Annotated in this window: 31 protein-coding genes (1 of these 31 running past the window's edge); 15 read left to right on the forward strand and 16 right to left on the reverse strand. The window is 70.6% G+C overall.

Going from position 1 to position 57,671, the window contains the following annotated elements; genetic code table 11:
- From ACIRQ7_RS30690 to ACIRQ7_RS30715, 6 genes are all read right to left on the reverse strand, one after another.
- Positions 1-1,599: type I polyketide synthase (locus ACIRQ7_RS30690; RefSeq protein ID WP_404265877.1), on the reverse strand; the 1,599-nt coding region annotated here is incomplete at its 3' end.
- A 67-nt stretch (positions 1,600-1,666) separates the two neighbouring features.
- On the reverse strand, positions 1,667-6,697 hold the full coding sequence (locus ACIRQ7_RS30695) for a type I polyketide synthase (RefSeq protein ID WP_404266112.1): 5,031 nt from the start codon (positions 6,695-6,697) through the stop codon (positions 1,667-1,669).
- On the reverse strand, positions 6,694-19,779 hold the full coding sequence (locus tag ACIRQ7_RS30700; RefSeq protein ID WP_404265878.1) for a type I polyketide synthase: 13,086 nt from the start codon (positions 19,777-19,779) through the stop codon (positions 6,694-6,696). The genes ACIRQ7_RS30695 and ACIRQ7_RS30700 overlap by 4 nt, the downstream gene beginning before the upstream one ends.
- 146 nt (positions 19,780-19,925) lie before the next feature.
- Complete coding sequence (gene rfbB, locus ACIRQ7_RS30705) at positions 19,926-20,906, reverse strand: dTDP-glucose 4,6-dehydratase (RefSeq protein WP_404265879.1); 981 nt, start codon at positions 20,904-20,906, stop codon at positions 19,926-19,928.
- Between the two features lie 4 nt (positions 20,907-20,910).
- On the reverse strand, positions 20,911-21,786 hold the full coding sequence (gene rfbA / locus ACIRQ7_RS30710; protein ID WP_404265880.1) for a glucose-1-phosphate thymidylyltransferase RfbA: 876 nt from the start codon (positions 21,784-21,786) through the stop codon (positions 20,911-20,913).
- 234 nt (positions 21,787-22,020) lie between these two features.
- Positions 22,021-24,768 carry an AAA family ATPase gene (locus ACIRQ7_RS30715; RefSeq protein ID WP_404265881.1) on the reverse strand — a complete coding sequence of 916 codons (2,748 nt, stop codon included), beginning with the start codon at positions 24,766-24,768 and terminating at the stop codon, positions 22,021-22,023.
- Between the two features lie 447 nt (positions 24,769-25,215).
- Between ACIRQ7_RS30715 and ACIRQ7_RS30720 the strand changes: the two genes are divergently transcribed.
- The 5 genes from ACIRQ7_RS30720 to ACIRQ7_RS30740 all read left to right on the forward strand — a co-directional run bounded on the left by ACIRQ7_RS30720 (position 25,216) and on the right by ACIRQ7_RS30740 (position 31,343).
- Positions 25,216-26,052, forward strand: a complete 837-nt coding sequence (locus ACIRQ7_RS30720) for a metallophosphoesterase family protein (RefSeq protein ID WP_404265882.1) — start codon at positions 25,216-25,218, stop codon at positions 26,050-26,052.
- Positions 26,049-26,771 (forward strand): 4'-phosphopantetheinyl transferase, encoded by a 723-nt coding sequence (locus tag ACIRQ7_RS30725; protein WP_404265883.1) that lies wholly within the window; start codon positions 26,049-26,051, stop codon positions 26,769-26,771. The genes ACIRQ7_RS30720 and ACIRQ7_RS30725 overlap by 4 nt, the downstream gene beginning before the upstream one ends.
- Positions 26,772-26,850: 79 nt before the next feature.
- Complete coding sequence (locus tag ACIRQ7_RS30730; RefSeq protein ID WP_404265884.1) at positions 26,851-27,348, forward strand: hypothetical protein; 498 nt, start codon at positions 26,851-26,853, stop codon at positions 27,346-27,348.
- 358 nt (positions 27,349-27,706) lie between these two features.
- Positions 27,707-28,177 carry a DedA family protein gene (locus tag ACIRQ7_RS30735; RefSeq protein WP_404265885.1) on the forward strand — a complete coding sequence of 157 codons (471 nt, stop codon included), beginning with the start codon at positions 27,707-27,709 and terminating at the stop codon, positions 28,175-28,177.
- 445 nt (positions 28,178-28,622) lie between these two features.
- Complete coding sequence (locus tag ACIRQ7_RS30740; protein ID WP_404265886.1) at positions 28,623-31,343, forward strand: LuxR C-terminal-related transcriptional regulator; 2,721 nt, start codon at positions 28,623-28,625, stop codon at positions 31,341-31,343.
- Positions 31,344-31,380: 37 nt separating this feature from the next.
- Here ACIRQ7_RS30740 and ACIRQ7_RS30745 read toward each other — a convergent pair whose 3' ends face one another.
- Both ACIRQ7_RS30745 and ACIRQ7_RS30750 read right to left on the reverse strand, forming a co-directional pair.
- Positions 31,381-33,987, reverse strand: coding sequence for a LuxR C-terminal-related transcriptional regulator (locus ACIRQ7_RS30745; RefSeq protein WP_404265887.1), 2,607 nt, complete (start codon positions 33,985-33,987; stop codon positions 31,381-31,383).
- A 520-nt stretch (positions 33,988-34,507) separates the two neighbouring features.
- Positions 34,508-37,126, reverse strand: a complete 2,619-nt coding sequence (locus ACIRQ7_RS30750; protein WP_404265888.1) for a LuxR C-terminal-related transcriptional regulator — start codon at positions 37,124-37,126, stop codon at positions 34,508-34,510.
- 698 nt (positions 37,127-37,824) lie between these two features.
- On the opposite strand from ACIRQ7_RS30750, the gene ACIRQ7_RS30755 reads away from it, so the two are divergent.
- The 3 genes from ACIRQ7_RS30755 (at position 37,825) to lepB (ending at position 42,157) form a co-directional block, all read left to right on the forward strand.
- Positions 37,825-38,901 (forward strand): GDSL-type esterase/lipase family protein, encoded by a 1,077-nt coding sequence (locus ACIRQ7_RS30755; protein WP_404265889.1) that lies wholly within the window; start codon positions 37,825-37,827, stop codon positions 38,899-38,901.
- A gap of 68 nt (positions 38,902-38,969) precedes the next feature.
- Positions 38,970-41,039: a cellulase family glycosylhydrolase gene (locus ACIRQ7_RS30760; RefSeq protein WP_404265890.1), complete on the forward strand. Its 2,070-nt coding sequence runs from the start codon at positions 38,970-38,972 to the stop codon at positions 41,037-41,039.
- 194 nt (positions 41,040-41,233) lie between these two features.
- On the forward strand, positions 41,234-42,157 hold the full coding sequence (lepB, locus tag ACIRQ7_RS30765; protein WP_404266113.1) for a signal peptidase I: 924 nt from the start codon (positions 41,234-41,236) through the stop codon (positions 42,155-42,157).
- A 22-nt stretch (positions 42,158-42,179) separates the two neighbouring features.
- Here the strand turns inward: lepB and ACIRQ7_RS30770 are convergent, their stop codons facing one another.
- Positions 42,180-43,268 carry an alpha/beta fold hydrolase gene (locus ACIRQ7_RS30770; protein WP_404265891.1) on the reverse strand — a complete coding sequence of 363 codons (1,089 nt, stop codon included), beginning with the start codon at positions 43,266-43,268 and terminating at the stop codon, positions 42,180-42,182.
- Between the two features lie 310 nt (positions 43,269-43,578).
- On the opposite strand from ACIRQ7_RS30770, the gene ACIRQ7_RS30775 reads away from it, so the two are divergent.
- Positions 43,579-44,514: a DUF5996 family protein gene (locus ACIRQ7_RS30775; protein WP_404266114.1), complete on the forward strand. Its 936-nt coding sequence runs from the start codon at positions 43,579-43,581 to the stop codon at positions 44,512-44,514.
- A gap of 84 nt (positions 44,515-44,598) precedes the next feature.
- On the opposite strand, the gene ACIRQ7_RS30780 is transcribed toward ACIRQ7_RS30775, so the two are convergent.
- Both ACIRQ7_RS30780 and ACIRQ7_RS30785 read right to left on the reverse strand, forming a co-directional pair.
- Positions 44,599-44,958 carry a UBP-type zinc finger domain-containing protein gene (locus ACIRQ7_RS30780; RefSeq protein ID WP_404265892.1) on the reverse strand — a complete coding sequence of 120 codons (360 nt, stop codon included), beginning with the start codon at positions 44,956-44,958 and terminating at the stop codon, positions 44,599-44,601.
- A 34-nt stretch (positions 44,959-44,992) separates the two neighbouring features.
- Positions 44,993-45,496, reverse strand: a complete 504-nt coding sequence (locus ACIRQ7_RS30785; protein ID WP_404265893.1) for a VOC family protein — start codon at positions 45,494-45,496, stop codon at positions 44,993-44,995.
- A 411-nt stretch (positions 45,497-45,907) separates the two neighbouring features.
- On the opposite strand from ACIRQ7_RS30785, the gene ACIRQ7_RS30790 reads away from it, so the two are divergent.
- Complete coding sequence (locus ACIRQ7_RS30790; RefSeq protein ID WP_404265894.1) at positions 45,908-46,414, forward strand: DUF6624 domain-containing protein; 507 nt, start codon at positions 45,908-45,910, stop codon at positions 46,412-46,414.
- 109 nt (positions 46,415-46,523) lie between these two features.
- The gene (locus tag ACIRQ7_RS30795) at positions 46,524-47,156 is read left to right on the forward strand and encodes a TetR/AcrR family transcriptional regulator (protein WP_404265895.1); all 633 of its coding nucleotides are present in this window, start codon (positions 46,524-46,526) and stop codon (positions 47,154-47,156) included.
- Between the two features lie 279 nt (positions 47,157-47,435).
- On the opposite strand, the gene ACIRQ7_RS30800 is transcribed toward ACIRQ7_RS30795, so the two are convergent.
- Positions 47,436-48,113: a DUF5701 family protein gene (locus tag ACIRQ7_RS30800; RefSeq protein WP_404266115.1), complete on the reverse strand. Its 678-nt coding sequence runs from the start codon at positions 48,111-48,113 to the stop codon at positions 47,436-47,438.
- A gap of 657 nt (positions 48,114-48,770) precedes the next feature.
- Between ACIRQ7_RS30800 and ACIRQ7_RS30805 the strand changes: the two genes are divergently transcribed.
- The 3 genes from ACIRQ7_RS30805 to ACIRQ7_RS30815 all read left to right on the forward strand — a co-directional run bounded on the left by ACIRQ7_RS30805 (position 48,771) and on the right by ACIRQ7_RS30815 (position 52,413).
- The gene (locus ACIRQ7_RS30805; RefSeq protein WP_404265896.1) at positions 48,771-50,825 is read left to right on the forward strand and encodes an ATP-binding cassette domain-containing protein; all 2,055 of its coding nucleotides are present in this window, start codon (positions 48,771-48,773) and stop codon (positions 50,823-50,825) included.
- Between the two features lie 92 nt (positions 50,826-50,917).
- Positions 50,918-51,496, forward strand: a complete 579-nt coding sequence (locus ACIRQ7_RS30810; protein WP_404265897.1) for an NUDIX hydrolase — start codon at positions 50,918-50,920, stop codon at positions 51,494-51,496.
- Positions 51,493-52,413 carry an NUDIX domain-containing protein gene (locus ACIRQ7_RS30815; protein WP_404265898.1) on the forward strand — a complete coding sequence of 307 codons (921 nt, stop codon included), beginning with the start codon at positions 51,493-51,495 and terminating at the stop codon, positions 52,411-52,413. The genes ACIRQ7_RS30810 and ACIRQ7_RS30815 overlap by 4 nt, the downstream gene beginning before the upstream one ends.
- 74 nt (positions 52,414-52,487) lie before the next feature.
- Here the strand turns inward: ACIRQ7_RS30815 and ACIRQ7_RS30820 are convergent, their stop codons facing one another.
- The 4 genes from ACIRQ7_RS30820 to ACIRQ7_RS30835 form a co-directional block, all read right to left on the reverse strand.
- A complete protein-coding gene (locus ACIRQ7_RS30820) occupies positions 52,488-53,600 on the reverse strand; it encodes an alpha/beta fold hydrolase (RefSeq protein ID WP_404265899.1) in 1,113 nt (370 codons plus the stop codon).
- Between the two features lie 279 nt (positions 53,601-53,879).
- Positions 53,880-54,116 carry a hypothetical protein gene (locus ACIRQ7_RS30825; protein WP_404265900.1) on the reverse strand — a complete coding sequence of 79 codons (237 nt, stop codon included), beginning with the start codon at positions 54,114-54,116 and terminating at the stop codon, positions 53,880-53,882.
- 144 nt (positions 54,117-54,260) lie between these two features.
- On the reverse strand, positions 54,261-55,727 hold the full coding sequence (locus tag ACIRQ7_RS30830; RefSeq protein ID WP_404265901.1) for an NAD(P)/FAD-dependent oxidoreductase: 1,467 nt from the start codon (positions 55,725-55,727) through the stop codon (positions 54,261-54,263).
- A gap of 485 nt (positions 55,728-56,212) precedes the next feature.
- Positions 56,213-56,797: a helix-turn-helix domain-containing protein gene (locus ACIRQ7_RS30835; protein ID WP_404265902.1), complete on the reverse strand. Its 585-nt coding sequence runs from the start codon at positions 56,795-56,797 to the stop codon at positions 56,213-56,215.
- Between the two features lie 121 nt (positions 56,798-56,918).
- Here ACIRQ7_RS30835 and ACIRQ7_RS30840 point away from each other — a divergent pair, with 121 nt between their 5' ends.
- Positions 56,919-57,671 carry the 5' portion of an EamA family transporter gene (locus tag ACIRQ7_RS30840; RefSeq protein WP_404265903.1) on the forward strand. The gene runs 84 nt beyond the window's last position, so the window shows 753 of its 837 coding nt (coding positions 1-753); it begins with the start codon at positions 56,919-56,921; its stop codon lies off the right edge, out of view.

The raw sequence follows: 57,671 nt of genomic DNA on the forward strand, positions 1-57,671 counted from the left end.
ACCCTCAACGGCAGCAGCCACACACCCCGCCAACCGCTCAACCTGACCCCGCAACGCCCCCACACTCCGCGCCGACACCACCAACGGCACCACCCCCGAACCCACCACAGGAGCAGGGTCGGTGAGCCCGCTGAGGCCGTCAGCCGTCTCGCGGCCCTGGACGGGCTCGCCCGGTGCCTCGGCGTCGCGGGCCGTATCGGTGCGCGCGGCCGCCGGGGGCTCCTCGATGATCGTGTGGGCGTTGGTGCCGCTGGCGCCGAAGGAGGACACACCGGCCCGGCGAGGCTCCTCACCGGCCGGCCACTGCTGTGCCTCCGTCAGCAGCGACACCGCACCGGACTCCCAGTCGACCTTCTCCGACCGCTCCTCCGCATGCAGCGTCGCCGGCAGCACCCCGTGCCGCATGGCCATCACCATCTTCATGACGCCACCGACACCGGAGGCCGCCGCCGCGTGTCCGATGTTGGACTTCAACGACCCCAGCCACAGCGGCCGTTCGGCGGGGCGCCCCTGGCCGTAGGTCGCCAGCAGCGCACCCGCCTCGATCGGATCGCCCAGCGTCGTACCCGTACCGTGCGCCTCCACCACCGCCACCTGCTCCGGCTTCAGCCGCGCATCGGCCAACGCCGCCCGGATCACCCGCTGCTGCGCGCGACCGTTGGGCGCCGTGAGGCCGTTGCTCGCGCCGTCCTGATTGATCGCACTGCCCCGCACCACCGCCAGCACCGGATGCCCGTTGCGCCGCGCCTCCGACAGCCGCTCCAGCAACAGCACACCGACGCCCTCGGCCCAGACGGTGCCGTCCGCCGCCGCGGAGAAAGCCCGGCAGCGGGCGGTGGGGGACAGAGCCCGCTGCCTGCTGTACTCGACGAACCCGGTCGGGGTGGCCATGACCGTCGTCCCACCGGTCAGCGCCATCGACGACTCGCCCTTGCGCAACGACTGACAGGCCAGGTGCAGGGCCACGAGCGACGACGAACACGCCGTGTCGACCGTGAGGGCCGGCCCCTCGAACCCGAGGGTGTAGGAGACCCGACCGGAGAGAATGGCGCCCGAGGCGCCCAGTGACATCTGGCCTTCCAGCCCGTCCGGCAGGTCCGTCACATTGGTGCCGTAGTCGAAGTCCGTGGCCCCGATGAACATTCCCGTGCGGCTGCCGCGCAGCGAGGCGGGAGTGATGCCGGCGCGCTCCAGAGTCTCCCAGGAGACCTCCATCAGCAGGCGCTGCTGGGGGTTCATGGACAGCGCCTCGCGCGGGGAGATGCCGAAGAACGAAGCGTCGAACCGGTCGACGTCGTCCAGGAATCCGCCCTCACGGACGTACGTCTTGCCCTTGCGGTCGGGGTCCGGGTCGTAGAGGGCGTCCAGGTCCCAGCCCCGGTCGGCCGGGAACGGCCCGATGGCGTCCCGCCCTTGGGCGACGAGGTCCCACAGATCCTCGGGCGTGGACACGCCACCGGGGAACCGGCAGCCCATCGCCACGATGGCGATCGGCTCGTGCTCCTGCTCCTGGATGTCGTCCAGGCGCTGACGTGCCACGCGCAGATGTGCGGTGGTCCGCTTGAGGTAGTCGCGAAGCTTCGCTTCGTTCTCCATCACTCGTGAGCTCCTCGAAGACCGTGAAAGGGAAGGTGGTGACTGTGCCTGTGGGTCGGTGTGCGGTGGTTCATGAGATGTCGTCGAGTTCCTGGTCGAGCAGGTCGAACATCTCCTCGTCGGTGGCCACATCGAGGTCGTCGACGGTGTTCTGCCGATCCGCGTCGCCGGCCCAGGTGCGCCACAGCGACTGCAGCCGCTCGGAGACCGCGGCGCGGGCGTCCTCGTCGAGCTGCAACGCGACCAGGGACGCCTCGATCCGGTCCAGATCCGCGAGGACGGGCGTGGCGGGCGAGCCGCCGCCGGGAAGGAGTTCGGTGTCGAGATGGGCGGCGAGCGCGGCGGCAGTGGGATGGTCGAAGACCAGCGTGACCGGCAGCCTGAGTCCGGTGGCAGCGCCGAGGCGGTTGCGCAGCTCCACTGCGGTGAGCGAGTCGAAGCCCAGCTCCTTGAAGGCCCGGTCGGCGTCGACGGCCGTGGAGTGGGGGTGGCCCAGCACGACGGCGGCCAACGAGCGGACCAGGTCGAGCAGGACCCTCTCCCGGTCGGCGTCGCCCAGTGGGGCGAGGCGTCGCAACAGGGCCGCGGAGTCACCGGAGTCCTCACCCTCCGGCCCGCTCTCGGATTCGAGGGCCTCGCGGGCTTCCGGGAGGTCGCGCAGCAGAGGCAGCAGTCGTCCAGCGGCGAGCGCGGGGGCGAACCGGCCCCATTCGAGGTCGGCGACGACCTGGACCGGCTCTTCCCGGGAGACCGCCTGGAGCAGGGCGTCGCCGGCACGGTCGCCGGCCATCGGGGACGCGCCGCGGCGACGCAGCTGCTCCGCCATCGCCTCGTCGACCATGCCTCCCTCGGCGAGGGCGCTCCAGGCCACCGAAGTGGCGGCCAGGCCGTCCGCGTGACGCTGCTGGGCGAGCGCGTCCAGGACGGCGTTCGCGGCGGCGTAGCTCCCCTGACCGGCTGCGCCCACGGTGCCGGCCATGGAGGAGAAGAGCACGAAGGCGGACAGGTCGCGGTCCTTGGTGAGCTCGTGCAGGTGGTGCGCCCCGGTCACCTTGGGGCGCAGGGCCCGGCCGGCCTGTTCGGCCGTCACGGAGTCCAGGACACCGTCGTCGAGTACACCCGCGGCGTGCACCACGGCGGTCAACGGCAGGTCCTCGGGCAGGGAGTCCAGCAGCCGTGCGAGCGCGGCGCGGTCTGCGACATCGCAGGCCGCGACCGTGACCCGGGCGCCGGTCGCCGCGAGTTCCGCCTCCAGTTCGGTGGCGCCGGGTGCCGCGATGCCGCGGCGGCTGATCAGCAGCAGGTGCTGTGCGCCCTCCCGGGCCAGTCTGCGGGCGAGTTCGGAGCCTGCGCCGCCGGTTCCACCGGTGATCAATACGGTGCCGCTCGGCTTCCAGGCGTCTCCCGCCGGGCGGGCAGCGCTCCGCAACAGACGCCGGGCGAACACGCCGGCGTCGCGCACTGCCAGCTGGTTCTCGGGCTGCCGGTCGTCTCCGTCCGTCTGCCCGGCCAGCACACCCGTCAGCCGGGTCAGCGCCCGGTGGTCGAGGACCGCCGGCAGATCCACCAGACCGCCCCAGCGCTGCGGCGACTCCAGGCCGATCACCGCGCCCAGTCCCCAGAGGGCGGCCTGGGCGGGACTGTCGAGCCGGTCGGAGTCGGAGGTCGACACCGCTCCCCGGGTCGCGAGCCACAGCGGCGCCTCGATCCCGGCGTCACCCAGTGCCTGGGTCAGCGTCAGGGTGAGAGCGAGCCTCACAGGCATGGCCGGGGCCTCGGTCCGCGCATCTTCGGTTTGCGGGTCGTCGTCGAGGGCGAGCAGCGACAGCACACCGGCCGGTGGCGGTCCGGCGGGGTCCTTCAGCATCCCGCCGATCCGCTCGGCGAGGCCGGCTCGGTCCGTTCCGGCCGCGACCTCGACGGGGAGGATGTCGGCGCCGAGTGCGGTGAGGCCGGTGAGAACGGCTGCCGCCCGCTGGTCCGCGGCACCTGCTGCCGGTACGGCGACAAGCCAGGTGCCGCCGAGCGATACGACGGCGGACTCCGGGAGCGGCCGCCAGCCGATCCGGTAGCGCCAGGAGTCCAGCGCCGACCGGTCCGCCTGCCGCCGGCGCCACGCGGACAGCACGGGAAGCGCCCTCTCCAGGGCGGTTGCGGTGCCGGAGCCTGCGGTCTCCGGGACCGTGCTGGTGGTCCCGGTCCCGGTGCCCGTCTCCACCGTTGCCGCCAGTGCCGGAAGATCCTCGCTGTCCACCGCTGCCCAGAAGGCGGCTTCCGCGGGGTCGCCCGCGCCACCGGACTTCGGGGCCGGGGTCTCCAGCCAGTAGTGCCGGCGTTGGAAGGGGTAGGTGGGCAGGTCGACGGGACGGGCCCGGCGTCCGCCGAAGAGCGCTGCCCAGTCGACCGCGACACCGCGGACGTACGCCTGCGCCAGCGACAGCAGCAGCCGGTCGAGACCGCCCTCGTCACGGCGCAGCGAGCCGAAGACGACGGCGTCGGTGCCGGCGGCCTCGGCGGTCTCCTGCACCGCGAAGGTCAGTACGGGATGGGGGCTGACCTCGATGACCACCCGGTGGCCCGCGTCCAGCATCCGGCGGGTCGCCCGCTCCAGCTGGACGGTCTGCCGAAGGTTGCGGGCCCAGTACTCCGCGTCGAGGCCCGTGGTGTCGATCGGTTCGCCGGTGACCGTCGAGTAGAAGGCGGTGCCGGACGGACGGGGACTGATCGGCGCGAGGAGTTCCAGCAACTGTCCGTGGATGTGCTCCACCTGCCGCGAGTGTGAGGCGTAGTCGACGGGGATGGTTCTCGCCCGGACGCCGTCGGACTCGCACGACGCCAACAGCTCGCGCAGCGCCTCGGGTTCACCGGAGACCACCATGGAGCAGGGCCCGTTGACGGCGGCGAGCGACAGGCGCTCGCCCCATGGCGCCATGCGTCCGGTGAGTTCGTCCTGCGGCAGCGAGACCGACATCATTCCGCCGCGTCCCGACAGGGCCCGCAGCGCCTGGCTGCGCAGCGCCACCACCCGGGCCGCGTCCTCCAGGGTCAGGGCGCCCGCCACACACGCTGCCGCGATCTCGCCCTGGGAGTGGCCCGCCACTGCCGCGGGCTCCACACCGTACGAGCGCCACAGGGCCGCAAGCGACACCATCACCGCGAACAGCAGCGGCTGCACCACGTCCACCCGCTCCATCGAGGGCGCGCCGGGAGCGCCCCGTACCACGTCCGCCAGCGACCAGTCCGTGAACGGTGCCAGGGCCCGACCGCAGTCGGCCATCGACCGGGCGAACACGGGTGAGGTGGCGCTCAGTTCGCCTGCCATGCCGGCCCACTGTGATCCCTGGCCGGGGAAGAGGAAGACCGGCCTGGTGGTGTTGACCGTGACGCCCTCGGCCAGGCCGGCGGCCGAGCTTCCGGCGGCGAGCGCGTCGAGGCCCGTCAGGAAGTCCTCCCGGGTCCGGCCGACGACCACCGCACGGTGCTCGAACGCGGACCGCGTACGGGCCAGTGCCGGTCCGATGTCGGCCGGGTCGGCCTCGGGGTGCCGGTCCAGGTGTTGCCTCAGCTGTACGGCGCGGGCCCGCAGGGCGGCCTCGGTACGGCCGGCCAAGGGCCACGGCAGCGGCCCGGGAGGCATCGCGCCGGCGGCGCCGGAGAGCACCGACGTGGCCGGCTCCGCTCCCCCGGCTGGTGGCTCCGGTTCCCCGTCCGGCGCCTGTTCGAGGATCACATGGGCATTGGTGCCGCTCACCCCGAAGGCCGATACCGCGCCTCGGCGGGGCCGCGCCCGGTCCGGCCACGGCGTTGCTTCGCCGAGCAGCGACACCGATCCGGCGGACCAGTCCACATCGTGCGAGGGCTCGTCGACGTGGAGGGTCCGGGGCATGAGCCCCTGACGGATCGACAGGACGGTCTTGATGATTCCGCCGATGCCGGCGGCCGCCTGCGTGTGGCCGATGTTGGACTTCAGCGAACCGAGCCGCAGCGGCTGACCGGCTGGACGCCCCCGGCCGTAGGTGGCCAGCAATGCCTGGGCCTCGATGGGGTCGCCGAGCCGGGTGCCGGTGCCGTGCGCCTCCACCAGGTCGATGTCGGCGTGGGTCAGCCCGGCGGCGGCCAGTGCCTGCTCGATGACGCGCTGCTGGGCGGCACCGTTGGGTGCGCTGAGGCCGTTGCTCGCTCCGTCCTGGTTGATCGCACTGGCCCGCACGACGGCGAGCACCGGATGTCCGTTGCGGCGCGCGTCGGACAGTCGCTCCAGGAGCACCATGCCCGCGCCCTCGCCCCAGCCGGTGCCGTCGGCGGCAGCGGCGAAGGGCTTGCAGCGGCCGTCGGGAGCCAGGCCCCGCTGGCGGCTGAACTCGACGAAGACGCCCGGATTCGCCATGATCGCGGCTCCGCCGGCCAGCGCGAGCGAACTCTCTCCCCGCCGCAGCGACTCGGCCGCGAGGTGCAGGGTCACCAGCGACGACGAGCACGCGGTGTCGAGCGTGACGGCGGGGCCCTCCAGGCCGAGGGTGTACGCGATACGGCCGGAGGCCACGCTGGTGACATTGCCGATCAGGAGGTGGCCCTCGACGTTCCGGGCCGCCAGGGCCGGGTCCCCTCCGTACTGGAACGAGGTCGCGCCGACGAAGACGCCGGCCCGCTCCCCCTTCAGCGACAGCGGGTCGATCCCCGCACGTTCGACGGCCTCCCAGGACACCTCCAGCAGCAGCCGCTGCTGAGGGTCCATGGCCAGTGCCTCACGTGGCGAGATCCCGAAGAATGCCGGATCGAACTGCCCGGCCTCGTAGAGGAATCCGCCCTGCCGGGTGTAGCAGGTGCCGGATGTGCCCGCGTCCGGATCGTAGAGGGCTTCCAGGTCCCAGCCCCGGTCGGTGGGGAATGCGGAGACCGCGTCCCGGCCGTCGGCGACCAGTTCCCACAGGTCCTCGGGCGAGCGCACCCCGCCGGGGAAACGACAGCCCATGCCCACGATGGCGATCGGCTCCCGCTCTTTGTCCTCCACCTCCTGGAGGCGCTGCCGGGCGCGATGCAGATCAGCGGTGACCCGCTTGAGGTAGCCGAGAAGCTTGGCTTCTTGCTCGTTGGCCATCAGGACGCCCCGAACTCGTTGTCGATCAGGTGGAAGACTTCGTCGGCGGAGGCCGTCATCAACTGCTCCTCGACCGAGGCCCCGCCGCTCTGCGGCGTACTGCCCAGCAGACCCGCCAGGTCCTGCAGCCGGGTGGCGAGCCGCTCGCGTACGCCGGTGGCCGCCGTGATCTCCCCCAGGGCCTTCTCCCACCGGTCCAGTTCCTCGAAGACCGATGCGGCCGTCGCCGGCTGTTCCGGGAACAGCTCGGCCAGAAGGAACCGGGCGAGCGACGCCGGCGAGGGGCAGTCGAAGATCAGCGTGGCGGGCAGCGGCAGTCCGGTGGCGGCGTTCAGCCGGTTGCGCAGCTCCACCGCCGTGAGCGAGTCGAAGCCGAGCTCCTTGAAGGCCCGGTCGTCGGCTATCGCGGCCGGAGTGGAGTGGCCCAGGACGGCTGCGGTGTGCGTACGCACCAGATCCGTGAGCATCCGCTCCCGTTCGGCCTCCGGCAGTGCGGCAAGACCGTCCTTCGCGCTGCCGGTGCTCTGCTGTGCGGTGTCCTCGGGTTCGCGGGATCCCTCCCGTACCCGCTGTACCTCCGGCAGTTCGTCGATCAGGGGGCTACGGCGGGCAGCGGTGAATGCGGGATGGAACCGATCCCAGCGGACATCCGCGAGAATCAGCGTCGTCTCCTGGCGGGCCAGCGCGCCGTGCAGGGCCGCGACACTCAGGTCCGGTGCCATCGGAGGCAGTCCCCTGCGGCTCAGATGCTCCTCCACACCCTCGCCCTCGATCATGCCCTTGTCCGCCCAGGGTCCCCAGGCCACCGATGTGGCCGCCAGGCCGCGGGCCCGGCGCTTCTCGGCGAGCGCGTCCAGGAAGGAGTTGGCCGCCGCGTACGCACCCTGGCCGCCGCTCCCCCAGGCCGCCGCGACGGACGAGAAGAGCACGAAGGCGTCGACATGGGCTTGGTCGAGCAGCTGGTCGAGATGAACGGCGCCGGAGACCTTGCCCTCGGCCATGGCCGCGAAATCGGCCGGGCTGCTGTCGGCGACCTGCCGGAAATCGACCACCCCGGCGGCGTGGAACACCGCACGCACCGGTGAGCCGTCGGCCGCCAAGCCGTCCAGCAACCCCGCAAGCGCGTCACGGTCGCCGACATCGCACGCGGCGACCGTCACCCGGGCGCCCAGACACGTCAGCTCGGCCGCCAGGTCCGCGGCACCCGGCGCCGTGGCACCGCGCCGGCTGGTGAGGACCAGGTGTTCCGCCCCGGTGCGGGCCAGCCAGCGGGCCACCTGAGCTCCCAGGCCGCCGGTACCGCCGGTGATGAGAACGGTGCCGTTCGGCTGCCACTTCTCCTGATCGGGCAACGCCCCCAGCGGAGCGTGCACCAACCGCCGTACGAAGAGTCCCGCGGCACGCACCGCGAGTTGGTCCTCGTCGTCCGCGGCGGCGAGCACCCCGGCCAGCCGGGCGGCGGCGCGCTCGTCGACCACGCTCGGCAGATCGACCAGGCCGCCCCAGCGCTCGGGATGCTCCAGACCGACCACACGGCCCAGGCCCCAGACAGCTGCCTGCTCGGGGCGGTCCATGGGATCGGTCGGGCTCACCGAGACGCCACCTCGGGTCGCGAGCCACAGGGGGCAGTTGACCTCCATGTCCCCCAGCGCCTGCACCAGCGCGAGGTTCAGCGCCAGACCGTACGACAGCGCCGGATGGCGGGGGTGGGGATCATCGGCGAGGGCGAGCAGGGACAGCACGCCCTCCGGTATTTCCCCGGCAGTCGCCGACCGCAGTCGTGCGGCAATCGCATCGCGATCGTCCTCGGGCAGCTCGACGGCTCTCGCGCGCGCTCCGCGCTCCTGTAGCCCCCGCAGCACGGCGGCCTGCGCTTCGCTGCCGGATGCTGCGGCCGGAACCGCCACCAGCCAGGTGCCGGACAGCGAGCCGCGCGGCTCGCCGGCCACCGGATGCCAGGCGATCCGGTACCGCCAGGCTTCCGTGACGGCGTGGTCGTTCTGCTTGCGGTGCCATGAGGACAACAGGGGCACCATGCCGCTCAACGGCGTGGCGGGGTCGACTTCGAGCATCGAGGCCAGCGCCGCGAGGTCCTGGCGCTCCACCGCGTCCCAGAAGCCGGCATCGACGGACCTGTCGCGTGGTGCGATCACGGGCGCATCGGGGACGGACGGGGTCTCGAACCAGTAGCGGTCGCGCTGGAAGGCGTACGTCGGCAGGTCCACCTGACGGGCACCGCGTCCGTCGAAGAACGCCCGCCAATCCACCTCAATCCCTGCGGCGTGCATCCGGCCCAATGCCGCTACCGCCGACTCCTCCTCACCCCGGCCCTTACGTGAGAGCGCAATGAACTCGCCCTTTTCGACGCACGATTCACCCATCGCGGAGAGCACACCGGCGGGTCCCAGCTCGACAAACCGATTCACCCCGCGAGACGACAGTGCACGCATCCCGTCGTGAAAGCGCACCGCCTCCCGCACATGACGCACCCAGTACTCCGCCGAACACACCAACCCCGACGAAGCCACCTCGCCCGTCACATTCGACACCAACCCCAAACACGGCTCCCGAAACTCCACCCCCTCAACAATCCGCCGAAAGTCCTCCAGCATCGGCTCCACCAACGCCGAATGGAAAGCATGAGAAACCCGCAGACGCGACGACTTCCAACCGCCCGAAGCCACCACCTCACACACCGCATCCTCAACACCCGACAACACCACCGACCGCGGACCGTTCACCGCAGCCACCGACACACGATCCCCGCACCCCACCAGGAACGGCGCGACCTCCTCCTCCGAAGCCACCACCGACACCATCGCCCCACCCACCGGCAATGCCTGCATCAAACGACCACGCGCCACCACCAAAGCCACCGCATCCTCAAGCGACCACACCCCCGCAACAAACGCCGCAGCCAACTCCCCCACCGAATGCCCCATCACGAAGTCCGGCCGCACACCCCACGACTCCACCAACCGGAACAACGCCACCTCAAAAGCAAACAACCCCACCTGAGCAAAACCCGTACCCTCCAACAACGGAACCCCCTCAGGCCCCATCACACCGGAGAACACGACTTCACGCAGCGAACAGCCCAAGAGTTCATCCGCCGCCGCACACACCTCGTCAAACGCAGCAGCAAACACCGGGAACACGTCATACAACTCCCGGCCCATCCCCACACGCTGCGCACCCTGACCCGTGAACAAAAACGCCGTCAGGCCATTCAGCAATCCCGAGCCCATTCCCCGACCCGAGGCCAACTCACCCAAACCGGCGAGCAATTCTTCTTTCTCGCGGCCGACCACCACAGCACGGTGCTCGAACGCCGCGCGCCCCGTCGCCAACGAGAAACCCACATCAACCGGCGACACCCCCGGAGCCAAGGCCACATGCTCACGCAACCGCTCCGCCTGCGCCCGCAACGCACCCACCGACCGACCCGACACCACCCACGGCACCACCACACCAACACCGCCCGGCGCCATAACAGTTGACGTCTCCGCCGCCTCAGCGTCGACGGCCGGCGCCTGCTCCAAAATGGCGTGCGCATTCGTGCCACTGATCCCGAACGCCGACACACCGGCACGACGCGGCGCACCCGTCGACGGCCACTCCCGCGCCTCGGTCAACAACTCCACCGCACCCGCAGACCACTCCACGTGCGGCGTCGGCTCATCCACATGCAACGTCTGCGGCAACACACCGTGCCGCATCGCCATCACCATCTTGATCACACCAGCCACACCCGAAGCAGCCTGCGTATGACCGATGTTCGACTTCAACGCACCAAGCCACAGCGGCTGCTCCGCCGAACGTCCCTGCCCGTACGTTGCGAGCAAAGCGCCCGCCTCGATGGGATCACCCAGCGACGTCCCCGTCCCGTGCGCCTCCACCGCATCCACATCCGCCGGGGAGAGTCCGGCGGAGTCCAACGCCGCCCGGATCACCCGCTGTTGTGAAGGCCCGTTCGGCGCACTCAGACCGTTACTCGCACCGTCCTGATTGATCGCCGAACCCCGCACCACCGCCAGCACCTGATGGCCATTGCGCCGCGCGTCCGACAGCCGCTCCAACAGCAGCATGCCCGCGCCTTCGGCCCAGCTTGTCCCGTCGGCGGCTGCGGAGAACGCCTTGGAACGGCTGTCACGGGCCAGCCCCCGCTGCCGACTGAACTCGATGAAGAGGCTGGGGGTGGACATCACGGTCACGCCGCCGGCCAGCGCCATTGAGCACTCGCCACGGCGCAGCGACTCCGCGGCCAGGTGGAGGGCCACCAGCGACGACGAGCAGGCCGTGTCGACCGTGAGGGCCGGGCCCTCCAGGCCCATGGCGTAGGCGATGCGGCCGGACACCACGCTGGCCGCCTTGCCGGTCAGCAGGTAGCCCTCTAGGTCTTCGGGCAGTTGCCGCAGGTGTGCGGCGTAGTCCTGTCCGTTGGTGCCGATGAACACGCCCGTCGGCGTTCCGCGGCGCGTGGACGGGTCGATGCCCGCGCGCTCCACGACCTCCCAGGAGGTCTCCAGCAGCAGCCGCTGCTGGGGGTCCATGGCGAGTGCCTCACGCGGCGAGATGCCGAAGAACTCGGGGTCGAAGTCGTACGCGTCGTAGAGGAAGCCGCCTTCCTTGGCGTAGGTCTTGCCCCGCTGGTCGGGGTTCGGGTCGTAGAGGTCCTCGACACTCCAGTTCCGGTCGGCGGGGAAGGCGGAGATCACGTCGCTGCCGCCGGCGACCAGCGACCACAGGTCCTCCGGGCTGCGCACCCCGCCGGGGAGGCGGCAGCTCATTCCGACGATCACGATCGGGTCGTCGTCCGGCGCTGTCCGGGTCGTCGGGACGGGCGCCGCGGGGGCTTCCGGCTCCCCCAGCGCGGCGGTCTTGAGGTATCCGGCGAGCGCCGCGGGGGTCGGGTGGTCGAAGAGCAGACTGGTCGGCAATCGCAGACCGGTGGCGCCGTTCAGCCGGTTGCGGAGCTCCACCGCGGTCAGCGAGTCGAAGCCGACCTCACGGAACGCGCGGGTCGGAGGGATCGCTTCCGGGGACGCGTGCCCGAGTACGGCCGCGGCGTGCGAGCGCACCAGATCCAGCAGGAACGGGCCCCGCTCCTCGTCGCGCAGTCGTGCCAGTCGCTGCCCCAGCGAGGTCGCACCGGAGTCGGTGAGGGCCTGCGCCGCCCGCCGGTGCGTGGTGCGTATCAGGCCGCGGAACAGGTGCGGTACGGGCCGGGAGTCGGCCTGCGCGCGGACAGCCGCCAGGTCGAGGCGGGCCGGTACCAGCGCGGCATCGCCCACCGTGAGGGCGGTGTCGAAAAGGGCCATGCCCTCCGCGGAGGGCATGGCGGCGACGCCGGACCGCGCCATGCGTCGCACATCGGTGTCGTCCAGGTGGACGCTCATGGCGCTGCGCTGGTCCCACAGCCCCCAGGCCAGGGACTGGCCGGCCAGACCGCGCGAACGGCGGTGCTGGGCCAGCGCGTCCAGGAAGGCGTTCGCCGCGGCGTAGTTCGCCTGACCGGCGCCGCCGATGGTGGCGACGACGGAGGAGTACAGCACGAAGGCGGCGAGGTCCAGGTCCGCGGTCAGCTCGTGCAGGTTGACCGCCGCGTCCACCTTGGGCCGCAGCACCTCGTCGACCCGCTCCGGGGTCAGGGCGGCGAGGACGCCGTCATCGAGGACTCCGGCGGTGTGGATCACGGCGGACAGCGGGTGCTCGGCCGGTACCCGGGCCAGCAGCCCGGAGAGGGCCTCACGGTCCGCGACGTCGCACGCGGCGACCATGACGGTGGCGCCGGCCTCGGTCAGTTCGGACCGCAGCTCCTGTGCGCCCGCCGCGGCGAGCCCGCGGCGTCCGACCAGCAGCAGGTGCCGTACGCCGTACTCGGCCACGGCATGGCGAGCAGCCAGGGCGCCCAGCGTGCCGGTCCCGCCGGTGATCAGTACGGTGCCGTCCGGGTCGAAGGGCGGCGGGCCGGCAGGGGCGCCGTCCGGCACGCGGGCGAGCCGGGGCACGAGCACGCTACCGGCGCGTACGGCGGTCTGCGGCTCGCCGGAGTCCAGCGCGGCCGGGAGCGCACCCAGCGAGTGAGGATCCGTGTCGAGGTCCACCAGGACGAACCGGTCCGGCTCTTCCGTCTGCGCGGAGCGGATCAGGCCCCACAGGGCGGCGTGGGCCAGGTCGGGGACGTCCTCTTCGGGTCCGGTCGCGATCGCGCCCCGGGTGACGAACACCAGCTGGGTGGTGGCGAAGCGTTCCTCGGAGAGCCACCGTTGTACGAGGGACAGTGCCCCGTGCACGGCGTCCCGGACTCCGTCCGCCGTCTCCACGGCGGTGGCGTCGGGCGGCGTGCAGGACACCAGCACGGCATCCGGCGCGTCGACCGGGTCGGCTTCCATGGGGAAGGCCGGAAGGTGAAGTCCGGTACGGAGTCCGAGGGTGTCGTCGCCGAGCACGGCCCATCGGCGGCGCCGTGGCGCGGGTGCGGTCGGCGCGGGGGTCCATGTGACGCGCAGCAGTGACTCGTGGAACGCGACGCGACCGCCCTGGAGGTCCTCGGGGCGCGTCGGGCGCAGGGCCACCTCGTCAACGGTCGCCACGGGGTGGCCGCTCGGATCGGCGGCCTCGACGGACACCCCGTCGGGGCCGGTGGGCGTCAGCCGCACGCGCAGTCCGGACGCTCCGGTCGCGTGGAGCGCGACGCCCTTCCATGCGCACGCCAGCCGGGCGTCGGCGTCCGCGCCCTCCGCGGCGTTTCCGTGGCCGGCCGCATCCGTCCTGTGCAGAACGGCTTCCAGCAGCGCCGGGTGCAGGCCGAACAGTCCAGCCTCGCTCGTGGTGTCCTCGGTGAGGCGGACCTCGGCGAAGAGCTCTTCGCCGAGACGCCACAGGGCGACGACCCCGTCCGCGCCGGCACCTTCCACGGGAACCGCGCCGGCCGGGGGCCATGCCGCAAGGTCGAACGACGCTGCGGTGCCACCGGAGGTCAGGACAGCCCTGGCATGGCGCTGCCACGGCGCGTCCGGCCCGGCGTGCTCCGCCCGCGCGAACACCTCCAGCGTCCTGCGGTCGTCCTCGGCCGCGCCGAGCCGCACCTGGACGACCACCGCGCCCTGCGCGGGAAGGGGCAGCGGCGCTTCGACGATCAGCTCCTCGATCCGCTCGTACCCGACGTGGTCCCCGGCGCGGAAGGCGAGTTCGACGAAGGCACTGCCGGGCAGCACCGGTGTGCCCAGCACGGTGTGGTGGGCGAGCCAGGGGTGTGTCTGGAGGGCCAGGCGACCGGTGAACAGGTAGCTGTCCGAGCCGGCCAGGGCTGTCGAGGCGCCGAGGAGCGGGTGGCCGGCCGGGGCCAGACCGGCCGCCGTCACGTCAGCGGCCGGGGCGGAGCCGGACAGCCAGTACAGCTCACGCTGGAAGGCATAGGTCGGAAGTGCCACGCGCCGTGCGTCGTGCCCGGCGAACACTGCCTCCCAGTCCGGCTCGATCCCTCGGACCGCAGCTTCCGCGAGTGAGGTGAGGAGGCGCTGTGCCCCACCTTCCTGGCGGCGCAGCGATCCGACGACGGCGATATCGGCCCCTGCGTCCTCGGCCGTCTCCTGCAGCGCGGTCGACAGCACCGGATGAGGGCTGCACTCGATGAACCCGGTGCAGCCGGAAGCGAGCAAGGCCCTTCCGGCCGCTTCGAATCGGACCGTCTCGCGGATGTTCCGGTACCAGTACTCCGTGTCCAGCTGACGCGTGTCCAGCCGCCCGCCTGTCACCGTGGAGTAGAAGGGGATCCGGGACGCCAGCGGGGTCACCGTCCGCAGGCCCGACAGCATGCGCTCGCGGAGCGCCTCCACCTGGGCGGAATGGCCCGCCGTGTCGACGCCGCGGACCCGGCGGGCCCGGACGCCCTCGGCCTCCAGCTCGGCCAACAGCGCGTCGAGGGCCGCGGGTTCCCCGGAAACGGTCACCGTCCGCGGTCCGTTCACGGCGGCGATGGACAGCCGGTCGCCCCAGCGTTCAAGGCGCTCGCGAGCTTCGTCGGCGGGCAGCGAGACCGCCATCATGCCGCCCTTACCGTCGAGTTCCGCCCAGAGTCGGCTGCGCAGGGCCACGATGTGGGCCGCGTCCTCAAGCGTCAGGCCGCCGGCGACGTATGCTCCGGCGATCTCGCCCTGGGAGTGGCCGATCACCGCCGCGGGCTTGATCCCGTACGACTGCCACACGGCGGCGAGCGACACCATCACCGAGAACAGCGCGGGCTGGATCACGTCGATACGGTCCAGCGAGGGCGCGTCCGGTGCGCCGAGCAGCACATCCAACAACGACCAGTCGAGGAAAGGCCGCAGGGCATCGGCGCACGCCCGCAGCTGTGCCGCGAAGACCGGGGAGTCCTGCCACAGCTCCTGTGCCATGCCGAGCCATTGCGAGCCCTGCCCGGGGAAGACGAGAACGGCGTTGCGCGCGTCACCGCTCGTGGCATGCACCAGGTTGGGGGCGGTACTGCCGTTCGCGAGCGCGGTGATCCCTTGGAGGAACCCTTCACGATCATCCGCGACGACCGCCGCACGGTGGGCGAAGGCGGTACGCGTGGTGGCGAGGGAGTAACCGATGTCGGCGAGACCGGCATCGGGGTGGGCGGCCAGGTGTTCACCAAGCCGCTCGGCCTGCGCCTGCAGCGCCTCCTCCGTCCTGCCGGAGATCGTCCAGAGGAGGGGGGCGGGGAGAGCAGTGGAGGAGGAGTCCGGTCCCTCCGGCTCCGGGGCTGTGGCGTCGTCCACAGCGGAGTGCGCGCTCCCGCCCACCTCCGCCGGGGAAGCGGCAGGCTCCTCCGGGGCCTGCTCAAGGATGGCGTGGGCATTGGTGCCGCTGATGCCGAAGGAGGAGACGCCGGCGCGCCTCACCCGCCCGGTCGACGGCCACGGCATCGGGTCGGTCAGCAGCCGCACCGCGCCCGATTCCCAGTCGACATGCCCGGACGGCTCGTTGACGTGCAGGGTCTGCGGCAGCAGGCCATTTCGGATGGCCATCACCATTTTGATGACGCCGGCCACACCGGCTGCCGCCTGGGGGTGACCGAAGTTGGACTTCAGCGAACCGAGCCACAGCGGCTCGCTGTCGCCCCGGTCCTGCCCATAGGTCGCGAGCAGCGCTCCGGCCTCGATCGGATCGCCGAGTGCGGTGCCCGTTCCGTGCGCCTCGACCGCGTCCACGTCCCGTGAGGACAGCCCCGCGTCCGCGAGCGCCGCTTGGATCACCCGCTGCTGCGAGGGGCCGTGCGGGGCGGTCAGCCCATTGCTGGCGCCGTCCTGGTTGACGGCCGAGCCCCGGACCACCGCAAGCACCTGGTGGTCGTTGCGCCGGGCGTCCGACAGCCGCTCCAGGAGGATCATGCCGACGCCCTCGCCCCAGCCGGTGCCGTCCGCCCGGTCGGAGAACGCCTTGCACCGGCCGTCGGGGGACAGCGCCTTCTGCCGGCTCAGTTCGACGAAGATGCCGGGGCTGGACATCACCGTGACACCACCGGCCAGTGCCAGCGAGCACTCGCCGCGGCGCAGCGACTGGATCGCCAGGTGGATGGCTGTCAGCGAGGCGGAGCACGCGGTGTCCACCGAGACGGCGGGGCCTTCAAGGCCCAAGGTGTAGGAGATGCGTCCGGAGAGGACGCTGGTCGTGCTGCCGGTCAGCAGGTAGCCCTCGTGGCCCTCCGACGGCTCCTCCATACGGGGCCCGTAGTTCTGGGGCATGGCGCCGACGAACACGCCGGAACGGCTTCCCTTGAGCGCACCCGGCCGGATCCCGGCGCGTTCCAGAACCTCCCAGGACGTTTCGAGCAGCAGGCGCTGCTGGGGGTCCATGGCCTGTGCCTCGCGGGGGCTGATGCCGAAGAACGTGGGGTCGAAGCGGCCCGCGTCGTAGAGGAAGCCGCCCTCCCGCACGTAGCTCTTGCCCTGCTCGGCCGGGTCGGGGTCGTACAGGTCCTCCAGGTCCCAGCCGCGCTCGGTGGGGAATCCGGCAATGACGTCCCGACCGCCGGCGACCACCTCCCACAGGTCCTCCGGGGTCCGTACGCCCCCCGGAAGCCGGCAGCTCATCGCGACGATGGCGATCGGGTCGTCCTCGGCGGCGTGCCGCGGCGATGCCGGCAGGGGGGTGCGATCGGTTCCGAGGTCCAGGACGGACGACCGGATGTGGTCGGCGAGCGCAGCGGGCGTCGGGTGATCGAAGAGGACGGTGCCGGGCAGTCGCAGCCCGGCGGCGACATTCAGCTGATTGCGGAGTTCCACGGCGGTGAGCGAGTCGAAGCCCAGTTCCTTGAACGCCCGGTCCGTGCCGATCGCTGCGGGGCTGGTGTGGCCGAGGACGAGTGCGGTGTACCTGCGGACGAGTTCCCGTGCGGCATCGCGCTGCTCGGCCTCGTCGGAGAGGGCAAGCATGTGGTCCCGCCATGTGAACGATTCTTCGGTGACGGGGGCGTCGAGCTCGCCGAGCGGAGTGTCCAGCCAGTAGCGCTCACGCTGGAAGGCATACGTCGGCAGATCCACCCGACGGGCACCGCGTCCGTCGAAGAACGCCCGCCAATCCACCTCAATCCCCGCGGCATGCATCCGGCCCAATGCCGCTACCGCCGACTCCTCCTCACCCCGACCCTTACGCGAGAACGCAATGAACTCGCCCCCCTCGACACACGATTCACCCATCGCCGAAAGCACACCGGCCGGACCCAACTCCACAAACCGATTCACCCCGCGAGACGACAGTGCACGCATCCCGTCGTGAAACCGCACCGCCTCCCGCACATGACGCACCCAATACTCCGCCGAACACACCAACCCCGACGAAGCCACCTCGCCCGTCACATTCGACACCAACCCCAAACACGGCTCCCGAAACTCCACCCCCTCCACAACCCGCCGGAAGTCCTCCAGCATCGGCTCCACCAACGCCGAATGGAAAGCATGAGAAACCCGCAGACGCGACGACTTCCAACCGCCCGAAGCCACCACCTCACACACCGCATCCTCAACACCCGACAACACCACCGACCGCGGACCATTCACCGCAGCCACCGACACACGATCCCCGCACCCCACCAGGAACGGCGCGACCTCCTCCTCCGAAGCCACCACCGACACCATCGCCCCACCCACCGGCAACGCCTGCATCAGGCGACCACGCGCCACCACCAAAGCCACCGCATCCTCAAGCGACCACACCCCCGCAACAAACGCCGCAGCCAACTCCCCCACCGAATGCCCCATCACGAAATCCGGCCGCACACCCCACGACTCCACCAACCGGAACAACGCCACCTCAAAAGCAAACAACCCCACCTGAGCAAAACCCGTCCCCTCCAACAACGGAACCCCCTCAGGCCCCGCCACACCGGAGAACACCACCTCGCCCAGCGAACAGCCCAAGAGTTCATCCGCCGCCGCACACACCTCATCAAACGCAGCAGCAAAAACCGGGAACACCCCATACAACTCCCGGCCCATCCCCACACGCTGCGCACCCTGACCCGTGAACAAAAACGCCGTCAGAGCATCAGAGACCTGCGACCCCGGCGCCCGTCCGGACGCCAACTCGTGCAGTTCAGCGAGCAATTCTTCCTTCTCGCGGCCGACCACCACGGCACGGTGCTCGAAAGCCGCACGCCCCGTCGCCAACGAGAAACCCACATCAACCGGCGACACCCCCGGAGACAAGGCCACATGCTCACGCAACCGCTCCGCCTGCGCCCGCAACGCACCCACCGACCGACCCGACACCACCCACGGCACCACCACACCAACACCGCCCGGAACCGCGACATCCTTCGGCTCCGCGGACCGTGGCCGGCTCGACAGCACCATGTGGCAGTTGGTGCCGCCCATGCCGAATGAGCTGACGCCGGCGAGCAGCGGCCCGCCGTCGACGCGCGGCCACTCCTCACGTTCCGTCTGGACCCGGAGGTTCCATGTGTCCAGTGGAATGGCGGCGTTGGGCGTCTCGAAGTGGAGGCTCGGAGGGAGTTCCTGATTCCGGAGGGACAGGACGGCCTTGAGCAAGCCCGTGATCCCGGCCGCCCCCTCCAGGTGGCCGACGTTGGTCTTGGCGGAGCCGACCCGCAGCGGGGAGTCCGCCGTCCGGGCCCCGCCCAGAACGGTTCCGAGCGCTGCCGCCTCGACCGGGTCACCGACCTTGGTACCGGTGCCGTGCAGCTCCACGTACTGCACCTCGGCCGGGTCGACCCCGGCGAGCCGGTACGCCTCGTGCAGCACCTCTTCCTGACCCGCCTGGTCCGGCGTGGTGAGGCTGAGACCGCCGCCGTCGTTGTTGATGGCGGAGCCCTCGATCAGGCAGTGGATCCGGTCGCCGTCGGCCACCGCCCGCGACAGCGGCTTCAGGACGACGAGGGCACCGCCCTCACCGCGCACGTAACCATTGGCCCGGGAGTCAAAGGTGTAGCACCGGCCGTCGGGTGACAGGGCGCCGAATTTCGATGCGCCCGCAAAGCTCTCGGGGGCGATGTTGAGGTTGACGCCGCCGGCCAGTGCGCTGTGCGACTCTCCGCGCCGGAGGCTCTCGCATGCCATGTGCACGGCGACCAGCGACGACGACTGGCCGGTGTCCACGACCATGCTGGGGCCGCGCAGCCCGAGGATGTAGGAGATGCGGTTGGCGATGATGCTGCGCTGCAGTCCGGTCAGCGAGTGCTGGGTGACGGCCGGCAGACCCTGCTGGTGCTGCAGGGCCGCGTAGTCGTCCGCGATGGCACCGACGAACACACCGGTCCGGCTCCCTGTCAGTGAGGCCGGGACGGAGCCCGCGTCCTCCAGCGCCTCCCAGCTGAGTTCGAGCATGAGGCGCTGCTGCGGGTCCATGGCCGCGGCTTCCCTCGGTGAGATGCCGAAGAACTCCGGGTCGAATCGATCGACCTGGCTGAGGAATCCACCGCGGCCGGACTCCGGGGTGAGTCCGGTGGTCAGGCAGCGAGCCTCGGATATTTCGGTGATGGCGTCGACACCGTCACGGAGAAGTTTCCAGAATGCGTCCGGCGTGGACGCCTGCGGAAGACGGCAGGACAGCCCGACGACGGCGATCGGATCGTTTTGCATCTCGGGGTTCCCAGACATCACGATTCGGATCGCCTTTCCACAGAAAAATCAACGCCAAAGAATAAAGGGGTAACTCATGGGAGGTCATTCAGGCACCGTCGGGGGACCAACCCCTGATCAGCGAAATGACCCCTCCTGCGCGCATTTCAGCCCTGGGGGCGCCTCAGTGGTTCCCACCAGTCACGGTTCTCCGTGTACCAGCGGATGGTCTCCGCCAGTCCGGTCTCGAACAAGACCCGAGGGGCATATCCCAGTCGGCTGCGAATCTTGTCGATATTCACCGAATACCGGCGGTCGTGCGCCTTTCGGTCAGGCACCCGATGCACCATCGAATCATCCAATCCGAAAGCATCGAGCAGCCGGTCCACGAACGCACGGTTGGTCAATTCCGTGCCGCCGCCGATGTGGTAGATCTCGCCCGGTTCACCGCCCTCGGCGACCAAGGCGATCCCCCGGCAGTGGTCTTCGACATGGAGCCAGTCCCGGATGTTCCCGCCGTCCCCGTACAGCGGCACTGTGCGGCCGTCGAGCAGGTTGGTGATGAACAATGGGACGAACTTCTCCGGATGCTGATACGGGCCGTAGTTGTTCGAGCAACGGGTGACACAGACCGGCAGCCCGTGCGTTCGGTGGTACGCCCGTGCCAGCAGGTCCGAAGAGGCTTTGGACGCCGAATACGGGGAGTTGGGCTGGAGTGGCTCCTCCTCGCTCCAGGAACCCGCATCGATGGAGCCATAGACCTCGTCGGTCGAGACGTGGACGAACTTCTGCACCGCAGCATCGGTCGCGGCCTGCAAGAGCGTGTGGGTCCCCACCACATTGGTCATCACGAACTCGGCCGAGCCGGCGATCGACCGGTCGACGTGGGACTCGGCGGCGAAGTGGACGACGAGGTCCGTGCCGCGCATCAGTTCCTCGACCAGCGGTCCGTCGCAGATGTCGCCCCGGACGAAACGCAGCCGGGAGCTGTCGGCGACCGCGGCCAGATTCGCCTCGTTGCCGGCGTAGGTGAGCTTGTCCAGCACCACCACGTCGGCCTGCGCGAATGCCGGGTAACAGCCGGTCAGCGTCTGCCGTACGAAGTGCGAGCCGATGAAGCCCGCCCCTCCGGTCACCAAAATGCGCACGGGGCTATCTCACACCTTTCGACGCGACGTCCCTGAGGTACTCGCCGTAGCCGGACTTGTTCAGTTGCGCTCCCAGCGCGTAGCAGGCTTCCGCGTCGATGAAGCCCATGCGGAACGCGATCTCCTCCAGGCAGGCGATCCGCACCCCCTGTCGCTGCTCCAGGACCTGGACGTACTGACCGGCCTGGAGCAGCGAGTCGTGGGTACCGGTGTCGAGCCAGGCGAAGCCGCGGCCGAGGTTCACCAGCTGGGCCCTGCCCTGCTCCAGGTAGATGCGGTTCACGTCGGTGATCTCGAGTTCGCCCCGGGCGGAGGGCCGCAGGTTCTTCGCGATGTCGACCACGTCGCTGTCGTAGAGGTACAGCCCGGTGATGGCCAGATCGGATCGGGGGTCGGACGGCTTCTCCTCGATGGACAGCAATTTCCCACCCTTGTCCACCTCCCCGACGCCGTAGCGCTCGGGGTCACTCACCGGGTAGCCGAAGAGCACACAGCCGTCGACGTGCCGGGTGTGGCCGTGGAGCAGCTTCGAGAACCCCGGGCCGTGGAAGATGTTGTCCCCGAGGGCCAGCGCCACCGATTCACTGCCGATATGGTCGGCGCCGATGACCATGGCCTCGGCGATCCCATTGGCCTGCCGCTGCTCGGCGTATTCGATGGTGAGTCCCAGATTCGACCCATCGCCCAACAACACCTGGAAGAGCGGGAGGTGATCCGGCGTCGAGATGATGAGGATGTCACGTATGCCGCCCAGCATGAGCACCGACAGCGGATAGTAAATCATCGGCTTGTCGTAAACCGGAAGCAGTTGTTTTGACACCGCGCGCGTCAAAGGGTGCAGCCGGGTGCCGCTGCCACCGGCGAGCACAATTCCCTTCACCAGGTCTCCCGGTGATCACATACCTGCATTCTGACTTCTCCGATGGGGCGATTGAACCGGCTGGAAGTGAGGTCGGAGCAGCTGCGCCGGCACCACCGAAACTATCAACGCAGGCGAGACGAAACCGACTTCAGAGATTCTTTTAGGGGTTTCTCCGGGCAGGACAGGGGGGTGGGGTCGGCGGACACAGCCGCACCCGTCACCATCCGTACCCGGTTGATTCCGTTAAGCGATTCAGGAGGCCACGTTGATGTGCTCCGCGCCGAAAGCGAAGTTCATCGTGAGCTGTCGCCGCCCCCGGATATTGAGCTTTCGGTAGACCCGGGTGAGGTGCTGCTCGACGGTACTCACCGTGATGTACAGCTCGGCCGCGATCTCTCGATTCGTGGACCCCTGTGCCGCGAGGGCGGCCACTCGCATTTCCGAATCGCTGAGCTGGGAGATCGGGCTGGACCTGGCGTCGTCCGGCGGGGACTGCTCGTGCGCTTTGAGGCACCCCGGACGGATGGCTTCGCACAGGGCTTCGGCCCCGCATTCCTTGGCCATCTGCCACGCCCGGTCCGTGATCACGCCGGCTCTGCTGAACTCGCCCAGCGCGCGGTGCGCCCGTCCGAGGTCGGCCAGCGCACGGGCCAGTTCCAGCCGGTCGCCGGAGCTCTCCAGCTCCGCCACCGCCTGGGCCAGCGTTCGGGGCCGTAGCGCAGGCTCGCTGACGGCCGCGTGCATGCGCAGGGCGGCCCCCCGGACGCGGGAACCACCCGCCGGTGTCAGCTGACTCCTGATCAGGCGCTCGGCGGGCTCGCGCTCGCCGATCCGCAGCCATGCCTCCGCGGCGTCCAAGCTCCAGGGCAGGAGCACGGGCTGGTCGACCTTCCATTGCTGGGCGAGTCGTCCCGCCGTGAGGAATTCCCCCAGCGCGGCGTGCGCCCGGCCGGTCGCGAGGTAGTAATGCCCCCGCGCCCGCAAGTACTTCAGTCCGTAGACGCTCCGGAACACGCTGTCCTGCACGGGGCGACTGAGCTGGCGGGCCGCGGCGCTCAGCCGTCCCATCGCCGTGTAGGCGAGGATCTGGGTGGCCAGGGCTCCCGCAGCGAACACGCTCCCGACCTCCTCCGTTACGCCGTCCAGCGAAGCAGCCGCGCAGTCCACCGCCTCGTGCAGACTGCCCTGCCAAAGGAACATCTCGCCCCGGATCATGGAGAGGATGGTCCGCCACCCTGGCGTCTGCCACCCCCGGGCCTCCCCGGTCAGCGACCCCCACCATGCTTCGCACCCGGCCGACCGGTCACCCCGGACCAGCGCGGACAAGGCTGTCGCCGCCGGCTCGAACGTCGCCTCGGTGAGCGCCAGGAGCTGGAGCGACCCCTCGGCGACGAGCAGAGCCGGTTCATCGCGGATCCGGCGTACCGGGAGGGACACGGCAGGTGCCGCCGGAGGGGCAGCCACCGACGTCAACGATGCCGGGAAGAGCGAGGTGTTGAGAACCCTGTACACGTCGGATGTGTCGGGCGCGTTCTCCCCGGCCCCGTCGAACCGGTGCAGGGTCCCCCGCGCGTCGTCGAACCGCCCGAGTGCGAGAAGCAGACGAGCCAGCGGACCGGCACAGGATTCGGGCAGCGTCCCGGCGTGCAGCAGCGCCAAGGGCTCCACCAGGTGGCCTTCGACGGCGCACGGGTCCAGCCGCAGCAGCACGGCCGCGAGCCGGAGCCGGATCTCGACGCGATGCACCGGGTCGGTGCAGGCGGCACAGGCGAGGTGGAGGAAGCGCACCGCAAGCGGTGCGTCGCCCGCGAGGACCTGCTCGGCCGCGCACCGGAGGACGTCAACGGCCCACCGGCCGGACGGGACCGAGGGGCCGGCGGCCAGCAGGTGCCCGGCAACCTCCGGGCTGCTGCCGCCCGTGCGGTGCAGCAGCTCCGCCGCCCGGTGGTGCAGAGCGGCGCGTACCTGCGGCGCCCATTCGTCGAGCAGCGTCGACTGCACCAACGGATGGCGGACCCTGCAGCCGTCCACCAGGCCGATCGCGCCGAGTGCCTGCAGGCCCCCGTTCACCGCGCCGCGGCTGACGTCCAGCATGAGGCTCAGCAGTTCGGGCGACGCGGCCCGCCCCAGCACCGACAGGCAATTGAAGAGGTCCTCCGCGAGCGGCCCCGAACGCTTCAGAAGACTGCGCACCGCCGCGACGAATGCCTCGCCTGCCCGGGGCTCACAGGACGCCGGGGGCCGCGCGATCGCGGCGGCGCGGTGATCCTCCGTCAAAGCCCGGAGAAGAAGCGGGTTCCCACCGCTGACCGCCCACCAGGCGGAAGCGCACCGCTGCGACTCCGTCGGCCCGAGCGTCCCGTTGAGCAACTCGGCGACGTCCTGCGGGCGGAGCGGCGGCAGGTACATACGGACAAGGTTCGGCTGCTGCAGGAACAGCGTGCGCAGCGCCGGATCATCCCGGCGCGCCTGCTCGGACTCCGTCAGCACGAGCAACAGTGGCGATGCCCCTGCGAAGGACACGGCGGCCAGCAGGTGGCGCAGCGTCGCCCCGTCGACGTACTGCATGTCGTCCACCATGATCACCACGGGGGCGCGTCCGGCAAGGTCGTGCAGCGCGAGGCGGACTGCACGTGCGCCCGCCGGGCCGACGGGCGCATCGGTGGTCCCGGCGGCGTTCCGTCCGGCCAATACGGTGCGCAACGGCTCAGCCACACGGGCCGGCAGGGCCGGTTCGTCGAGCAACTGTCGCAGGCCCGCCAGCGATATTCCCTGCTCGTCCTTGGTTCCGGTGATGCGGAGAACGGTGGCGCGGCAGTGTTCCGCGTATCGCGCAAATTCCGAGAGAAGTGCCGTCCTGCCGAATCCGGCCGGGCTTTGGAGGATTACCGTACCTGCGGCGCCGGTGAGGCATCGAGAGAACGTGTCCTTGAGTTCCCTCAATTGTTGGCCTCTGCCGACCGACGCACCCGGCGCCCCGCCATCGTTCTTCTCTGCCATTTTCGGCAGTCACTCCTCCATGAAATCCGCCACACACCGTGGGGCGGGCAGGGCGTTGCTGATGCTGCTGAACTGGGTGCGGACAACCTTCCGAACCCGAAGGGGGGTTCACCTCGCGGCTGTCCGTGATCGGATTCCGCTCACATCCCCCCGCGCCCTGGGGTATGGGTCGAGATGGCGCCGCACCGTCCCGGGGGTCCGCGCTCGAGCGCCTCCCCTGTTCCACAGTCTCCCCACGCACAAGGGTGGGGACATGAGTATTGATCACTCATCTCGCACGCAGAGACGTCGAGACGTCCGGGCACCCCTACGAAGACGGCGGCACGGGAGGGGAGGAACATAGGGGTACGCGCAAGGAGACCGGTCGCCCTAGCCTGTTGCCGTGATACCTCTCCACACACTCAAGCGGGACCGTCTCCGCTCCCGCCTTCCTGGCCGCACCGGCTGATGTCCCACGGCCAACTGCTCGGCATCAGCGACCTGCACGTCGCCTTTCCCGAAAACCGAGCCAGACTTGAGAAAATCCGCCCGGAATCGGACCACGACTGGTTGCTGGTGGCCGGCGACGTGGGCGAGATGTTTGCCGACATCGAGTGGGCACTGGGAACTCTGCGCTCCCGCTTCCGCAAAGTGATCTGGTCGCCCGGCAACCACGACCTGTGGACCCCGAGGGAGGACCCGGTCCAGGACCGCGGCGTGCAGCGCTATCGCCGCATCGTCGACCTGTGCCGGCGCCTGGACGTCCTCACCCCCGAAGATCCCTATGCGCAGTGGCAGGGGCCCGACGGGCCGGTCACCGTGGCCCCCCTGTTCGTGCTGTACGACTACTCCTTCCGCACCTCCACCGCCGCCACCAAGGAACAGTCACTGGCCCAGGCGGAGGAGGCGGGGATCGTCTGCTCTGACGAGTTCCTGCTGCACCCGGACCCCTACCCGAGCCGTGAGGCCTGGTGCCGGGCCCGGCTCGCGGAGTCCGAGCGCCGGCTCTCGGCCTGCGACCCGGATGTCCCCACGGTGCTCATGAACCACTACCCACTGGTCCGTGAGCCCACCAGGGTCCTGACACACCAGGAGTTCGCCCAGTGGTGCGGCACCGAAGGTACGCGCGACTGGCATGTACGGTTCCGTGCCGCCGCAGTGGTCTACGGGCACTTGCACATCCCCCGCACGACCTGGCACGACGGTGTGCGGTTCGAGGAGGTCTCGGTCGGCTATCCACGTGAATGGCGGCGCCCCGGCCACCCGCGCACCGTTCCCCGCCGCATCCTTCCGGCGGCGTCATGAGCGGCATCGGAGGCCGCGGCCCGTCGGCCGGCACACCGGCCGACGGGCCGTCACTGATCCGCGCGATACTGCCGGACTCCGTCGCCTCCGCCGAGACCACAACGGACATCACGGACACCCCGCTCCCTCCTGAGGAGCAGGCGCTGATCCGTACGTCCGTCGCGGGCCGTCGTGCGGAGTTCACCACCGGGCGTACCTGCGCCCGCCGCGCGCTGGCCGAGCTCGGGATGCCGACGGACCCGATTCTCGCCGACCCGCGCGGCGCTCCACGGTGGCCGTCCGGAGCGATCGGCAGCATCACCCACTGCGCCGGATACCGTGCCGCCGTGGTTGCCCGCACCTGCGACATCGCGACTCTCGGTATCGATGCCGAGGTCAACCAGCCCCTGCCGGCCGGTGTCCTGGACGCGGTGTCTCTGCCGGCGGAGCGGATGTGGGTGCACACGCTGCGGCGCGTACGCCCGGAAGTGCACTGGGACCGCCTGCTCTTCAGCATGAAGGAGACCGTCTACAAGGCGTGGTACCCGTTGGCTCACTGCATGCTGGACTTCGATGAAGCGCACCTGACCGTCGATCCGTCGCGGCGTACGTTCACGGCCCGGCTCCTGCGTCCCGGACCGGAGCTCTTCGGTCGGCCGGTGACCGGGTTCTCCGGGCAGTGGCTGGCAACGGAGAGCCTGGTAGTGGCTGCTGTCACCGTGCCGGCGGCCGGCCGGTGAGCCGCAAGTTCCCCAAATGCGTGGACCACCACACAGCCAGAAGGCAAGGGATATCCCTTACGGCACTACAGGAGCGCATATGACGGATCGACCGAGTGCGGAGCGGGCTGCTCTGGCTCTGCGGGAAGCGCGGGAGTACCAGGGTGCGGCGTTGACGGCGCGTCAGGAGCCGCTGCGGGTGAAGGTCGCATTGGCTCTGGTGGGGCTGGCGTTCGGTGCGTCTTACGACGTGTTCGACGATCCGGGGTCGACCCCCGTCCTGATGGTGACCGCCGTCCTCTGGGCCCACGGAATCGCCTCCAGGACCCCGCGCGGAGCCGCTCTGCTCGGATACGGCACCACCGGGGCCCGCAACCGACCACCGGCCTACGTCCTGGCCGTGCTCACCGCCGTCGCTCTGCTGATGGCCATCGGCTACTTCACCATCACCCCCCACTCCGCCTACCTGAACGACCACGTGCCCTACTGGCACACGATGGGCATGCTCCTGCTGATCATGGTGACCACCGCCCTGACTCCGCTCGACACCCGCTTCCGGAAGTGGCTGTTCAAACTGATCTCGAAGCGAGCGGGGTAGTGATGGCGAACCCCATCGCCCCGATCCTGGAGGAGGGACCGTTCCCGGCACGCCCCGGAATGTCCGAGACAGCATGGAGGGCACACATGTTCGCTTAGCCTGGATGCGTCGGGCTCCTGGACAGGGGGGCCGTATCCGCACGGCTCTGGGTGCAGCAGTATTCTGCGCGCTGGGAAACCGGCGTCGCCTGGGCACGAATGCAGGGACCGACCAGCAGAAATGTGGATCAGGTGAGGTATGGAGACCAGCTTCCTGCCCGTTGCGAGCCCGCTACAGCAAGGACCGCGACGCCGGGTGCCGGGAGAAGTGCCTCGCGACGGAGGCCAGGGTTCGAGAGCGAGGCATCGTGGATAAGGTCATGCTCACGGCCGCCGGTCTCTACGCCATCGTCCTGCTACGAGCCGGAGGGACATTCGCCCTCGGCTGGCTCGCCGGGGCAGGCGCCAGACGCGGCAGGCTCGCGAAGCGGACCTCGTCCGCAAAGTTCCGGAACGCCGAACGGGCGATCCAGCGGTGGGGCGCACCGGTTGTGGCGGTCTCTTTCCTGACCGTCGGTTTCCAGACCGCTGCCAATTTCCTCGCGGGGAGTATGCGTATGCCGCTGCCCCGCTACCTCCCGGCGCTCTTCCTGGGGGGAGCGGCCTGGGCGCTGGCCTACGCGACGGTCGGGATCGGCGCACTGGAACTGCTGGCCAAGCTGTTCGCCGAGGAGACGGTGCTCGGTGTGTCCGCGGTCGCCGGTCTCCTCCTCGCTGTGTGCGGCGTGGTGGTGTACCGGCGCAGAAGTGCTCGCCCGGCCCACCGCGACACCGCGGCCGACGAATCCTGACGCGGACCCGGGTGGTCCGGGCCCCGGCGGCGAGCGGGCCCGTTCGTAGCGGGGCTTCGATCTTGTATCGGTCGGCGGGCACACCACGGCCTGGGTGAGCGGCGGGTGCCCTGAACCGGCGAGTGACGCGCGCGACCAACCCGCACCGCAGTACTCGGGCCCACCATGGCCCAGCCAGAGCGCCGGGTCATCACCACTAGCTCCCCCGAGCGTCGCGATCCTTGCGTGATCACACGCTTCGAGCCCGGCCGGCGCGGCGGCGCGCTCCCCCGTGGCCTGGCACTGCTCGACTCTGCCCGCACTGCTCGGCTCGGCTCGGTATGAGCATTGGCTACTCATTCGCCCGGCGACGGCAGACCGCATGATGGGACGAGACGGGCCGATCCCCCAGCCGGTCGGCACATCCGGGTGGCGGGTGCCACGGAACGAAGGCAAGGAGCAGCGCGTGACGTCCGGCCGGTCAACCTCGGGTCCGAACGGCGACACGGCCGACGACCACGACGGGGCTGCCGCGCCGGGCGCCGACCAGCGCTACCGGTGGCCCTTCGCGGCCCGGGACGACGAGCTGGCCGCGTTCGAGACGTATCTCGACAACGACGCGGTGACCGCCCTGCTCGTGCACGGCCCGGCCGGCGTCGGCAAGACCCGGCTCGCGGAGGAATGCCTGAGCCGGGCGGAACGGCGCGGGCACCGCACCGAACGCACGGCCGCCACCCCGACCGGCACCGCACTGCCACTCGGTGCCCTCGGGCACCTGCTGCCGCCGGACGCGCCGGTACACGACCCGGTGCTGACATTCCATGCCGCGGCGCAGGCCTTCACCCCGCGCCCTGCGGGCGGGCGGCCCCGGCGCACCGTGGTGCTGGTCGACGACCTCCAGCTGCTGGACAACGCCTCTGCCGTGCTGCTCGGCCACCTGGCCCGGACCGGCTCGGTCTTCGTGGTGGGCACCGTACGCACCCCGGGCCCGCCGTCGGACGTGGTGGAGTCCTTCGAGCACGAGGAGAGCACCCGGCGGATGGACGTGGCCGCCTTCGCCGAGACCGAGGTCGCCGATCTCGTCCGCGGCTTCCTCGGCGGTCCGGTGGAACATGTCTCGCTGAGCACGCTGGCGCAGGCTTCGCGGGGCAACGCACTGGTGCTGCGCGAGTTGGCCGTCGGCGCCTTCACGTCCGGCGTTCTGGTGCGGGAGGCAGGGCTGTGGCGCCTGACCGGCAGGCTTGCCGGGACCCGCCGGCTGACCTCGATCGTCCGCAACCGGCTCGAAAACCGCACCGGCAGCCAGCACCGGCTGCTCGAACTTCTCGCCCTGTGCGAACCGCTGCCCCTGGACGTCCTCCAGAGCTGCGGCCACACCGACGACACCGAAGCGCTGGAGGAGCAGGGGCTGGTGCGCGTCCACATCAACGGACAGCGCATCGTGTGCACGCTGGACCACCCCCTGTACAGCCAGGTGATACGCAGCGGCATTTCCCCCGGGCGGCGCCGCGAGATCTACCGCGAACAGGCCTCCCGCCTCGCCGCACTGGGCGCTCGCCGCCGGGAGGACGGGCTGCGCCTGGCCTCCTGGCGGCGAGCCGCCGGACTTCCCGTCGGCCTCGACACGCTGCTGCCGGCGGCCCGGATGGCACGGCACGTACGGGACTACCCGACGGTCGTCGACCTGCTCGCGGGCATCGCGGAAGTGGACGCCACCTTGGAGGTCTGGCTGCTGCGCGGCGAGGCCCACCATCACACCGGCCGCTGGGATGCGGCGGAGGAGTGCCTGAGCGCCGCGGAGCGTCTGGCCGAGGGGGACGAGAACGTCCTGACGGTCGCCATGGAGCGCACCCAGAACCTCTACTGGGGCCTGGGTGACACCGCGCGTGCCCTGGACGTCAACACCCGGGCCGCCGCCCGGCTGGAGGTGAGCGGCCGGCAGGTGCTGCGCGTCAACGAGGCCGCCTACCGGCTCTACAGCGGTCGGGTGCCCGACGCTCTGCGACTCCTGGACGAGGCCGATGCGATCCCCGTCCCGAGACTTCGGATGTGGGCGCAGTTGCAGCGCTCCCTCGCCCTGTCCTACGCCGACCGCGGCGGCGAGGCGGCGGAGCTGGCCCGGGGGGTGCACGAGGAGCTGACCGCCGCCGAGGGCGAGCAGCGGCCGGGCAGCCCCTCCTCCCACGCCAGCGGACCCGCCATCTACCGCATCGCCGCGCTTACGGATGCCGGGCGCGCCCAGGAGGCGCGCGACGTGGGCCGGGCCGCGTTCGCCCAGGCCGTGGGCGCAAGAGCACTGGCGCCACAGATCTGGCTCGCCGCGCACCTGGGCCGCTGTGAACTGATCGCCGGGCACCTCGGGCCCGCGCACGACTGGTTCGTCGAGGCCCTGGGCCTGGCGCGCGGCCACCGCGTACGGCGGGCGGTGACCTTCGCGGGGGCCGGACTTGCCGTCGTGCTGGCGCAGACGGGCCGGGTCGACCGGGCGGATGCCGAACTGGCGCAACTCCGGGGGCCGGAGACCGAGCGTCAGCAGGCGTCCTTGATGATGCGGCAGCTCGCGACCGCCTGGAGGAGCGCGGTGAGCGGCGCGGCCGAAGAGGCGCAGCGGGTGCTCGCCGCGGCGGCCGGGCAGGCTCGCGAAGCGGGCATGTCCTCCTACGAGAGCTGGCTTCTGGGAGACGCCGCGCGCTTGGGTGCGGCGGCAGAAGTGCGCGGCAGGCTGGCGGAACTGTCCGCCGGCAGCGACAGCCCCCTCACCGCCGTCAGGGCTCGGCTGGCCGCGGCGCTCACGGACGGCGACCATGGGGAGCTGTACGAGGTGGCGCAGCGGTGCGGGCAGTTGCACGCCGATATGCCAGGAGCCGAGGCCGCCACCGAGGCGTCGGCCGCCGCCGGGCGGGCCGGCGACCCACGCGCCGCCGCGGCAGCCGCCGTGCTGGCCCGACGGCTGCTGGACCGCTGCGGCGCGGACCAGGTCACCGCTCCGCGCCTGCCCGCCACGGCCGTCCGCCCTCTCACGGACCGGGAGCGGCACGTGGCGCGGCTCGCCGCCGATGGGCTGTCCAGTCAGGAGATCGCCACCCGGCTGGTGCTCTCGGTGCGCACCGTCGACAACCATCTGCAGCGGATCTACGGCAAGCTCGGCGTCGTGTCCCGTCAGGAACTCGCCCGCGCCTTGGGGTAGTTGTGCCGCCCTCCGCGGTCGGGACGCCAGACGCCGTTCACCGTACGGCGGGCGGCCGGAGCGCCTCGTGCAGCGCCGTCCGGTTCGCGATCTCCAGCTTGGAGTAGACCCGTTGCAGGTGGTTGCCCACGGTGCGCACCGCCATGGACAGGTGCCCGGCGATCTCCTTGTTGCCGAGTCCGCTCGCCGCGGCCAGGGCCACCTGGAGTTCGCGCGCGGTCAGCCGGCACCGCATCGACGCCGGCACCAGCCCTGGTGTGCGGGCGCCTGATCCCCTGCCCAGGACCGCGAGGGCATGCGCCTGCGCGGCCTGCGCGGAGCCGTTGGCGCCTGCCCGGACGTGCGCGGTGGCGGCGGCGGTCCAGCTTTCCGCCGCGAGGAGCGTGGCCCCCAGGGAGGCCAGTTGCCGGGCGGACCGTTCCAGCCGGTCCGCCCGCCCGGATGCCAGCGCCCGCGCGAGGTCGGCGCGGGCGGCGACCAGCGCGCTGTCGGAGCCCGCGGCCAGCTCCCGTAGGGGCCGCTCGGTCTCCGCCGCCGCGCCCAGCCGCGCCGCGTCGCACAACAGGTGTGACTGCGCGGTGCGCAGACCGCGCCGGCCGGCCACCTCCGCCGCGTCCAGCGCCACGCCTCGGGCCTGCACCAATCGACCGGTCGCCGCCGCCAGCCAGACGGTGACCAAGGACGCTTCCGGGCGCCACCAGTGGCCCGGACGCAGCGACTGCGCTTCGTCCCACCACGTGGCGGCACGGTCGGCGTCGCCGCAGACCGCCGCGGCCAGCGCCTGACCGCACAGGCCCACCCACTCGCCGGAGCGCAGCCCCACCTCCCGGGCGTGCGCGAGGGTGCTGGCGTACCAGATCCGGGACTCGTGCAGCCGACCCCGCAGGTAGCAGATCCATCCCACGTGCTCCGCCAGCCAGGTCTGGGCGCTGCCTGCGCGAGCGTCCACCGCCAGGTCGTATCCCTGCCGGGCCAGTTCCTCCGCAGTGGCCAGGGATCCGGCCTCGGCCAGCGCGCGGGCCTCGGCGCCCACCAGCATCGCCGGATGCACCACGGTGTCGGCGGCGGCGCACGGCGGACGGCCGGCCCGCGACAGTCGGGCGGCCCGCACCGCATCGCCGGTTCGGCCCGATTCGGCCAGGCAGTACACGCGGGGCACCGCCGCGATCACGTCGGCCCGCGAGCCCGGCTCCGGCTCCACCGCCCGCCATACCCGCTCCGCCCGGCCCACATCTCCCGCCAGGCTCCACAGCACGGACTCGTGCGCGCCCAGGACCGGTTCGTCCGGGTGACCGGCGAACGCCTGCCGGGCCGTCGCGTTGAGCGCGAAGGCCTCGTCCATCCGTAGCAGCCCGAACGCCAGGCTCTGGGTGTGCAGCAGCACTGCCGGCAGCCGTTCGTCGTCCTCGGTGGACTCGTCCAGCGCCCGCCGCACCGTTCGCTCCGCCTCCTGCGGCTCCCCGCCTTCGTACAGTTCCTCGGCGAGCAGGAGCAGGGACCGGGGGCAGGGGCGCAGCCGCACCAACTCCTGTGCCAGCCGCAACGCGACCGTGTGGTCCTGGGCCCGGCGGGCCAGCACGAGCGCGCGCTCCACCTCGTCCGGGTCCACCCGGTCGGCGGCCTCGATGCGCCAGCGCACCGATCGCAGCAGGCCCTCGGGGCCGGTGTCCCGCCCCTGCGCACGCAGGGCCTGGTCCCGCAGGATCCGGCGGGACCGCTGTACGGGAAGGGCCGTGCGCAGCACGTCCCCGTAGAGCGGTCCTTCCAGTTCGGCGCAGGTGTGTTGTCCCTCCTCGACGATGCGTACCCAGCCCTCGGCCGCCAGGGAGTGCGCCTTCGCGCGCAGCGGCGGGTCCAGGGGGAGCCGCCCGCACACCGCCAACCGTTCGAGGAGACCGAGGCGTTCGGTGTCGAGGTGACGCAGCCGGGCCTCGATCAACGCCCGCAGTCGCGGGGTTGGCAAAAGGGGGCCGACCAGGCGCCACAGGTCCCCCTCGGGCACCAGCGCCCGGTCCCGCACCGCGCCCTCCACCAGTTCCCGCAGATCGCGCGGCCGCCCGCCGCTCGCCTGGTGCAGCATGCGGACCGCTCTGCGCTCCACGGCCCCACCCAGCGTCCGCTCCACCAGGTCGGCCACCACCTCCTGCGGCAGGGCTCGCAGCAGGACACGGTGCAGCGGGCGGTCCGGCCATGCCGGAGAGCGCGTGGCGTCGGCGGTGGCGATCAGCGCGACCCGGCGGGTGCGCAGCCAGGAGGTGAGCAGACGGATCGATGCCGGGTCCAGGTGGTGGGCGTCGTCCACGAGGAGTACGGGCCGCCGCCCGGAAGTCCGGCCGGTGGCGCTCAGGGCGGGCGGGGCGCCGTCGAGACCGGGGCGCAGCAGGTGGGCGAGGGCGCCGAGCGGCACGGAGCGGGCGGCGGGCGTCGCGATGACGCGCAGTTCCGGATGGCCCCGGCGCCCGGCCTGCCGCCAGCACTCGTACGCCAGCCTGCTGCGCCCGGTGCCGCACTCCCCGGCCACCAGCACACCGCTGCCGAGCGGGTCACGCAGCGCGCGGGCCGCCTCGGCCAGCTCCGCGTCGCGGCCGAGCAGCGGCCAGGGGCTTTCCGGCCGGGGTCGGCCGACCGGACTCGTGGTGTTCATCGGGTGCTTCCTGCACGTTGTCGGTGGCGGGCTGCCGGCGGGCGAGGTGCCGGTGACGCGCTGCGGCGGTGCGTCACTACAGAGGCCCATTGGCTGAGCCACTGAACCAGCCATGCGTAGCGTTCCCCACGAGCCCGCGGCCCGTCAACGTGCGTGCGCGGCCGGATGACGGATGCGGCCGCAGGACCGGTCCCGCGGATGCGGGCCTCTCCGGTCGAGATCCAGCACCTCGTAGGCACTCCCGTACGGGACTTCCGGCGCCCGGACACGGCGGCTGCCGTCCCTGGCGCTGCGCGACGACGCCCGGCCGGGCGATCTCCGAAACGCGCTGCCAAGTGCGCCGATCAGCGCCCCGACGCCGCGCGACGGGCCACACGAAGGGCCACCGACCGCAACGTCACGGCGACGCGCGAGAGGCCGCCGCGGTGCGTGCCTGCGCCGGCAGCGAGCAGGTGAGACGCACCGACGCGCAGGCGCGACCGGGCCGGACGCTGCCGGAGCATCCCCCCGGGAGGTGCCCTCACGCGCCGGTCCGCTGTGTCATCAACACCCGTAGCTCGCGGCGGTTCTCGGCACCGACCTTGCGGTAGATCCGGTAGAGGGTGTTGCTGACGGTGCGCGCCGACAGGCACAGCCGCTCGGCGATCTCCTTGTCCGCCATCCCGCCCGCCGCGAGGCCCGCGATCAGCCGCTCCCGGTCCGACAGGAGCGCCGCCCCGCCGAGGAAGCGCAGTGGCGGAGTATCGACCGGACCGCATCCGCGCAACAACTCGCGTGCCCTCGCGGTGGCCGCGGTGGCCGCCTTGACGCCCCCGGCATGACGGAGAAAACGCGCGAGTTCGGCATACGCCTCGGCCGCGTATAAGTCGGCCCCCATGTCCGCGAAGGCTCTCGCCACCCGTCCCATGAGCTTGGGTTCGCGGGACCGGTACGCCTCCGCATAGGCCAGCCGGGCCCGCAGAAACGCGCCCTCCAGGTGCAGGGTGCCGGGCGCCGGCTCCGGGCCCTGCAGGGACAGCCGCGCGCACTCGTGCAGCCCGATGGCGGCGTCGGCATGTGCGCCGTCCGCCACGGCCGCCGTCACCGCGTCGTGCAGTATGCGCGTGGCCACCTCGGTGTCCCCGCTCTCGTGGCGCTTCCGTGCCTCCACCACCGCCAGGAACATCGCGCAGTTTCCGGCCTCCTTCGCCGCCAGTCCGTCGGGGAGCGGATTGTCCGGCCGCCGGTCCGCCGGCAGACAGCTGATCGCAAGAGCCGCGTGGATGCCGGCCTTGGCCTGCCACTGCCGCCACCCGACGCGATAACTCGACGTGAAGGTGAAGCACTTCAGGGCGGCTTCGATGGTGCCCCGGTCGTGCAGCAGGTGTCCCAGGGCCAGACCCCGCTGCGCGTCGATGCGGACATGGTGGTTCTGCACGGCGTGCGCGTATTCCTGCCAATAGATCCGCTCCGCCTCGTCGAAGCGACCGCAGTAGTGGAGCGCGGAGGCGTGCAGCTCCTCCAGCGAATCCGCGTGGAACTTCGCGGGCCCGCCCGGTGCCTGGTCCATCTCTGCCCGCAGCGTGGCGTAAAGGCACAGTGCCTGCTCGGGCAGGCCCATGTGGCACAGCGACCCCATCATGATCAGACCTGCCTCCAGCGCGTGGCCGGCCGGTCCGTCTCGGCGCAGCGCCTCCGCCAACGCGTACGCGTCGGAGAACCCGCCCTGGAAGTACCGCGCGGCCATGCGGAAGTAGCGCTGTTCGCCGGCCGGCAGCCGGGGCAACACCCGTTCCAGCTCCTCGTACCCGGCCTGGAGCAGCATGCCGCGTGCCTCGGCCCGCTCCAGCGCACGGGCGAACCCCGGGCCACAGCCGCGCACCGCCGTGATGAACTCCGCCAGCCGGGGGAAGTCGGCACTGGCGGTGAGCGCCCGTGCGTGCAGCTCGGCTGTGTCCTCGTCCGGATGGTTCTGCCAGGCGGCCCGGCTCAGCCGCACGGCGCTCGGGAGCGCCAGGTCCCGCAGGCTCTGCTCGATCGCCCGTTCCAGCAGGGCCCGCGGCGGCGTTTCGTGGGCGTCCAGGTGCCATTCGGCCAGGCGACGGCAGTTGTCGTCGGTCATCAGCGCGGCCGGTCCGTGGTGGGCGGCCAGCCAGTCCCGCAGCCGACGGCGGCGGCGTAGCGGGGGCAGGCCGCACGACAACGCGTACGACGCCATCGGGTGGCCGATGCACACCCGTGGTTCGCCGGTTCCCTCGGCGCCGCCGTCCACGATGCGCAGCAGGTTCCGCCGCTCCAACTCCTCCAACTGCCGGGCGTCACAGAACCGTTCGACGGATGACAGGTGCGGACTGCCGGCCAGCGCCACCAGTTCCAGCACCGCACGGGAGGTCTCGTCGAGATCCCTCAGCTGCGGATCGACCAGTTCCAGCACGGAGGGCGGCACCGGAAGCTGCTCGCCGAAGAAGTGCCAGCAGCCCTCCGACCGCACCAGCAGCCGCTGTTCGACGGCCGCGCGGGCCACCTCGTGCAGCAGCCGCGGGTTACCACCGCACGCCTGGGCCAGCCGCGCGGCGCTGGTCTGCCCCAGGCCGCCCTCCAGCAGGGAGTCGGTCAGTTCCTTGACGCCGGCGGCGTCCAGCGGCTGCAGGTCCATGCGCACCAGTGACCGGTCGCTCCACAGCGCCTGGATCTCCGGCGCCGGCCCGAGCCGATCGGTGGTTGCCGAGACCAGCAGCTTGCCCGTCGGATGCCGGGCGGCCTGGTGCAGCAGCGGCCACAGGTCCGGGGCGAGCAGATGCACATCGTCGACGTTCAGCAACCAGGCGTCGGTCGTGGTGTCCTCCACCAGCCGGGCGATTTCGACGAGGGACCGGCCCGTCGCCGGAGAGCGGCGGGGGCCGTCAACGGCGGTCTCGGCCCGCGGATGCAGGCTGACCCACCGCCGGTGGGGCGCGAGGGCCCGCGCCTCGTGCAGCAGGCGGGTCCTGCCGATGCCGGGCGGCCCGGTGACCAGCACGCCACCCGGGCCCTGGCGGGACAGCAGTACCCGGCGGATCTGCTCCAGTTCACCGATCCGGCCGACGAAGGGTGAGCCGATGGCGAGAGTCGGGTGGTGTCCCGTCGCCGACGGGAGCAGGGGGAGCTGTCTGTGTTCCATGGGTTCCTGTGCTGGCGGATCGTGCCTGCGGCGGTACGGGCGGCGCATGCTGCCGGGTCGGCCGCCCCGCCCAAGGTGGCGGGTGGGACGTGACGCGCTCGCGCGGTACGTGGTCGTCGCGCACCGGACGAGGCCGGTTCCCGGGCAGTGCGGGCCCGCCGCGCGCGGGAGCGAGGCGTGGATGCCGGGGGGGCAAGCTGGGCGTGGTGAAGGTGATCTTCTCGGTCCCGGCCAGTTTCGGTGCCAGGCCGGCGGCCCACCAGGGCAGCGATTACTCAACTCGGCGCACATACCCACTGCCGAACGCCCGGCCGGACGACGACGGGCGGCCCGTTGGGGGCGCGCAGCGCAGCGGGTCCGCCGCCCACCTGTACCGCCCCGGGCCCGGCCCGAACCACGCGTGAGTGGTGAGTCTCCCCACCGCCCATCCGCCGCGACCGTATCCGCACCCGGCGGCCGTCCATTGAGTAGGTCTTGCTCAGCCAAGAACAGCCACCCGGGGTGATGCTGGGTCTCGCCACGGTCCCGGCCCGTACCGGAATCCTCACCGATGACGGCTCGGTCCGCGTCCGTTCACCGCCACCGGCCCGTGTGCCCTTCGCCCCCTCCCCTCCCAGTCCGAAGGCCCTCCGTTGCCACCTGCCCGAAGTCATTCCTTCGCCCCCCTCGCGCTTGCCGCACTGCTCACGGCCGCCGCCGTGACCTGTCTGGCGCCTGGTGAAGCCCACGCCCTCCCCGCAGGACCGACCGCCGTCGTCTCGCTCGGCGACAGCTACATCGCCGGCAACGCCGGCCGGTGGCGGGGAAACAGCGACGATCCCTTCGGTGACCGCAGCGGAACCGACCGCGCCGCGGTCACCGGTGGCTACGACGCGAGCAAGGTCTACGGGAACACGAACGGCGGCTGCTTCCGCTCGGATGTCGCCGAGATCGCCGGCACCCGGATTCCCGTGGACCGGGCCATCAATCTCGCCTGCTCGGGAGCCGAGTCCCGCAACCTCTGGCGCACCTCGCACGGCGGCCTGCCACTCGAAGGCGAGCGGCCGCAGGCCGACTCCCTGGCCGAGGTGGCCGCCACCCATCAGGTCCGGCTGGTGGCACTGTCGATCGGCGGCAACGACATCGGATTCGGCGACATCTTGCAGGCATGCATGACCAGTTACATGGGCGCGACCGGAACCTGCCACACCGCCCAGCAGGACGAGGTCCAGTCCCGCTTCGCCGCCGCGATGGCCGCGGTCGACACGTCGGTCAAGGAAGTCCGCGCCACGATGTCAGCGGCCGGATACGGCATCTCCGACTACCGGCTGGTCCTGCAGTCCTACCCGTCCCCCCTGCCGCGCGGGTCGGAGAACCGCTACGCGGAGGGCGGACCCCGTACGTACGAGGGCTGCCCGATGTACGACGCCGACCTCAACTGGGCACGGGACGACCTGATGCCGCGCCTCACCGCCGGACTCGCGTCGGTGGCGCGGGCCAACGGCACCGACTTCCTCGACCTCAGCGACGCCCTGCAGGGGCGTGAGGTCTGCTCCAGGAGCACGCAGATGGCTGACGCCACCCACAAGCCGTCCGCCGTCACGAGTGACTGGGCCCGCTACTTCAACACGGGCGCGTTCCAGGGGGAACTCAGGGAATCCCTGCATCCCAACGCCTATGGCCAGATCGCGCTCGGCAGGTGCCTGGGCCGTCTCTGGAACGCCGGCGGCGGCACCTGGAAATGCCACAACACCCCCGGTCAGGGCTATGACGGTATGACCCTCACCGCCGGCTGACCTTCCGCAGTCCCGCTTCGCACTTCATACAAGCCGCCTCGGCACGGAACACCAGACAAGGCATCAGCATGATCAAGGAAAAGCGTCCCGGCCACCGCGCCAAACGCACCCCGATTGTCCTCACCGCAGTCCTGGGTGTCGTCACCGCGATGGTCGGATCCACCAGCGCGCGGGCGACAGACATCCACCACAGCCTGGACTACGAGTGGCAGCCCGGATTCTCCAAAATCACCGTGGGTGACAAGACGGTCGTCCAGAACACCGGTAGCGGCACCGCCACGGCGAAGGACAAGGTCTTCCGGGACGGCACCGGGCGCGAGGTGAGCCTCCGCGGCTGGAACACCTCCGGCGAAACGAAGATCGCGGAAGCAGGATTCATACCGTTCAAGACGACCGCCGACGCGGCCGCCGCCTTCCAGCAGATGCGCAACCTCAGCGGAACCAACGTCGTCCGCTTCCTGATCTCCTGGGAAGGCGTCAATCCCCAGCCGGGCGTCATCGACCACGCCTATCTGGACAAGGTCGCCGCACAGATCAAAGAGGCCACGAGCCGCGGCCTTTACGTCCTCCTCGACTGGCATCAGGACCTGTATTCCCGGCATCTGTGGCAGAAGAACTCCTGGTATACGGGCAATGGAGCGCCCAAGTGGGCGGTCCCCTCAGGCGAGGAGTACTGCGGTGTCGTCTGTGCCCACTGGGCGCAGAATCTGCAGACCAATGACCTCATCCGGAGCGCCTACCGGAGTTTTTGGAAGAACACCCCCATCAAAGACCTCGGCGGGCCGGCCGGCTTCCCGCCCGCGGGCACCCCGCCGGAGCAGACCCGGGTCCAGGACGCCTTCCTCTGGCAGATGTCCCAGGCACTGCAGTACCTCAGCCCCCAGCTGCATGCCGAGGACCGTGACCACTTCCTCGGCGTGGACCCGTTCAACGAACCCGCCGACGGCGGCGTCGCCGGAAAGCACTGGTCGAAGTTCGACAACGACTACCTCTGGCCGTTCTACAAGCGGGTCCGCAAGGTGATGGACGATACCGGCTTCAGCACCACGCAGACTTTCGCCGAACCACTGGTCTTCTGGAATTCGCAGGCGGGCAACTTCGCCCCCGCCACCGGTGGCCATCATCTGAAGGAGAAGCCCGGCCCAGGCTTCGTCTTCAACAGCCACTTCTACGACTCCGGCCGGATGGGCCCCAACCCCGACGGAGTCGACAACAACACCTATCTGCCGCAGCTCCAGGACGTCCGTAGTGAGGCCCGGTATCTGGGCATGCCGATGTTCCTCTCCGAATACGGGATGTGGCTCAACGGCATCGGCGCCAAGGACACCGACCGCATCATCAAGGCCACCTACCAAGGTATGGAACAGAGCGACCAGTTCAAGACCGTCAACGGTCAGAACCGCATCGACCCCTACACCCCGCTGATCTCCGGTACCCAATGGCACTGGGACATCTACCACGACAAGCACCACGAAACCATGAACGGCAATCCCGACAAGGTCATCACCAAGGGCGATGCCTGGAACGACGAGAACTTCTCCGTCGTGAACAAGGGCAGCGGGCCGGTGTCCTTCACCATCGACCCGAGCAATGCGGAGCGGGTATATCCCCGTGCGGTACAGGGCGACCTGATGAACTTCACGTACAACGACATGGCCAAGGACGGCTGGAAGACGCCGCTCAACTGGTACGGGCTCGCTCCGCAGGGCACCGGCGACCACTACTTCCAGGACAAGAAGTTCGCCCTCGTCACCTGGCGGAGCCGGCACTCCTCCGCACCGACCGAAATCTATCTTCCGCCGGGGTTCGACCCCTCCTCCACCGCGGTCGTCACCGAGAAGACCACGCAGTTCGGTTTCGGGGCCCAGGGACAGTCCACGCCGAAGAGCACTCCGGACGAGGTCATGTTCACCCAGGACTCCGGATCGGACTCCTCGACCGCGCGCGGCAACCGGCTCATGGTCTGGGACGACCCCGAGACAGGCGAGACCGACGACTCGTGGCACTACGCGGTGGTCGTTGCCGACCCGAGCAGCGGCGACCGCGCCCAACTGCCGCGAATCCAGGCGCAGCTGAACCAGGCCATCCTCAAGGACCACAAGAACCCGGTCGAGTTGCTCGGCAAGCTCGACCACTGACCGCTCGTTGACGCGGGCCGCACACCGGTCGGCAGGGCCGCCCCCGGCCGACCGGGCACCGCCTGTCTCACCCTCGCCACCACCCCACCACCCCTTCAAGGAGTCCGGCCATGGAGAACGCGAGGAAGGCCGTCCTCATCGTGGCAGCCCTCGTGGGGCGGCTTCTTGGACGGAGGGTGCCGATGCATGAAGGCATGAGGGGAGAGACCTCAGGTCGCCGTCACGCGGCTCCTCGATCGCCCCGAACTCCTGGGGCCGCGTCCGGCAGTGGAGCACCCGGCGGTGAAGCACCCAGCGCTCGCAGGACACGCGCCTTTTACAAGGAACTGCCCCTCCTCATCGGTACGGCTCTGCTGCTGGCGCTCGGGACCAAGGCCTTTCTGGTGCAGGCATTCCGGATTCCCTCCGCCTCGATGCAGAACACCTTGCAAGAGGGGGACCGGGTACTGGTCGACAAACTCACCCCCTGGTTCGACGACCAGGTCAGGAGGGGCGAGGTCGTCGTCTTCCGCGACCCCGGCGGATGGCTCACCGACCACCAGGCCACCGAGTCGAACCCGATTCTCCGTGCCGCCCAACAGGCCCTCAGCTTAGTCGGCTTGGCGCCCGCGAAGGACGAGGGCGACCTGATCAAACGCGTCATCGCCGTGGGTGGCGACACCGTGGAATGCACCAAGAGTGGGCCGGTCAAGGTCAACGGCGCACCACTGCACGAACCGTACGTCTACCCGGGCGCCACCCCCTGTGGCGATGACCCTGTCGGCACGGTAAAAGTACCGAAGGGCCGGATCTGGGCGATGGGCGACCACCGCAACAACTCCTGGGACTCCCGCCACCACCAACTGCAGCAACCAGGCGGCGGATTCGTGCCCCTCGACCATGTCATCGGCCGCGCCGTCGTCATTGCCTGGCCGGTCGAACACTGGGCCGCCCTGTCCGTCCCGGACACCTTCCGGCACGGACGCCTCACAGCCCGTGCCGCAGCCGTGGCACCGATAGCAGCGGGCCTGCTCGGTGGCCTCCCACTGGTGTGGTGGAACCGCAACAGACGCCTCCGCTGCTCGACGTCTGCTGCGGGCGCGGCTACGCCTACGGGGCCCGGCGTTCCAGCGGAGTGATGCGGTTCCGGGATCGCCGGCGCTACTTCTGCCAGGCACAACTGCCCAGCGTCACCCGCCTGTCTGCGAGCATCCGGCGCGCGACCTGCGCGGGAACCATCCCACTGTGGCCGTCGCGGCAGACCACCGTACGGTCGCCGTAGCCGGCGAGATCGGCCAGGATCTGATCCCAATGCCGGTACTGCACATCGTGGCCGGAGTCGGCATAGCTGCGCACCACCGGCTTGCCCGGAAGCTGCGCCTTCCAGGTGGCGAGGGTGCTGGGCGGCACCGTGGTGTCCTTCTTACCGCTGTAGAGGTAGACCGGCGCGGTGAGGGCGGACAGATCGGGCCCGGGCCGCTTGCAGTACAGCTTCTGCTCGTGCACCTGCGGCGCCGGATCGGCCTTCTGGCCGCGCTGGTTGTACGTCCGCGCGCCGTCCTCGAAGGCGGTGTCGGCGAAGCCGGGGATCTTCTTCGTCGGACTGTCGTCCGGGAAGGCCCACCACTTGCGCGGGTCGGCGATCTGGCCCCGGAGCTCCTTGGCGAGCGCGCTGTCGGACAGCCCGCAGTAGTCGGGACGGGCGCCGTACGGCGGCAGGGCGGCCGCCAGGTGCAGCGCCCGGACCCGCGTGGGTGCCCGCGCGGCCAGCTCTGCGGCGTACGGTCCGCCGCCGGAAATGGCGACCACTGTCACCTTGCCGACGCCCAGCCGGTCCAGCACCTGCCACGCGTCCTCCGCGAAGTCGGCGGCGCCCAGCTTCGGGTCGTACTCCGTGTCACCGAAGCCGTTGCGTTCGACCGATATCAGCCGCAGTCCCAGCGATTCGCGGGTGCTGCGGAAGAAGTCCGTCATATGGGCGGCACGAGCGCTGGTGCCGGTGCCGCCGATGAACAGCACCGGGCGTCCGTTCCGCGGACCGGCGTCGGTGTAGTGCGCGGTTCGCCCCGAATCGAGCCGGGCGGCCTTGACCTGCGGGCCGAGCGAGTCGAAGTCGTCCTGGATGCGCGGCCGTTGGGCGCCCGCGGCCGGCGGTGCGGATGCCGCGGCTCCCGTCACGGATCCACCGAGCAGCATCGCGGCGAGCGCGGCGGCGGACGTGGCGAACGCGATGCGGACTGATCTCTTCACATGTACTCCCGGTCGTGCGGGGGGGGCGGCAGGACTGCCTGCACCTACCCCGAAGATCGGGAACAACGCCCGGTCCGCGCCCTTCCGAGCTTCCGCCGTCCACGAAGACTTCCATGGTGATTTTCATGATCACGACGCGCGTAGAATCCTCATGTCGTGTCCCTGCCATCACCGGGGGGAGGCAGGAACACGGCCCACCTCACGCAGCGGCCGAGCGCAGGCGGACCGCCGTGCCCAAAGCGACAGGCCGCGGATCCGCCGGTCCGGCGCGGGTGCCGGACTCCGCCCGCGGGGTCATCATGGGAACGTGATGGAACTGTTCCCGCCGATGCCGCTGGTGGAGTGGCGGGATACCAAGGAGACGCTGCACCGCTTCGTGCAGATCGTCGGCAAGATCCGCCTGGCGGCGAGCGCCCGGTCCAACCACTGGTGGAACGTCCCGTTTCATGTCACGGGGCGAGGCATCACCACGCGTCCGATGGGCCTGGTCGACGGAAATCCGATCTTCACGATCGACTTCGACTTCGTCGACCACCGGCTCGTCGTCGCGACACTGGACGGCGAAGAGCGGTCCTTCCCGCTTCCGGGCCGGTCCGTCGCATCCTTCCACGACGCGACCCTGGCCGCGCTGGCCGCCCTGGGAGTCCGGGTGGACATCGCCGTCCCCAGGCCCTTCGACCTGCCCGACGCCGGCCGGCCGTTCGCCGAGGACACCGAGCACGCGACCTACGACCCCGTGGCAGCCAACCGCTACTGGCGGGTCCTGAGCCAGGTCGCGTGCGTACTGGAGGAGTTCGCGGCGGGCTACTCGGGAAAGCGCAGTCCGGTGCACCACTTCTGGCATACCTTCGACATCGCCCACAGCCGGTTCTCCGAGCGACGGGTCGACCAGCCCCGGCAGGCCGACCCCGTTACCCGGGAGGCGTACTCCCGGGAGGTGATCAGCTTCGGCTTCTGGTTCGGCGATGACACCTTCACCGAGCCCGCCTTCTACTCCTACACCGCCCCCGAGCCCGCCGGCCTGGACGGCGAGCCGCTCAGCCCGGCGTCCGCGCAGTGGGTCACCCGCGGCGACAGCCACCTGGCCGTACTCCGCTACGAAGCGGCCCGCGCCGAGACCGATTCCCGTGCCGCCGTCCTCGCCTTCTACGAAAGCGCCTACCGGGCCGGGGCCGGACGCGCCGGATGGGACATCGCCGCGCTCGCGTGCCCCGGAGGCATCACGGACCAGGTACGGCGGATCTGACTCGCGGACCGTCCGGACCGCTCCCGGGCCGTCCGGACCCGCTCCCAGGCCGTCCGGACCGGAGAGTCCACCGCTCGAAAGCGGTCAGTGGAGCTGCCGCTCCCAGTCCCCCGGAACCTTGTCGCGGGGCCCCGGCGTGGGCTGCGAGGCCGGGTGCGCGGTGGGCGGAGGCAGCTCCGGCCCCTCGTAGTACTGATCGGTCTCGATGTTCCAGAACCAGTCCTCACCCGGTTCGAAGCTGGTCAGCAGAGGGTGGCCGGCCTCCTGTGCGTGCTGCGTGCCGTGCTGTCCGGGCGAGGAGTCGCAGCATCCGATGTGCCCGCAGGCGGCGCAGCGCCGCAGGTGGAACCACCACCCCGGCCCGTCCCCCGCCAGGCACTCCACGCACCCGGACCCGCTGGGCGTTGCGGTCGGATCGAGACCTGGGATCTGCTGGTCTGCCATGAGGGATGCCTCTCTCGTGAGAGCCGTTCAGCGGTCAGCTTTCGGTGCCGGTGCCGGTGCCGGTGTCAGTGGCAGTGTCGGTGCGTGCCAGGAGGCCCGTCAGCAGGCCCGTGGCCTGTCCGACCTCGATGAGGTAGCCGTCCGGGTCGCGCATGTAGCAGCGCAGCTCGGCGCGCCGGTCGATGGGCGGGGTGAGGAATTCGGTCCCCTTGGCGGAGGCCGCCGCGTAGAACTCCTGGATGTTCGCCACCCGCACGTTCAGGAAGCTGGAGACCGTATGCGGGTCCTCCGGTGTGCGCAGGACGACATCAGGTTTGTCGTCGGTGGGCCCGCCACCGGGATTCAGGATGATCCAGCTGTTGGCCACCTTGACGATGCAGGGGTTCTCGTCCAGCACCACCCTTCCGCCCAGCACCTCGGCGTAGAACGCCCGCGAGCGAGGGATGTCGCTGACCGTGAGGAAGTGCGTGAGCAGCAGGCCCTCGGCAGGTGCGGGAAGGTCCTCGGCTGATGCGCCTTCGGAGACGAAATCGGACATATGCCGAGCGTATGGCGCGGGCGGCCGCCCGGCATTCCCACCCGGCAGCGCCGGTCTACCGCCGACCGGTCCGCCCCCTGACCCCGCCGATCGGTCCGTGACAGCGGGGGCGGCGCCCCGCAGCTCATCCCCGTCATGGAACGTACCCGCGTCGGCTGCCTCACCTGTGGACGTCCCCGTACCTGACCGGACCGTCTCGGCGGTGACCCGGCGCACCCCTCCGGGCGCATCGCCGCTACACAGCGATCCGACTATGGGATCCGGATCCGGCTCCGGCTTCTGGCGTACCTCCATTATCCCGGTGTGTGCGGGCGTCTGTCACCGTTCTCCGGAATGATCTTTACACCCCAAATGCGCCCCTAAGGTTGCGGGCAACAAGCGCAACACACCGCCCTGACCTGGGAGTTGAGAATGGCCCACGATGTTGCCGCACTGGCGGCGGAACTCACCGACATGGCTGCGGCCGATCAACGGTCCGCAATCCGCGCGAACAACGATGACCCGGCTGAGCAGTTGGCATGGCGCCGACTGACCGCACGCCACGGTGACCGGCTCGGCGAGATCATGGACGCATACGGCTGGCCGACGGCAGACGTGGTCGGCGAGGAGGCCGCGCACGCGGCGTGGCTGATCGCCCAGCACGCCGACCGGCAGCTCGACGTTCAGCGCCGCGCCCTCCGCCTGATGCATCAGGCGGTGTCGGCAGGCGCGGCCGGCCCACGCGAGCTGGCCTTTCTGCGTGACCGCACGCTGACCAATGAGGGCCGCAAGCAGATCTACGGCACGCAGATCGCCGGCGTGAAGGACGGGGCGCCGGTGCCGTGGCCCTGCGAAGAGCCGGAGCGCATGGACGAACTCCGCGCGGAAGTCGGCATCGAGCCCTTCGACGCGTACGTTGCCAAGTTCGCGAGGGCCTGACGACCCCGTACCCGGTCGCGCCCGGCGGATCACCGTGCCCGGGAGCCCAGCAGCCGTGGGGGCAGAGATCCGCGCGCGCTGCAGGTAAGCGCTCCCCTAGAGCGACGGTGTGACCAACTCGCCCTCCCGCCCCTCGGGATCGGGTACGCGCCGCCAACGACTCCACGAAGAGCAACGCCGGGTACAGATCATCACCGCGGCCGTGGAGGAGCTCGCCGACCGAGGGTATGACGGTCTGTCGTTGACCCGCGTCGCCGCGCGGGCCGGTGTGTCCAAGGGCCTGATCTGGCACTGCTTCACCGGCAAGGACGATCTGATGGAGTCCACGGCCACAGCGACGATAACGACCATCAGAGACCAGATCGCGAACTCCCTCGACCTGACCGCGCCCGTCCCGGACATCATTCGCGCGGCCTTGCGCCGGGCCGCAGCCCTCGGCGTCACCCAGCGGGTCGAAATAACCGCGCTCAACCGCATCACGCACAACCTGCGTCACCCCGATGGCACGCTGCGCCTGACCGTAGGCACCTACGAAGAGACCTACCCAGCACAGGAGTTGCTGTTCCGGCGCGGCCAAGCCGAGGGAACCCTCGGGGGCTTCGACACCCGTGTGATGGCGATCACCTACCAAGGCGCGATCGACATGATGCTCGGATACCTCGGAGCCCACCCCCATATCGCCCCTGAGGACCACGCCGACAAACTCGCCGACATCCCGCTCGCCGGCATCCGGCGAAGCTGACGTGCGGATGGCGACCTCGGGCTGACGAGCGTGGCGCGGGGGACGCGAACCGTAAGAAGCGCGGCAGCATCGGCGGACGGCCGGTCACCCACGACGTCGAGCAGTACGAGGCGCGCAACACCGTCCAGCGAGCCATCAACAAAATCAAGGCTTGCCGTAGCCGGTGGCCTGGCCTGGCCACCCGCTACGGCAAGACACCGGCCGGCTACCTGGCGGGGCGTCAGCTGCGCCGCTCGATCATCTGGCTCCGCAGCCTCCACCCCGCCTGATCACGGCTCCTTACAGGTCCTGAACCCGGCGGCCCGTTGTGGAGGCGAAGCCCAGCCAGGTGTGGCGGTTGCCCCACCAGCACCAGCCGACCTTCGGGGCATTGCGCCGCTCGCGGCCGTCCCGCCCCGTGCCGTTGCTGATCCAGATCGCCGGGGTACGGGCGTCCAGGGCGCCGTTCGCCTTGCGCAGCCGGGAACCGATGGTCATGAAGCAGCGGTTGCGCTCCAGGATCGCCGGCTGCTGGAGCACCCAGTGGATGCCCTCGGTGAGCAGCAGCGGGGTGCGGCCCTCCTTGGTGAGGGCGGGCAGCGCCTCCTCCGGGCTCCAGTTGGCCATGTGGTCGCCACGATCGAGGTCGGTGACGAGGTAGAGGGGCGCATCGGGCAGCTCGACGGTTTCGAGCGGGGCGAAGTGGTCGACGTCGGCCATGTCGGTGACGACGAAGCCCGGCTTGCCGTCACGGCGGAGCAGCGGCGCGAGGGCGGAGGCAGGGGCTCGGTCCGGGTGAACAGCGAGCAGGGCGCCACCGCCGGCCGCAGGAATCTCGGCAGCCTCGGCGGCCTCGGCGAAGGTACGCAGCTCGGCGGCGGGCAGCCCGGCGCTCTCGTGCACGCCCAGTTCGATCAGACGCTCGGCCTGCACATTCAAGGCCGGAAGTACCGGGAGAACGGTGGAGGTGACGGGCATGCTTTCGGGCACGATGCTCCCAGGGATAGCGACGTGGACGGGCCCAGAGTGAACGAGGCGACCCGCCGGAACATTCCTGCCACTGCCGCCTCCACCCCGCCGCTCTCCCGTGATCACGACTCCGTACAGGCCCAAGGAGCGCGACGGGCTCCGCTACCGGGCCAAGCCCTCCCCCACTTCGCCGCCTTCTTCCACAACCACACCACCGACACCCGGACCAGGTACCGGCAACCTCGTCGAGCACGACAGCAGCACACCGACACCACTGCCCTCCCAGCCGTGCCCGCCATCCCTACCGGACGTGGGTCAACCAGGGCGACGCAATCCCGCGAAGGAGTGCAACGCACCGTTCGAGTGCCTGCCTGCCTCCACAGCCAAAGCCGCGCCCCCCTTCCCCTAACAAAGGGAACGTATGTCCATCAACTGCCCCCTCTTCACCCGTTACGGGGGGCAGTTCGGACCGTTCTTTAGAGCACCTGTGCCCACTCACGCCCCTTCCGGAGGAAGCATGAAAACTGCTGGCACCTACGCACATCTCCCCATCCGATTCGAACGGCGACAGCCCGCTCCCCTGGCAGCGGGCCTCCCTGGTCACGCAATTGACGCCCTCTCCCGGCTCGCTCTCCGCACTTCCCGTCCGGATTCGCGGTGGTGGGCATGAAGCTGAGGAGCCACGCGGCCCGCTTCGCCCGTGCTGTGAGGAGCGACCGCGCGAGGAAGGGCGGGCAGGCGGACGCGGGCGGCATCTCAGCGGCGGAGCGCGAGTTGTTCGGGGGACGGCTGCGCTATGACCATGCGTTCATTGAGCACGAAGGCGCGGTCGCCCGTATGCGGTTCGGGCAGATGGCCGCCGCATTGCCGCGCATGGTGGGTGTGGTGTTACGGGCCGGGTGGACCGCGGACCGACGGGCGCTGATCGGTCTGGTGGTCGCGCAGTTCGCGCAGGGGGTGACCGCCGCGCTCGGCCTGGTGGCGGTCAACGGTGTGCTCAACCAGCTGTTCGCGGACGGCCCGACCGGAGACAAGCTGCGGCAATCGCTGCCTGCGCTGCTGGTGCTGGCGGTTGTCTCCGTGGGGGCGGCCCTGCTGTCGGCCTGGTCGACAGCGATGTCCGGACGGCTGGAACCCCAGGTCGAGCGGGCGGTGACCACCCAGTACTACCGAGCCGTCGCACGCGTGGAGGTCGAGGCGACCGAACAGCCGGACGTACAGCGGCACTTGGAGGCGGGGAGGTTCGGCACCGACTCCGCCAAGCGGATGCTCGGCCTGTCCGTGGGCGTGTCCGGCGTCGTGATCGGGATGGTGGCCGCGGCCGTCGTGCTGGCCTCGCTGCACTGGGCTCTGCTTCCGATGTTGCTGGCCATCGCCCTGCCCAAGGGCTGGGGGGCCGTGCGGTCCGCCCGGCGCGAATACGTCTCGCGACTGCACTGGGTGGACCACCGCCGGGCCGTCGCCAGCCTGTTGCAGTACCTGACGATGCCGCACGCGGCGGGCGAGATCCGAGTACACGCGGCCTCCGCACTGCTGCTGCGGGGGTACGGCGAGATGTCGGGGCTGATGGAAACCGAGCAGCGTCGTCTGGCCCGTGCACAGGCTCGTACGGACCTGGTCGCCGGCGCGTTCTCCGGTGTGGCGTCCCTGGGCTGCTACGGGATGCTGTGGTGGCTGCTGACCAGCGGCGGACTGCCGCTGGCGGTGGGTGGCACCGCGGTGGTCGCGATCCGCACCTCCACCGCCCGGCTCACCTCCCTCGTCCAGCAGGTCAACCGCATGTACGAGGAGATGCTGCAGCTCGGCGACACCGAGGCGGCCACCGATCTGGCGGCGAAGCACGCCATCCCGACGACGGGTACGCCGCTCCCCGCACCGGTGCGGGCCATTGAGGTCCAGGACCTCTCCTTCACCTACCCGGGGGCGGCGGAGCCCTCGCTGTGCGAGGTGAGCGTCACCGTGCGCCGGGGCGAGGTGACGGCACTGGTGGGCACGAACGGCTCCGGCAAGACCACGCTGGCCAAGCTGCTGGCCGGACTGCTGCTGCCCGGCGACGGAGAAGTGTGGTGGGAGGGGGAGGCCGGGCACCGGGTGGAGGTACGCGAGGCCGACCGGACACAGGTCTTCGCCTCCATCGGACTGCTGGCGCAGGACTTTCCGCACTGGCAGATGACGGCCGCCGCGAACATCGCCGTCGGTGCCGGTGACCGTCCACGGGACATGACCCAGGTCAAGGCCGCCGCACACGCCGCCGACGTGGAAGAGCTGATCGACGGCTTGGAGCACGGATGGGACTCCCTCGTCTTCAAGGGCTATGAACGCGGCGTGCAGCTGTCGGGCGGGCAGTGGCAGAAGCTGGGCAACGCACGCAGCCGCTACCGCGACGCGCCGTTCCTCCTGGTGGACGAACCCACCTCCGCCCTCGACCCGCACGCCGAGATCGAAGCCTTCGAGCGCCTGCGGTCCGTGGCAGGCAACGGCACCGGGGTCGTGCTGATCACCCACCGCCTTGCCGCGACCGCCACCGCCGATCACATCTACGTCCTCGACGAGGGGCGCATCGCCGAACACGGCACGCACGACCAGCTCATGACCGCCGGAGGCGTCTACCACGGCATGTTCCAAGCGCAGGCCGCCCAGTACGGAATCGTCCTCCCCGCGACAGACGGACTCCCTACGCCGCGGCGAGGAGACACCTCTGAGCGCGAGAGAACCCTGTGAGCGCCGCTCGAAGAACCCCCGCCGAACACCGCCCCGGGCGGCTCTCCGGCGCCGAGCCCCCCGTCCTCCCCTGTCGCTACCGAGGTGATGACATGCCGCCCAGCCGCTCCCTCATCCGCAGCACCGTCGAGGCGTATCTCCCACGCCACCCGGACGAGCGTTCCGGCCCAGACGCTCTCCTGACGACTCTCGACCACCCTGCCGACCCCACCAGTCGCACTGCTCTCCCCGGCCACGTGACCTGTGGCGCCGTCCTCATCGACGACATCGGCCGGGTGCTGCACATTCATCACCGTGCCAGCGGGAAGGTCCTGGTCCCTGGCGGCCACACGGGGCCCGGCGACGAGACCCTCGCCGCGGCCGCCCTGCGCGAACTGCACGAAGAGGCCGGCATCCCGCCGCACGCCGTGTCCGCCTGGCCCGGGTACGACGGTCTGCCCTTGGACATCGACGTGCACGACATCGACACCGGTCCCGCGAAGGACGAGCCGGCCCATCACCACTACGACCTGCGCTTCCCCTTCCGGCTCGTCGAGCGGGAGGCGGCCATCTCCCTCCAGGCCGAGGAGGTCTCCGGGTGGGAATGGCGCCCACTGGACCGCGTCACCTCGCCGACGCTGCGCGAAAAGCTGCTCAAGCTCAACTCACCCGCCCCGTGGACGGACCGGTGAACGCCTCGGCACTGATCCACAACGACGCCGGACAGTACCTCCTTCACCTGCGTGATGACGTTCCCGGCATCTGGGAACCAGGAGCCTGGTCGCTCCTGGGCGGCGGCCGCGAAGCGCAGGACCGGTCGCTGGAGGAAACCGTCCGCCGGGAGCTGCGGGAAGAGGCCGGCCTCGATCTGCCGGACCTGGAACCGTTCGCCGTCGAGGAAGCACACGGCGACGACGGCGCAACCCTCTCCATCGCCATCTTCGCGGGCCGCTGGAACGGCGACCCTGCCGACCTCGCGCTGGCCGAAGGCGTGATGCTGGCGTGGTTCGCCCCGGAAGTCCTCACCCGGCTCCGGATCAGCCCCACAACCGTCGACCTGGTGAAACGCCACGCTGCACGTGCAGGCCGGGCCGCCGGCCTGGCATCAGGCGGGACTGGGCTCCTGGGGGCGCCCCGCCCGCTGACCACGCAGCCGCCGACGCCGCGCGGGACCGTCCCGAACATCATCGGCGTCCACCTCTACCTGGAGGACGCCGACGGGCGAGTGCTGCTCGGGCTGCGCCACCCCAACTCGGCCTACGCCCCCTCCATGCACCATTTCCTGGCGGGCCACTGCGAGCGCGAAAGCGCCGTGGCCTGCGTCGTGCGGGAAGCGCACGAGGAAGCCGGGCTGGTGATCGACCCCGGAGACGTCGAACTCGCCCACGTCGTCCACCTCGTGGACGCCCCCGGCGATACCCCGCGGATGCAGGTGGTCTTCCGGGCCCGGTCCTGGTCCGGCACCCCGGAGGTCCGGGAGCCCGACAAGTGCGTCGGCTGGCGCTTCTGGAATCCCGAAGACCTCCCCGAACAGGTCGTCCCTTACACCCGAGTAGCCATCAACGGCATCCGCGCCGGGCGGCTCTATACCGAACTGGGGTGGACGTGAGCCTGCAACGACCGGGTGCCCCACAGCGTCAGTGCCGCACCTGCCGTTGCGGGGTCCGGAGGGCCATCCCGAGGTCAGCAGGTGCTCGGTGCGGTCCTTCCGGCGAAGCGGTCCTTGAGCCAGGGAAGGCCCTCCGCGCTGGTGGCCTCGGTCGCGACGATGTGGCCGGGGAGATGGTTGCCGGCGAACCTCACCGTCGCGCCGCGGCGGCACCAGTCGGCAGCCAGGTTCCTGCCGACCTGTTGGGGGACGACGTCGTCCAGGGCACTGTGGGAGAGCAGGACGGGCACCACGGGCTTGCGCTTGCCGAGCTGCTGTTCGGCCACGATCTTGTCCCACGGTGCACGCTGGAGGCGCTCGGTCAGCGGGCGCCCGTCCACGGTCAGGAAACGCGAGTTCAGGAAGGGGTACTTGGCGAGGGCCTGCGTCGTGCACAGGTTGTCCCGCAGGTCGTTCGTCACCCGCTTGCCGTGGGCGGTCAGGTACGGGTCGATGTCGATGCCGTACGAGGTGGCCAGGCCGGACAGGGCGTAGTTGAAGAACGCCCCGTAGGCGGAGCCGTCCATACTGCCGGCCACCTTGTTCATGTCCGCGGGCGGAGCGCCGACGACGGCGCCCTTGATCTTCAGTTCGGGTGCGTAGACGGGGGCCAGTTCGGCGGCGGACGCCGTCGCGCCGCCGCCCTGGGAGTAGCCATAGAGCGCGACCGGGCCGGCGTCCGGGAGATCGACGGTGTCCAGGCGCTGGGCCGCGCGAACGGAGTCCAGAACGGCGCGGCCCTGCGCCTCGCGGGCCATGTAGGTATGGACTCCGGGGGTGCCCAGCCCTTGATAGTCCGTCACCACTACGGCATATCCCTGATCCAGGAGCTTCTTGATGGGCAGCGCCTCGTACTCGGTGCCTTCGGCCAACTGCCGGGAGGGGGCGCACTTGTCCGCCAGCCCCTGGGTGCCGGGGGCGAAGGCGACGATCGGGCGTTGGCCGTACGGGGAAGTCCCGGGATTCAGCACGGTGCCGGTGACGGCGATGGCTTTCCCGGAGCGGTCGGTGGTGCGGTACATGATCCGGTGCACGCTCGCGTTGACCTTGAACGCCTTGAGCGGATCCAGGTGGAACACGCCCGGCTCCGAGCTGAGCACGTCGCCGTTCCCGGCGGACAGCGCCGCCGGCCCGTGCTGCGGGCGCAAGGGGGCGGAGGCTGCGGCGTCCCCCGACGACATGGTGAAGGTGAGTGCAACGGAGGCTGCGGCAGTGAACGCTGCCACAGCACGCCCGCCCAGGGCATAGCGACCAAGCACGAGGGCTCCTCGATCAGGGAATCAGGTAGATCTACTACGTATCGGCCAGTTGGAATCCGGAACACGCGGCGCAGCGAGTTGCGTCAGCGAGGCTCCGGCCACCGGGGAGGCACGGGCGCTCAGCGGTGCGGGTAGCCGACGTCTCCGGGGAAGCTCCGGGGCGCCGCGCTAGTTCGTGTGGTTGATGACGTTGCCGTTGGAGCAGTTGTTGGCGTGGTCACCCACCCAGTCGCCGAGAACGGGCACCACAGCGACTTCCTGAAGGCACACGGCGGCGGCCGTGAAGTTCCAGTTGTTGGCGGCGTCGATGCCGCCACTGAAGGAGGAGTCGTTGGCGGCGTGCGCCGGCGCGGCGAGACCCACACCGGCAAGGCCCAGCGCGGTGATAGCGATGATCTTCTTCATGTCCGTTGCAACGAGGGCAACGGGCCCAGGACACGACCCGATGATGTGCGGCTTCGCCACTCAGCCGCCACTGCTCACCTCCGCTCCCGCACCGGTGCACTTCAAGGGTTCGCGAACAGATACTTCACCGTTGCTCGCGCCCTCCTACCCGAAGTGGGCGGTGTGGCGGTCCAAGTGAGCGGCCGCCAGTTCCGCGAGGGCTGGTCCGCTGGCCTCGTACGCCAGCGGGGCGAGGTCCGGTGGCGGGACGTACCCCTCCGGCATGGCCGCGTACGCGCGGTCCATCACGTCCCTGTAGGCATCAGTCAGCATCTGGGGCCAGGCCCCGGTCAGGGGTGGACGCATCCGGGTTTCGGCCGCGAGTGCCGCATGGTGCGCTGCGGCCTCGGCAACCGCCTCTTCGGGGGCGAGGTCCGCGATCAGCGGCCGGCATGGGGCGAACGCCGCGAGCGGCCCGGGCAACGCGGCGGCGGTGCCGACGGGGGCAAGGAGGGCGTGGGTCAGGGCGGCGGCGATGAGAGGGGAGGTGTGGAGGCCGTCGCGGTGCGTGCCCGAAGCCACCCACAGGCCCTCTTTGGGGGTGGGGCCGATGACGGGGTGCCCGTCGAGGGCGATGGGCCGGTTGCCGTGGTGCGTGTGCACGACTGCGGCTGTGGCCAGGTGGTGGTCGAGCTGGCCGAGGGCGGCATCGAGGAGGGAGCGCAGGGCTCCGGCCGTGGAATGGGGTGTGGGGACCAGGCAGGGTTGGGCGCTGGCGCCGACGTAGCGGGACCCGTCTGCCTGCGGGACGGTGTGCAGGCCGCAGGCGTAGGCGCGGTTGGGAGTGCGGATCACGGCGGGAAGCGGCTGCTGCCCAGTGACGGTGAGGGCGGTGCCTGCCGCGGCAAGGACCGGTACGACGGGCAGATGGGGGTCCAAGGCTTCGAGAATCTGGGTGGTCCAGGCCCCGGCCGCCACCACCACGCGCGGGGCACGGAAGACGCCGGCGGGAGTGTCGAGGAAGTAGCCGCCGGCGGGTGGGGCGGTGAGGGTGCCGGCTGGTGTACGGATCACGTTCGGCAGGGTTTCCAGGGCGGCGTCCAGGGTCGCCAGCCAGGCCCGGGCGTCGAGAAAGCCTTCCTCGGGCAGGTACCAGGCGCGCAGGGCGCGGTCGTTGTCCAGCGGGTAGTAACCGGGAACGTCCGCGGGATCGGTTTCCTGGCATCCCAGCCCGTACGCGACCGCGGCCTGGGCGATGGCGGTGTGAGAAGCGTCGTCCAGACGCGAGGAAACCGCGTTCAAGATGACGAACGTCCCCGTGCCGTACCCGTCCACCGGCGGGGCACCAGCGCCCGCGCGGGCGCGTACCCGCTCCCGCCAGGCCGGCCACCGCGCGGCTGCCGTGACCGCGAGTTCGGTACGCAGCCGCCCGTGCCGAGTCCGCGCGGCCTGCGCGGTGACCTCGCCCAGAGCGCCGAGCATCGCGCCGGCCGCATACGACGCCGCCGTACCGCCGGTGTCGCCGGCCAGCACCACCCGCAGGGTGGGCTCCGCCGAAGCCAACGCGAAAGCGATCGAACGGCCCACCGCCCCGGCACCGATCAGCAGCACGTCCACACCTTGCACCGCCACGACCACTCCCCCTGCTCAACGGGCCCCGGTCCTCCGGCGATCGCACTTCCCACCTGGCTGCCCCCCACCATCCAGCCACTCCCCCACGGCTACGATCAAGGCCACTCCCGGCCGGCTCCGGGGAGACCCCAAAGCCCGTTCTCCGTCCCGTTCTCGTCCTCGTACCAGAGGTCTTGGGTCACCGCTTCTCGTCGGTGCTGATCGGAGCCGACCGGATCGTGCTCGGGATCGTGGCCGACGACGCAGGCACCTTCCTGCCCTGACGGCGGGAAGTAGGCGTAGTTCCAGCGGGCCTCCCACGGCTCCGCCCCGTTCTCCTCCGCGAGCAGCCGGACCACCCCGGTCTCGGTGTTGCGGGCGATCGCGAGGTACGGGAACCTCGGGTCCTGGTCGACGCTGCCGATCCGGAACGTGACCGCGTAGATACATGATTGAGCGCCGACTGCGCACTCTCCCGGGCGGGGGCCTCGGTGTGTGCTGCCGAGTCAGGTGGTGGGGGTGGGGCCGGGGGGCAATTGGACGGTCATGAGGAGGTGGCAGGTCTCGGTGCCGGTGCCGCGGTAGGTGTGGGGGGCGTCGCCGTCGAAGGTGGCGGTCTGCCCGGCCTCCACCGCGTATTCGGTGCCGGCGACGATCAGGATCATCTGCCCCGAGGTGACGGAGAGGGTCTCGACGACGCCCGCTTGGTGGGGGTGGCTGGGGTATTCGTCGCCCGGTTCCAGTCGCCAGCGCCAGACCTCGGTGGGTGCCGGGCCGGTGGTCGTCAGCATCAGCCGGGCCTCACTGCCGTGCTGTCCGTGCCACAGCGGTGTGACGGCGTCGGTGGACACGACGCGCACGCGCTTCTCGGGCCGCGCTTCCGTCAGCGCGGAGACCGAGACGCCGAGAGTGTCGGCCAGCCGGATCAGCGTGGCGAAGTTCGGGTTTCCCGTGGCCCTCTCCAGCGCGACCAGGGCGCCCTTGCTGACGCCCGCGCGCCGTCCGAGCTCGTCCAGGGACAGGCCGGTGCGGGTACGGGCCGCCCTGACGTTGTGCGCGAGCGTCCGCAGTGCTGCCTCGGTCTCAGCCATACGTCAACCCATCCTGTGGAGCGGGTCCCTTACCGGACCTCGCCAGATCGTCTAAGGGAGCGCCGGTCGTTACGTTGTACGGTTTGGTCGTTCCATTGCAATCCTAAGGGGTGTACGTACCGTGATCGCCTTGCTGCTGGCCCTGGGCAGCTCCCTCGCCTACGGGTGCGCCGACTTTCTCGGCGGCCTCGGTGCCCGCAAGGCCCATGTCCTGCGCACCGTGATGATCGCCGCCCCTGCCTCCCTGATGGTCGAGCTGCTGCTGTGGCCGTTCCTCGGTGCCTCCTTCAGCACCCAGACCCTCCTGTGGGGCGCTGCCTCCGGCGTGGCGTCGGCCCTCGCGTTCGCCCTGCTCTACAAGACCCTGGCCATCGGCCCGATGAACGCGCTCTCCCCGGTGACCGCACTGGTCTCCGCCATGCTGCCGGTCGGCGTGGGCTTGATGCAGGGCGAGCGCCTGGGCGTGACGGGACTGGTGGGCCTGCCGCTCGCGCTGGTGTCGGTCGTTCTGATCAGCGCAGGCCACGGCGCTGGAGCGGCCGGCCCGTCGCGGACCGCGCTGCTGCTGGCCTTCGGCGCCGGCGCGGCCATCGCTCTCCAGCTGATCTTCCTGGACCAGGCGCCGTCCGACAGTGGTGTCGGCCCGCTGATCGTCGGCCGGACGGTCTCCTCGGCCGCCACTCTGGCCGCGGCCGGACTCATGTATCGCCATCTGGGATCCGAGAAGCCGGCGTACGCGATGTCGGCCGGCGCCGGCGTGCTGGACTCGGTGGCCAACCTGCTGTTCCTGCTCGCCGTCCGCAGCGGTGACCTCGCCATCGTCGCCGTGATCACCGCTCTCTACCCGGCGGGGACGGTCCTGCTCGCCCGCAAG

The sequence above is a fragment of the Streptomyces sp. NPDC101393 genome (genome assembly GCF_044767385.1).
In the GTDB taxonomy this organism is placed as follows: domain Bacteria; phylum Actinomycetota; class Actinomycetes; order Streptomycetales; family Streptomycetaceae; genus Streptomyces.

What these genes read in the sequence shown, in the direction of transcription:
- lepB (WP_404266113.1), top strand. Translation starts at nt 41,234, where the DNA reads ATGAGGGGAGAGACCTCAGGTCGCCGTCACGCGGCTCCTCGATCGCCC.
- ACIRQ7_RS30775 (WP_404266114.1), top strand. Translation starts at nt 43,579, where the DNA reads ATGGAACTGTTCCCGCCGATGCCGCTGGTGGAGTGGCGGGATACCAAG.
- ACIRQ7_RS30750 (WP_404265888.1), bottom strand. Translation starts at nt 37,126, where the DNA reads ATGGAACACAGACAGCTCCCCCTGCTCCCGTCGGCGACGGGACACCAC.
- ACIRQ7_RS30735 (WP_404265885.1), top strand. Translation starts at nt 27,707, where the DNA reads ATGCTCACGGCCGCCGGTCTCTACGCCATCGTCCTGCTACGAGCCGGA.
- ACIRQ7_RS30720 (WP_404265882.1), top strand. Translation starts at nt 25,216, where the DNA reads ATGTCCCACGGCCAACTGCTCGGCATCAGCGACCTGCACGTCGCCTTT.
- ACIRQ7_RS30730 (WP_404265884.1), top strand. Translation starts at nt 26,851, where the DNA reads ATGACGGATCGACCGAGTGCGGAGCGGGCTGCTCTGGCTCTGCGGGAA.
- ACIRQ7_RS30825 (WP_404265900.1), bottom strand. Translation starts at nt 54,116, where the DNA reads ATGAAGAAGATCATCGCTATCACCGCGCTGGGCCTTGCCGGTGTGGGT.
- ACIRQ7_RS30760 (WP_404265890.1), top strand. Translation starts at nt 38,970, where the DNA reads ATGATCAAGGAAAAGCGTCCCGGCCACCGCGCCAAACGCACCCCGATT.
- ACIRQ7_RS30700 (WP_404265878.1), bottom strand. Translation starts at nt 19,779, where the DNA reads ATGCAAAACGATCCGATCGCCGTCGTCGGGCTGTCCTGCCGTCTTCCG.
- ACIRQ7_RS30835 (WP_404265902.1), bottom strand. Translation starts at nt 56,797, where the DNA reads ATGGCTGAGACCGAGGCAGCACTGCGGACGCTCGCGCACAACGTCAGG.
- ACIRQ7_RS30790 (WP_404265894.1), top strand. Translation starts at nt 45,908, where the DNA reads ATGGCCCACGATGTTGCCGCACTGGCGGCGGAACTCACCGACATGGCT.
- ACIRQ7_RS30800 (WP_404266115.1), bottom strand. Translation starts at nt 48,113, where the DNA reads ATGCCCGTCACCTCCACCGTTCTCCCGGTACTTCCGGCCTTGAATGTG.
- ACIRQ7_RS30715 (WP_404265881.1), bottom strand. Translation starts at nt 24,768, where the DNA reads ATGGCAGAGAAGAACGATGGCGGGGCGCCGGGTGCGTCGGTCGGCAGA.
- ACIRQ7_RS30780 (WP_404265892.1), bottom strand. Translation starts at nt 44,958, where the DNA reads ATGGCAGACCAGCAGATCCCAGGTCTCGATCCGACCGCAACGCCCAGC.
- ACIRQ7_RS30745 (WP_404265887.1), bottom strand. Translation starts at nt 33,987, where the DNA reads ATGAACACCACGAGTCCGGTCGGCCGACCCCGGCCGGAAAGCCCCTGG.
- ACIRQ7_RS30725 (WP_404265883.1), top strand. Translation starts at nt 26,049, where the DNA reads ATGAGCGGCATCGGAGGCCGCGGCCCGTCGGCCGGCACACCGGCCGAC.
- ACIRQ7_RS30805 (WP_404265896.1), top strand. Translation starts at nt 48,771, where the DNA reads ATGAAGCTGAGGAGCCACGCGGCCCGCTTCGCCCGTGCTGTGAGGAGC.
- ACIRQ7_RS30785 (WP_404265893.1), bottom strand. Translation starts at nt 45,496, where the DNA reads ATGTCCGATTTCGTCTCCGAAGGCGCATCAGCCGAGGACCTTCCCGCA.
- ACIRQ7_RS30810 (WP_404265897.1), top strand. Translation starts at nt 50,918, where the DNA reads ATGCCGCCCAGCCGCTCCCTCATCCGCAGCACCGTCGAGGCGTATCTC.